Below are 57,671 nucleotides of genomic sequence, written 5' to 3'. Positions count from 1 at the left end.
AACTATATCCGGTTTAGAGCCAAGTATTTCAAGAATTCCCAGCTTGACGCAATCTGCCGGCGTACCGTTTACGGCATAACCGGAGAGCCCGCCTTCCAGACTGAATCTGCTTGCGCGAAGAGGTTTATGAAGAGTAATGCTGTGACTTACTGCGCTTCTCTCACGTTCAGGAGCAACCACTGTTACAGAGTGAGACTTTATAAATGTTTTATATAATGCCGCAAGACCTTCGGCATAAATGCCATCATCATTGGTTATAAGCACGTTCATATGTATTTAAACCTGAATTTATTATTTTGTTTTATATCATTGCCCGGTTGGCAAAAAAGATTTGAAGATCAAAAAACCAAAAATCCACTTTCAGTAAATCCAGCTTTTTATATTAGACCAATTTTAATCTTTTTGAAAGAAACTATTTTTTATAAACTGTCTCTTGCTTTTTATAAACCCCTCTTATATTCTATCGGCCATTATTTGTCTCAAACTGGCTGAACTTTCACGCAGATACTGGTTAATTAAAATTAATGATTCGCATTTAAGTATTATTACATGTAATAAAGGAAAGATTTCTTATATACACAATAAACGGATCGGAAATTGTGCTGAAAAAATATAATATTCGCTATTCATATATTCTGTTATTTGTAGTTGCTTTCCTTTTAATAATATCTACAAGAGTTTTTGCATTGGATTCATTTAGCGATCCTTTTAAAAATGATAATCCTAATGAGCCATGGAATATCACTGCCGATGAAATTTATTATGACCGTAATGCTGAAGTATATACCGCCTCCGGAAATGTAATTGTTTTCAAAACAGGCAAAAAGATTTCCGCTGATTTTATTCGTTTTAATCGTACAACATCAACGGCATATGCAAAGAGAAATGTAGTTATGAATCTGGGTCAGGACGTTATCAGGGGTTCCGCCATTGATGTGGATTTAAAGTCTGAAACCGGAGTAATTTATGATGGAAACGTATTTTTGAAAGAAAATAACTATCATATAAGTGGAGATAATATTAAGAAAACAGGTGAAAATACCTATACAGCCGAAAAAGCAACAGTTTCAACCTGTGATGGTGATGTTCCTGCATGGAAAATAACAGGTAAAAAACTTAAAATTACTGTGGAAGGATATGGTTATATAAATCACGCGACATTCTGGACAAAAAAAATGCCGGTTGTTTATGTGCCTTTTGCTGTCTTTCCTGCAAAAAATAAGCGGCAGTCAGGCCTTCTTGCTCCTGAGGCAGCTCAGTCCGAACGCAAAGGTATAGAATATAATCAACCTTATTTTTGGGCCATAAATGAAAATACTGATGCAACTTTTTATTTGCACCATATGAGCCAGCGGGGTGAACAACTAGGGGCTGAATACCGTTATGTTTTAAGCCCTGAATCAAAGGGAACCATAATGTATGATTTCCTTGATGACAAAAAGGTGGATGACGGTACTAAAGCAAGTGAGCAATGGGGATATACCGGTGATACATATTCGCGACCCAATTCCGACAGGTACTGGTTCAGAATGAAAACTGACCAGGCGATGCCTTACGGTTTTAATGCAAAACTGGATTTAGATATTGTAAGCGATCAGGATTATCTTAATGAATTTAAAGATGGCCCCAATGGTTTCAGCTCGACGGAAAGATATTTTAATAGAGATTTTGGAAGAGAGATAGATAATTACGATGATCCTATTAGAGTAAACAGTCTGAATTTTTCTAAAAACTGGTCTTCCTTTTCGCTAAATGCAGAAGCCCGCTGGTATGATAATGTTGTTAACCGCAGAGGGGATGATCCTGACGATACTTTGCAAAAGCTGCCTTTTATAGAGTTTAACGGATCAAAACAGCAATTTATGGAAACACCTTTGTATGCCGATCTTGATTCCGAATATACCAATTTTTACAGACTAGACGGCGTAACGGGCCAACGCATAGATTTATACCCGAGATTCTATCTGCCATATAGATATAACAACTATTTTTCATTTGAGCCGTCAATAGGGTTAAGGCAGACAACGTGGTATATAGATCAGGGTGATAACACAATAAATAAAGATACATATGACAGAGAAATTTATGATGTCAAACTTGATCTTTCCACAGAGGTATTCAGAGTTCTTAAAATTGACACAGAATTTGTGGACAGCATTAAGCATTCCATTAGGCCCCAGATTATTTATGAGTATATTCCGGATAAAGAACAGGTCGGATATCCAAATTTTGACAGCATAGACCGAATTGTGAAAAAGAATCTTATAACCTATTCTTTATTAAACGCATTTACCTCAAAAACTCAAATAAATAAATTCGGAAAATCAGGCGAAAAAAAAGCTGAAAATCCTTCTTATGGGTATAATGAATTTTTGAGGATAAAATTTGAGCAAAGCTATAATATTAATGAAGAAAAAGAAGATGATCCGGTTAATTGGGCAAACCCAAAAAACAAAAGGCCTTTTTCTCCCATATATGGAGAAGTAAAATATACTCCGGTAAAATATTTATCGTTATCGGCAGATGCCAAATGGTCTCCTTATGACAGTAATTTTGTTGACCGGAACATTTCCGGATCATTATCAGATTATCGCGGAGATTCGATTGGCTGGGAATACAGATTTCAGAGGGATTTTGTGGAATCAATATTTTCAACTTTTAATATAAAAATCTTTGAAGGTCTTTTGTTTAAAGCCGAAGATGAGAGGGATATACGCGAAAGCAACAGGATAAGAACCTCTCTGGGATTTCTTTATACTGCCCAATGCTGGTCGCTTGATTTTCTTTATACTGATGAGGAAGATGACCAGAGATTTTCTTTTTTGATCAATTTTACTGGTCTGGGTGGTATGGGCGGATAAATGACAATAATATTAAAACCATCATGGTATGTTATTCATACCAAAAGCAGGTTCGAAAACGTAGTCCTTGAAGGGCTAACAAAAAAATCTGTGGATTCTTTTTTGCCCAAAATTCTGGTGAGGAGCCGCAGGGTTGACAGAAAAGCTATGATAAAAATACCGCTTTTCCCCGGGTATCTTTTTGTAAAATCCAACCTTAGTCCGGAAAGTCAAATTGAAATCGTCAAAACTGTTGGGGTAGTACGGATGATCGGAAGCCGCAGTGGTCCGGTTTCGGTTCCTGATGCAACAATTGAATCGTTAAAAATAATGACAGCCGAAGATGGAAAAATACTTACAGGAACAAAACTTCAAAAAGGAGATAAAGTATTTGTAATAAGAGGTCCTTTTGAAGGTGTTACCGGAACCTTTGACAGGCATGGGAAAATAGGGCGTGTGGTGGTCAATATTGAAGCACTTGGGCAGTTTGCTTCTGTGGAGGTAGATGAAGAGGATGTTGAGATTTTGACATAAAATTATCATAAGTGCTTGACTTATTATAAACATATAATTAAAGTATAAAACATTGGTATATGCTTTAAGATATTTTTCAAGGAGGGAATATGAATAAACTGGAGTTAATTTCGGCCATCAAGGATAAAGCAAACATTTCAAAAGCAGAAGCAGCAAGGGTTGTTCAAATATTTTTTGATTCGATGGCAGATGCCATGGCCAAGGGAGACCGTATTGAAATCAGGGGTTTATGCAGTTTTTATGTAAAAAATTACAAAAGCTATGCAGGCAGAAACCCCAAGACCGGCGAAAAGGTTGTTATAAAGCCTAAAAAGCTTCCATTTTTTAAATCAGGGAAAGAGTTGAAGGAACGGGTAGATGTTAAATAGTGCCTGATCTTGAATTTATTGCTGATCAAAAAGCACCTTCTGTCATTTTAAATACTTTGCTCAGAAAAGGCGCCATCCCGCATGCGCTCCTTTTTCTGGGTATGGAAGGTGTAGGGAAACAGGCAGCTGCAATAAGATTTGCGATGGCATGCAATTGCATTGCAAACAGTGTCGACACACCAGATTTATGTTTAGATGAAGACGGCGTTTTAAAAAATCTTATAAACAAAATTCCGTGTGGTGTTTGCGTATCTTGCAGGAAAATTCTGTCAAAAAGTCACCCTGATATTATCGAGATAAAACCTTCCGGTTCTTTGATCAAGATAGCCCAGGTTCGTGATCTGTGTCATATTCTTGCTCTGAAGCCTTATGAAGCAAAGATCCGTGTAGCTATAATATCGGATGTTCAGGCAATGAATGCGGCAGCGGGAAATGCTATTTTAAAAGTGCTGGAAGAACCGCCCGAAAGTACTGTTCTGATACTGACTGCAACCGAACAATCGGATGTTATTCCTACTATTGCTTCAAGATGCCAGTTTATAAGATTTAATCCTGTTTCTGAAAAGAGGATTGCACAAATGCTGGTTGAAGCAAATGGTATAACCCCCGATAGTGCGGCCATATTCGCAGCTATGGCTAATGGAAGTTTCAAGAGAGCGCTTGATATTGGAAGTGTTGTCGAACTGAAGAAAAGAGATTGGATAATAAATGAAATTGAATCCTTATCTTTAGAAGAAATCGGCAAAGCTATGTTTTTTGCTGAAAAACTGGCCAAAGATAAAGAAGAGTTTTTAAAATATCTTGATATTTTAAAAATATGGTACAGAGATATTATTGTTTTTAAATATCATCCTGAAAAAATAATTTTTTTTGATCTTTTGGATAAAATACAAAATGCATCAGGCCGGCATACAAACGCTGATATTTTTTCAAAGCTTGATGCAATTGAATTGTCACGTAAAAATATTAGGGCAAATGCAAATTTAAGACTCACAGCAGAAACTCTTTTATTACAGGTTGCACAAACTTTATAATAGTGTTTTTGCTTTTTTTATATGGGGGAAATAGTCCTGTTGTTTGGACTTTATATATATGAAAGTTGTAGGCATCAGATTCAAGCCTGCCGGAAAAGTATACGACTTTGAATGCGGCGGTTTTGTACTTAATATTGGAAACCATGTGATTGTTGAAACTGAACAAGGTTTGAGTTTTGGAACCGTGGCGATTACTCCTGCTACTCTGGATAAGCCTCCGGAAAGGCAGCTTAGTAAGGTGATTCGCCTTACAAATGAAAAGGATTACCAGCAAAAAGACAAAAATCAGGAAATTGAACAAAAAGCTCATGCTTTCTGTTTGAAATGCATCAAAGAACTTGATCTTAAAATGAACCTTTTTTCGGTTGAAAGTTCATTTGATACAAGCAAGCTTACTTTTTACTTTACCGCTGAAGGCCGGGTTGATTTCAGGCAGCTTGTAAAAATGCTTGTCAAGAATCTTGAAGTAAGAATTGAAATGCGACAGGTCGGAATCCGGAACCAGGCCAAGATGAGCGGTGGATTAGGAAGGTGCGGCCGTGAAATCTGCTGCTCTCTTTTCATGGATAAATTCGGACCTGTCTCAATAAAAATGGCAAAAGATCAAAGCCTTTCCTTAAATCCAACCAAAATATCCGGCCAGTGCGGCAGGCTTATGTGTTGTCTGACGTTTGAACACGGAATGCCTGCTGATTGTTCCAGTACAGATAAGAATTGCGAGAATGAGAAAAGCAAAGACATTAAAGCGATTCCGGAAGAAGTTTTTGAAAAAGATGAGGAAACCAGATGAATAATACATTTTATATTACAACACCGATTTATTACGTTAATGCAAAACCTCATCTTGGGCATGCTTATACTTCAATTATTGCAGATGTTGTGTGCAGATACAATTCAATGCTGGGCAAGGATACTTTCTTTCTCACAGGAACAGACGAACATGGCGATAAAGTTGTTCGTGCAGCAGAGAAGGAAGATTTAAAACCTAAAGAATATGCAGATAAAATAAGCGGGCTTTTTAAAAATCTGCTGCCTGAACTGAATGTAAATAATAACTATTTTATTCGTACAACCGACCCTTCACATATTAAAACCGTTAAGCAGGTGCTTCAGAAAATCAATGATTCGGGAGATATTTATTATTCCGAATATGAAGGTTTGTATTGTTTCGGGTGCGAACGGTTTTATACGGAAAGAGAACTTGTTAACGGGAAATGTCCTGATCATGAAACTGAACCGGAATCGATTAAGGAATCAAATTATTTTTTTAAAATGAGCCGATATCAGGACTGGCTTATAGACCATATCAAACAAAACCCGGATTTTATACGACCTGAAAGATATAAAAATGAGGTTTTGTCTTTTTTAAAAGAGCCCCTTGAAGATCTTTGTATTTCCCGTCCTAAAACACGTCTTGAATGGGGAATTTCTCTTCCATTTGATGATAATTATGTAACTTATGTTTGGTTTGACGCCCTTCTTAACTATATTACTGCACTGGGTTACCCAGATGGCGATCAATTTAATAAGTACTGGCCCAATGCCCAGCATATTATTGCAAAAGATATTTTAAAACCTCACGGAATATACTGGCCAATAATGCTTAAAGCTGCAGGAATTCCATTATATAAGCATCTTAATGTCCACGGTTACTGGAATGTTGATCAGAGCAAGATGTCAAAAAGCATAGGAAATGTTATTGAACCACTTTCGCTTAAAAACACATATGGTCTGGATGCTTTCAGATATTTTCTTATAAGAGAAATGGTTTTCGGCCTTGATTCAAGTTTCAATGAGGAAGCCCTGGTTTCGCGTATAAACTCTGATCTTGCAAATGATATTGGAAATCTGTTTTCAAGAGTAATCACAATGGTTCACAAATATTTGGGGGGGGTTATACCCGAAATTAGTTCCGAAACCGAAGAGGAAATGCAAGGCGGGCTTAAATTTGATGCGACTTGTGCTTTAAAAGAATATGAAAAAGATATGGAAAGTTTTTCATTCCATAAGGCTTTAATGTCGGTTTGGGAATTTATAAATCAGATGAACAAATATGTTGATACTACTGCGCCATGGGAGCTTGCAAAAAAGCAATCCGAAAAGAAACAGCTTGCATTTGTCATGTATAATCTTCTTGAAGGATTAAGAATTGTATCAGGGCTTATTTATCCAATAATGCCTGATACGGCAAAAACCATGCAGCACCATCTGGGGCAAAATCCGGAAAGTAAATTTTATGACTTAAACCATCTTAAATCATGGAAAGTACTATCACCCGGAACAAGTATACCAAAAGCAATTACCCTTTTCCCAAGAATCGATAAGAAAAAAGAGGACACGGCTGTAAACGAAGCAAAGGCAGAACTTGCTGTTTTGGAAATAAAACCTGAAATAACCATTGATCTGCTTTCTAAAATTGATTTAAGGGTCGCAACCATAATTAAAGCAGAAAAAATTAAAGGCGCAAAAAAAGTACTTAAACTCGAAATAGATCTTGGCAATACCCGAACCATTATATCCGGCATTGCCTTAAGCTACAGCCCGGAAGAATTGGTCGGAAAGCAGGTCATAGTGGTTGCAAATTTAAAACCCGCAAAGATAATGGGGATAGTTTCAAACGGTATGTTGCTTGCAGCAGTAGATGAAAATGGCTGTACAGTTGCAACTCTCGATAAAAATGTAAAACCCGGAACACCTCTCACCTGATTTTTTAAACCCCGCCATCTGATACAGTACTGTATATTAATGTACTATCATCAGCCAGACCTAAAGCCCAAGATTTACTAAGATAGACAATTGCAAAGGGTTACATTATTAGTATGTATACATCTATCAAAAAATCATATAAAGGGAAAAGAGGTAAAATGCAAAATCATTTGAAAATTCGGATAGAATAATATACAAAAGATTTTATTGCCATTTCCCGCATTTTTTTATTTTAAAAGGCATTAATATTTGAGATAAAAACAGTTGCATTGAATTTTTGTTGTTGAAAAAACCAGGAGCAAACAACTTTTAAAACAGGATATGACGAAAAAGGAGGGTAACCATGGGAAAAGGAATGGATAAAAAAAAAGAAGAAAAAAAGAAACCGGCTAAAAGCTCAAAGGAAAAAAAGCAGGAGAAAAAAGAAAAGAAAAAAGATAAATAAAAAAAATGTTGTTTCAGGAGAAAGTTAATTGAGTGATTACAGTGTTAGACCCAAACATATCATAGATGCTCATACCCACATCTTTGAAGAGGAATACCGTGAGAAATATATTGAAGACACCTTTTCCATAGATTTTGCAACCGAGTTGAATTTCAGACGAGGTGCTGACGGCACTTTAGACGACCTTTCAAAATCTGCTGATGAAAATGGCATAGCAAAATATTTTATTCTGCCTGTAGTAAAAGATCCAAGAAAAATTGAACGTATCAATGATTTTTACTACAATGAAAGCAAAAGAGACGAACGGGCCGTATTTTGTGGAAATTTGCACCCGAACCATCCGCGCCTTGATGAAATACTGGCTGATCTTAAATCAAAAAATGCCAGGATGATAAAGCTTCATAGTGTCTTTCAGCGCTTTAATATTACTTCACGCCAGTCTTTAAAGTTTTTCGAAAAAATTTCTGATATGGGTTTTCCCGTAATATTTGACACTTCCAGAGTACCTCCAAAACATCTTACTAATGATGATTTGCCGGAATATTATGCCAATCCCAGCAAATTGCTCAAACTGCATGATATTTTGCCGAATTTAGAGATTATTGCCGCTCACGGCGGGGGCCTTTTTATTTATGATTTTGAGCGCAGGAATTTAATCGACAGCGGTATATATATAGAACTGTCCAGCAGTTACTATAATTGTGACTGGCCGCGAAATGATCATGATGTAAGCCTTGATAATTTTCTATATATGTTAAATAATCATAATCAGGAAAAATTACTTTTTGGTACCGATACCCCCTGGCAGTTTCAGAAATATGAAATTGAAAAATTTGTAAAATTGCATGAAACAGGCAAAATTACAAAAGAGCAGCTTGAAAACATTTTCTGGAAAAACGCCAACAGTCTTTTTGATCTTGGTTTGGAATAAACAAAAAAAGGGGTCAAGGATTCGAGGATTCGAGGATTCCAGGGTTCAAGTGATGGCTTTATAATGCTTTAAGCATTTCACTTGACCCCTTGACTCCTTGGCCCCTCGAACCCTTCTTTCCTAGTATTCCTGCATGGAACCATAGCCATGTTCTCCGTGGATGGACTGGTCAAGCCCTATAGCCTCTAAATCAGCAGCAATCCTGAAGCCAACAGTTTTTTCAACAAGAAAACAAATCACCAGGGTGCCGACTACCGCAAACAATATTGTAGCGCCGATGCCTATCAACTGAATTGAAAGCTGATCCCAGATAGTCCAGACTTTATGGGCGGCAGCAGAAGCGCTTTGCATCCAGCTGTCACGGATAAAAAAGGAAAGCATAATCACTCCCAGACCGCTTCCCACACCGTGTATTCCAAAACAATCCAGACTGTCGTCATATCCTAACTTCACTTTAACGGTAAGAGCATAAAAACATATAACTGATGACAGGGCTCCCAATATAATTGCGCCATATGGCAATACCACGCCTGCAGCAGGAGTTATTGCAACAAGCCCGGCAAGTATGCCTGAAGCAAATCCAAGTGCTGTAGCCTTGCGAAACTTAAAGTATTCTATAATTAGCCAGGTCAGGGCACCGCTTGCGGCCGAAACCTGTGTCATGGTCAGCGCCCTGGCAGTATCCAGACCGCTGTGTACTGTTGAACCGGCATTGAAGCCAAACCAGCCTACCCATAAAAGACCGGCTCCTGTCAAAGTCATTACCAGATTATTAGGGGCCATCGGAGTTTTGGGATAACCAATCCTGGGGCCCAGAAATATCGCTACAACAAGTGCGCTGAATCCTGCGGATACATGAATTACAAGTCCTCCCGCAAGGTCAATAACACCGCTTGCGCCTGCATTATAAAGCCAGCCGTCTGTAGCCCATACCCAGTGGCACAACGGGCAGTAAATAAAAAGCATCCAAAGTATTATAAAGGTGATATAGCCGCGAAAGTAAACGCGTTCAACCAGCGCACCGCTGATTAAAGCTGGTGCAATGATCGCAAACTTACCCTGAAACATAGCAAGTACATATTCCGGGACTCCATTTACAATTACATCATCAATGCCTTTCAGAAAGAAATAATCATTGCTCCATCCGGCAAAACCGCCAAGGATATTAGGGCCGAATGCAATGCTGTAGCCGCATGCTACCCAGAGAACGCCGATAACAGCCATTGATACGAAACTGAGCATCATGGTGCTAAGCACGTTTTTTGTTCTAACCAGACCTCCGTAAAACATGGCAAGGCCGGGAACCATCAAAAGCACAAATGCGGTTGAAGTCAGCATCCATGAGGTAGTGCCTGTATCCACAGGCGTATTTTCAGCTGCAAGAATAATTTGTGGAGTTAATGTAAAAAGGACGGAAACTAAAGCGGTAAGTAAAGATTTATTCTTCATAAGTATTCTTCCTATCGTTAGATTTTGTTTTATAAATGATGCAAAAAAATTGTAAATCAAAATTAAGAGCAAGGAATATACCATGTTATGCTTTATAAATAGTATGATATTGTGATAATAAACAGTTATGCGATTATTAGCAGAAGATACGAGTTGGGAATTGTATGAAATAAATTACAGTTTTGTGTATTATTCTGGTAGTGTAATTTCAAATTTGTAATAATATTAGCTCCATATATTTGCAAACAGCATCATCAAATCAATAACCGCAACGATAATAGACATTCCGTTCGCTCTGTGGCGGTGAGCTTCATTACAATTCCATAAGAGTTGAAGTCTTACTCGGCAGGAAACGGGGAATGTGCTTGCTGTGGCGTTTGGGAGCAATCATTTAGGGGGAAAGAATAAATTGTGTCCGGAAAGGCACTCGAAATAGACCATTGTTCGGTGCATTTGAAAAAGAGGCTTACACAATCCGGGCAAAGTTGTGTATTTCCGACATCTCTTATAATCTGAAAAGCTTTTTCAACAGGCATTCCTTTCCGGTAAGGGCGATCGCTGGTCAGTGCATTATAGGTATCTGCAACTGCAATCATACGCGCCCAAAAAGGGATTGCTTCACCTTTAAGGCCGTAAGGATATCCTTTTCCGTCAAAACGTTCATGGTGATGCTGGACAACATCGATAATATCGGCAAAACTTTCAATCGGCCTTAAAATGTTCGCTCCGGTTACAGGATGTTGCTTTATAGATTCAAACTCTTCATCGGTCAGCCGGCCCGGTTTCAGCAGCACGGCATCCTTAACGCCTATTTTGCCGATATCGTGCAATTCTCCGCTGATTTTCAAACGGTTAACCTTTTCCGGCTCCAGCCCCGCCAGAGCTCCCATTTGCGAGACTATTCGGGCAACATCTGCTGAATGTCCGCTGGTATAGGCATCTCTTGCTTCCAGGGCAGTAACCAGACTGGCAATACTAGACACCGTCAGTTTTTGCTCTGTGTTTAACCGTTCTTTTTCCATTAACAAAAAGCGATACTGATCAGACAGCAGTTTTTCAATCAGCATCACCAGTTCATCAATATTAAACGGTTTAAATAAATAGGTATCTGCGCCTATACTAAGCATTCTTCTCACCTGGCTCATTTCCTGTCTGGCGCTCATTACCACAAAAGGAATAGTGGCAAGGTCAGGGTTTTCTTTGAGAATTCTGCAAAACGCATAACCATCCATTTCCGGCATATCAATGTCGCTTAAGATTAAATGCGGCAGTTGATCGCCAATACGTGACAAAGCCACTTTTCCGTTTTCTGCCGTCATGATTTGAAAGCCCTTTTTCCCCAGTCCCTTTTCAACTATTTTTCTGATGGTTGCAGAATCATCGACTATCATCACGCGCCTACTTCGATTTATCGATGATTTTTGAAGAAGTGATCTGACTGTTTGCAACAGAGATGCCGATAGTTCCTTTTTGGGAATATACGCTGAGGCACCGGCTATAAATCCTTTTTCAATATCAGATTCGGTGTCAAATGAACTTTGAATAATGATAGGGATTGCATTGGTTTTGTGATCGGCTTGAAGTTTCTTGCAAAGGGTAATACCGTCCATTTGGGGCATATCAACATCGGTAACAACCAGATCGACCTGATGGCTATGAACCATATCAAAGCCCTGCCGGCCATTGGTTGCTATCAGAAGTTCGACGTCCAGTGATGACAGTTGACGGATTATAGCTTTTCGTATTGTCGGGCTGTCATCGACAATCAGAATGCGATGTTTGTTCATTTATACCTCATATTTATATCAGCAATCCGGTGTTTGGAGAACATATTTTAAGCAATTAATATGATATATCGGTTGCTGAGATGATTTTATTAAGATGGAAAATACAAAATAAACGACTTTGGAGTGTATTTGTGCGGGGAAATAGAGGAGGCCAAAATATATTATTGCAAAAAACCCATCAAAAGATTATATAATCTCAAATAAATTTAATTGATTGCTGATTGTTTATAAGAGTAAGAATAAGAAACTTAGAAAGGAGAAGAAATGAATAAGAAACTTTTAGCAGGATTGGCAGTAGGGGTGATGATGCTTGTTATGGCTGGGATAGCGAAAGCCGATGTGATTCTCTCATCAGATTTTGAGGATGGAACTCTTCAAGGATGGGCACCATTGGCACCATTTGGCGGCGCCCTGACACTATATAATAACGGAGTAGATAATGCATTTATGTACGCAACAGATACGGCAGCTGGCGGAGGCTTATTGGCACAAGCACCAGGCCTCTCGGGAGACCTCAGGTATCTGGATAGCATGACTTGGGACGAGTTCGTCTACGATCACAGTTACCACACAGTGATCTCAACATACATCATGATAAAAAGCTTAGATACATGGTATCAGAGTTCAAATGTTTTGGGAGCGGTTGGCGGATGGAATTCAAAAGCAGTAGACTTTAACAACGCTAACGAGTGGGCCATTTCCGGAGGAGGAGGGTCAGCAAGTTTTATAGATGTTATTTCAAACGCTGATGGGGTGTTCATCTCGATGGATACATCAAATTGGTCTGGCGATAATTGGTATGAGTCTCGCATAGATAACGTTGTTATCAATGGAACTAGTGCTCCTGTTCCAGTACCAGCCACCATGCTCCTCTTCGGCACAGGTATAGCTGGACTTGCTGGAATCAGAATCAGACGTAAAAAGAAGGCATAGCAGTCAACATTCCGGCGAAAGCCGGAAACCAGTAATTTTAATGGGTTCTGGATACCGGATCAAGTCCGGCATGACGGCTTTGGGGTTTTCACAAAAACATTAAAGAACATATTTAATCCAAATGCGGTTACCCTGTACTATTCCCCCAACCCCCTTGCGCCAGCGGATAAAGAGTGCTAAAAGTATCTTGCTATATTGGACAACCTTGGGCTATTGCCCTTAACTTATTTTATAATTGAGTTGATATGATCACACTTGATTCCGTTACAAAACAATTTGGCTCTTTTACCGCGGTCGATAATGTTTCATATTCGATTAAAAAGGGAGAGTCTTTTGCTTTGCTTGGGCCAAATGGCGCCGGGAAGACAAGTATCGTTCGTATGCTTCTTGATTTTATCAAACCATCTTCCGGAAGCATTACTATAAATGGACTGTCTGCCTCCGACCCGGAATCCCGCAAGCATATCGGATATGTTGCCGAACAGCACATGATTCCTCCGTATCTTTCAGGGCTTGAATATCTGTTGCGTAATGCTGCTTTAATAGGACTTGCCGGGCAAGATGCAAAAAACGAAGCTAACAGGGTTCTTGAAATGGTTTCCATGAAAGGACAGGAAAGGAAAAAAACCGCAGCATATTCAAGAGGCATGAAACAGCGCATCGGCCTGGGGGCTGCCATGCTGGGAGAGCCAAAACTGCTGATTTTGGATGAACCCATCACCGGGCTTGATCCTATCGGCATCCGCGATGTAAGAAAAATTATTGAAAATCTTCTCGGCAAAGGGGTGACCGTGGTCTTAAACTCCCATCTGCTTTCAGAAGTGGAAAAAACATGTGATTCTGCGGCTATAATGTATAAGGGGAAAATACTTGTCAAGGATAACATCAATGCAATCGTGAAAGATCACGAAACACTTGAAGATGTTTTTATTCGATATATAGAGCATGAAAATGAATAATGTAATAAAAATTATAGGCTATACCATGCTGGACCAGCTGAGGAATAAAAGCTTTTATATACTGCTGGCCTTATCTGTTCTGTTTATACTGATGATCCGCGGATGTTATGACGGCGGATATACGATTAATGGAGAACAGGTAGATAATGCTTCGGTTGCCTGGCATGTTTCAAAAATTGTTTTTCATCTGGTTACTGCCGGAATGTTTCTGATGGCTTCCATGCTTTCAATGAAGATATTCAGCCGGGATCATGAAGATGGAAGTGTTGTTTTGTTTCTTTCAAGATCAGTTTGCAGATGGCAATATGTTCTTGGCAGGGTAACAGGCACATGGGTACTTTGTCTTATTTTCATGTTTATACTTCACTCAACGATCTTTTTGACTGTATGGATAAAAACAGGAACCTTCATTACGGGATACCTGGGTGCATCTTTGATATGTTCGATTAATCTTCTTTTTGTGATTGTATGCGTCTGCTTATTATCTCTTTTTATGCCTGATTTTATAAGTGCGCTTTTTGCTATGGGCATTTTGTTCGTCGGCTTTATATCCGATGGCGGGTATCAGATGCTAAATAGTGATATTGTAAGATATGCTACCAATTCTTCAGCAAGTCCTGAACCTGCTTTATGGCGGGTTTTATATCCAAAAGTTTTCATGGTGCAGTCTTATGCAGATTCAATACTTGGCAAAAGTGCATTTCATAATATGGGGCCTTTGCACCCGCTTTTCAATATTTCCTTTTTTATTCTTTTAATAATGGCGCTAACGCTGGTTTTTTTTAATCGAAAAGAAATTTGAAAGTATATTTAACGAGGAATATTTGTGGCTATAAACCTTTTGCTCCTTTTTGTTGGCCTTGCCTTCCTTCTGGGCGGTGGCGATATACTTGTTAGAGGCGCCTCTGCTTTAGCAAAAAATCTTGGGGTTTCTCCGCTTGTTATAGGTCTTACCGTAGTAGCTTTTGGAACCAGTGCGCCGGAACTATCTGTTAATCTTCTGGCTGCATATAATGGTAACTCAGACATTTCATTTGGTAATATAATCGGTTCAAACATTGCCAATATTGGATTAGTACTTGGAATTTCAGCAATAATCAGGCCATTGGCTATCAAAGGTGTAATCATAGCACGCGAAATTCCCATGATGGTGCTTGCATCCCTTTTGGCCTTGGTTGCAGGAATGGATACTTTTCTCCGCGACTCTCCAAATATTTACGACCGCTCGGATGGGCTTATTTTCCTGCTTATTTTTTGTGTTTTCATGTTTTACACCATTGGTGATGTTATACGCCAAAGGAAGGCAGATCCGCTTATTCAGCAGTTTGAGGAGTTTACAGAGAAAAAAAGTTTTAAAGCATCTGTATATAATCTATTTCTTTTCATTGCAGGGCTCGTTCTTCTGGTTGCCGGGGGCAAGATAGCAGTAGATGCTGCGGTAGTGGTTGCTGAATTACTCAATGTCCCACGTGTAATCATTGGTTTGACAATTATTGCTATCGGTACCAGCCTGCCCGAGCTTGTGACCTCAGGTATAGCGACCTGGAAGGGACAAACGGATATCGCCATAGGCAATGTTGTCGGATCAAATATATTTAATCTTCTGCTGGTCAACGGCTTTTGCGCATCATTTCGACCAATCCCCGTTCCATCAAAAGGCGGCACCTATGATCTTTTGATGATGCTGTTCCTTTCACTATTTTTATTACCTATGTGTCTTACTAATAAAAACAGAATAATGCGCCGGGAAGGAGTACTATTGGTAACTTTATATTTAGGTTACAATTTATGGAGAATCTCAACCGGGTAATTAATCTGTCTTTATGGTTTGGATATCTTCAACAATAAAGGGGGCGCAACGAATACCGACACTTAGTTTTCTTATCCATATGCGAACCATTGTAATCGCCTTTCCCCTTATATCGACAATATTTGAAAGCTCTTCCAGATAATCAATATCTTTGTTTTTAAACTCATAATAAGTTGTATTGCTGCTAAACGGGTCTGTAATAAGTAAAATTTTTTCATCATCATAAGGGTGTCGCTGCGGAGAGCCTGAAAACGGAACATGTGTTTCTGTAAGAGCTTTAAAATCTTTCGGTTTTTTATAAGCCTGAATTTCAAACTTTTCAATTTTTGATGGAAAAGGTGTATCTGCCATATCGTTTTCCTTTTAAATAATTATCAATTTGATGCCGCTATCACACTGCTTGTCGGTGATTAATATATGTTCTATAGACTATCAAAAATACTTTCTGTCGTCAAAAAATATCCGATTTTGACAAATTATTAAAAGGATTAATAAGGTGCATCAAGGTAAAAATAATAGTTTGAAAGAAATGAAAGTTCATTTTACAAAACTGCCGAAAGTTCAAAGGTTTCCCTGCTCTAAAGAATCAAGCGGAATATCCACCGAGGAGCCTTGTGCGGAAAAACCGCATGCAGGGATCTGTGAGAGGGCGGTCGGGTAACTGGCCGTTCTATCTCGATTCTGTAGCGAAATCCTTAAAAAGGGGAACCTTCTGTGCAGTATTCCATACAAAGCTCAAGTGGTCTTCCAATAATAGGAAGGGGCTTCTGTCATAAGCAGGCTCGGTCAAACCTGTTAGCGAATGATCATCTAATGACCTGAACTCCATTAGAGGCATATCTCTACCAAGAATTATATCCCGACCATGAATTTCTCGGTTCACCATGGGTTTTCCATATTGGTACTGTTCTACTAAAATGGTTCCATCGACTCGGAGAACAAAAGCAACTGGCGCCGAATTATACTTGCGCATTTCGATAGAAGTTTGCCAGTCCTTACCCTTTACTTTTTTAAAATCTGCAATTAGATTTTTGATGGCTACGAGAGTCTCTTCAGTATCACGAAAAAGACGTGAATTTTCGTGCATCTCTTGTGTGTATTCGCCAAGCGATATGCTTGGATGTGTCAGTAGATATTCCCGATATGAACGATAGCGGGCCTGGTCGGACTCGTATGAATGATCTAACAGTAATACATTTATTTTTACTTTGTCATCTTCTATTAGTTTTCTAATAGGATGGTCAGGCACAATAATTCTGTCTGATCGAAAAAAGGAATGAAGTGTAATTCCTTGAATTTCTACATGCTCCTTTGCATTGCGCAGGAGGCGGGTAATGCGTTGCCAGGCTTTATCAGAATCTATATATACGTTCATAGCACCGCAACGGTTCATCCTTGTATCAATACCCACTGCGTGGTTATGAAGAAAATCCGCTACAGGAATGGATGCCCATTTCCAGACCCATTCGAAATGTTTGAGCATTTCAGCATGCATATCGTAGACCTTAGTTTCTGCTGATTGAGAAATACGACGATAGCGAAGAATAGGAATGGGCGTTGCGTCATGGCGTCGATGCCAGAAATGGTAAGGTTGGACATAGCAGGCATTATCCGTACGAAGCAAAAATGATTGAGGGGCAACCCGGTACATTCTACACTCGAAATTAACTGATCGATTGCTCTCGGCACACTCCATTAACTCATACATTTTACGTGCTGCTATTGTGACATGGTCAACTAATCGGTCTGGTGGGGCATCTCCGTCTTCATGCTCAGCCTTTGATCGGAGCTCTGCCCCAATACACTCTGGATCGATTATAAGCACCTTTATGTCAATCACTTCATCATCCTGGCGGGGGGTGTTGATATAGCGCTCCATAGCCAACCAAGCTTGATGAAGTGGTCTGTTTGTAGGGCCACGTACAAAATCATTCAATGAAATACCTATGAGCCGAATATGTCTTACATCAGAGGCTATTAGATCATTGCGCATGTCTTTCTCAGCAGTAGCTCGATCAGCGTATAGGTGGACGATGCCGGCTTGATTCATAGCTTCAAGCGATTGTGATGCATTCGTAAGTCCCTCAATACGGTTATCAACGCGCTCAGCCATGCGATCAAGTTCTTCTTGTACGTCTGAGAATAACCATATGCGATCAAGAAGGTGCACAACAGCGATAACAGCAAGGGTTGTTACAGCATGTTCGACGATGGACGCCCAGTCTCCTAAAAGTTCACGGAATCTGAGAGTAAGAATAAAAAAAATCAACCCAGAAATACAGAAGACGACCGCCCGAATTAGGCGAGGTTGTTTTCTTTCCTGTCCGGTGCTCTTAACAGTCATAACACCCCCTTAGTTGCCTACGGTGAGTTCACTTAGCCGCAAGCTGTTTGCGGTCAAGTGAAACGATTTGTTAACTAATATTATAAAGGACTTATATCAATGGAACCATTTTTAATTACAGCATCGATAACGGTTGATGGAGAAACCTACTCGCTTAGTTTTGATTTAAACTCTTTAAAAGAACCTCTTACGGAACGCAAGGCTCGTCAGGTTTATGATTTTATGGGGCCATCAATGACAAAAGTATTAAGGGATCATGGCAAGATAATTAATCCTTTAGTTTTTGACTAAATTTATCGCAAGTTTGGCATAGTTTGTTTGCTTCATCTATGTCTATACCATTAAAACTTTTGCCAGTTTTATTTATACTAGGAAGTAAATTTTGCATTTTTCAGTATTAATATAAGGGCATTCAGATGTTAAACCATGCCAACAATTTGTATATTCTTTTTTCATTTTGTTTGTTCCTTATAGTTAACGTGCTTTTCAGCGGCCGCGGCTTTTTGCGGTCCGCTGCAAAAGTCTTGTTAGAGCGCATCTGCGCTGGTGCTACACTGCAACTAGTTCGGCGATTTTTTGCGCGACTACAGCCATTGAATCTTCTGCTGTGTCCAGACCGCTTCTGGAGGCGAGCATGGGGCTGACATTGCGAAGAGCTTCATATGTCGTGTTGTGCACGATGGGAATGAGCTGATTACCCGCTAAGAGCGTCGAAAGCTCTTTGTCGGCGATGCTTTCTTTGGGCAGGCGGGCCAGAAGCGCAGGGGTCACCAGCACAAGCCCGATTCGCGATTTCGCTAAGCCCTTGTCAATGGCGCGCATCATTGGTACACCAAGGCCAAGATCCTTCTCGCTGAACCAAACTTTGACACCAGCTGACACGAGCAAATCGTGCAACTCTTTGGCTGCCCCATGCCGGTCGCCCCACGCATGACAGAGGAAGGCGTCACGAAGGTCAGGTTGTTCCGCCGCTCGCTTTTCTACGGTTTCCCGGATTGGCGTAAGTGACAACACTTGGGCGGGGGTGTACGTGACAGACGAACCCGTTTTCGACCAGCGCGGCTTTGTGCTGCGGCCGGAACCGCCCCCAATGCTCCGCGACGGGGAGTAAGGCGAGGGCGAGTACGACCCGTAGCTGCTGTACCCACTATAACCACCATAGCGCCCGCCGCATGCAGGGCAGGCTGCTCGACCGCTCGCTGTGCGATGGCCGCGTTTTGGTGCTGTGCATCTATCCATGTTGTAATCCTCCTATTTGTGTTCGCTCTAACGCTTGAGCTGTGCGGCGGCATGCTACTTGCCGTCCGCACAAGTGATTGGTTAAATGTAAAAGGCCTCATAATAAATTGTCAAGAAGAGCAAAAATGAACAGAAATAGAAATAAGACGACAAAGCTAAGTATATTTGACAAAGCTATAAATTTTGAAACTCTTGGATTATATTTTCTGCTGTGTGTTCTTATAAAAAATTTATAAAATGTCCCAATATTACCCGTAAAAACTGAAATTATTGTACTTATAAAGGACAGATCTGTTTCGCCAGATCTCCTAAGAAAGTTGACAATATAAAAGAAAGAAAAACAGTACCAACAACCCAGGATGGTTGATATTAAGGTAATAATTTCATATTTCATAATTTAAAATATCAATACATTTAACAAGTGATTATACAGTTTTGGATAGCTTCACCATTGTAAGAAACTATAGAAAGATTAAAAAAATAAATTATTCTAACCAAAAGTTAGTTAAACAAAACTTGTAATTTGTTTATTATATTCAATAATTATATAGCTTATTAACAGATTTTTTATGGTAATATTTTTCTATCTTTATGTATATCATTCTGTTTTTCGGTTCATATAGAAGGATGATTCTTTTACATTGAATCCTCAATATCCCGCATGGCTTGCCCTAAAAAAACAAAAGCCCCATGCTTCAATAATCTGAAGAATGGGGCTTAGTTATATCCGGTCATGTTCAATCCTTTTGAGACCTTTGCAAAACGCCCCCTTTTACCCGATTTATTCGTCAGGCGAAAATTTTCATCCTCGAAATACCCGATGTATTCCTGCGGTTAAAATTTTCGCCTTCCTTGAACTTGAATAAAATTGAACATTTTTCAAAAGTCTCATCTTATAAATAATAAAATAATAAAATGAGATATTGGATTATTTATTCCAGAAAACACCAAAATAAAGCAATTTGTGTAATGAGCAAAAACACTTAAATTCCGCTAACATTTTTCCTTAATTAAATCAAGAGGAAAAAAGTGAAATAGGGTCCATTCTACTGCTTTTTATTTTCAAGAAGTTCTTCAACTTCCCTGAAAAAAGCATCCCTGTCTAATTCTCCAGTATCTGAAATAGGAAATTTTGCCAAAACTTCAATTAGGACGTTATTAATCATTGTGCGTTCGCTGTCGGTTGGGTCTGTTTTCAAATAAGGCTTGACGCTCTCATCAGACATTAGTCTCATTAGAATTCCGATACGATTCATAATTGAATAGTATTTCGATACATTTTTTCCAAATTCTGTAGCAATTGCACAACCAAATCGGTTTATAGGATTATCTTTACATTGAAATTCTTGAAATTCTCCAGACTCTTTATCAAGCAAGTCGATTCCTTTGGTCTCAGGATTATCAGTAGGCATCTGATCGGTTACAGCCGCATTCCCAAGCTGAACCGCAAATTGAAGTTCTTTTGGTTCAACCGTGAGATTCCATTTTGGCATTTATTCCTCCATTAAAAAATAAGTTGTCAGGCAGTTCTGTCTTAACAACCGTAATGATATACAGAAGAGCCCGTTTCAAAACGCCCCATTTTGGCCGATCTCTACGTTGGGCTCATTTACTATTATTCTCCAGGTGCATTCGCACCATTTACCCTATCTTCTTTCAACTCTCCAGCTATTTATTCTGCATTAAGATTCTTCAATATCTTGTTTGCCAATGGTTCTTTGATATCGTTGTGACGGGGAACAGCTTCTATCATCCCATTCTTCGGGTTAATCCAAAGTGAGTGTGAAGATCCTTCTCGCTTTAGATAGCACCCTGCAATCCTCAATTTACGTTCCAGATCTCGCCGTTTCATCCAATCATTACCGTATCTTGGATAGCATCATCGGGAAGCCCCCGAAGAATATCAGCCTTCCGGTCTTCTAAAATCAACTCAATAGCCTCACGCAAATTAGTTTTGGCTTCCTCTATAGTCTCGCCCTGTCCGTTTGCTCCAGGCACCTCCGGACAGACAGCCCAAAATCCGCCTTCTGGTGCGGCTTCTATGATTGCTGTAAATTCTGCTTTCATAAAAATCTCCTATTGTAGCTTATTGAACTGATTAAATTATTTTACAAAACAGTATATCTTCACTATTATGATGACATACATAAAGGTTAAGGGTAATGCCTTATTTAAAATTAATATTGTATGTCATTTGTCAGCTTTTGCTTTATTGTCTTCAATCAAGATTTAACGCAAAACAAATGGCGTTACCTGTTTCGAATAGTTTTTCCCCGGATAACGTAGTAATCAATGCTCCAATTTTATCTTTTGAAACTGTTTGTATGTGATCACAATTAATAGCGCAATCATTATGCATACCATCTTGCTTTGACAAAAGCACTTCGCTTGGTATGTCTCTGATTGTTGAAGTTATAGGTGCAACTGTAACCTCTTCCAAATAATTCAATATAGAGTTCCGTGTCAAAATGACTACCGGTCGTTTTTTGTCAGGAAGCTTAAACATATACCACCTTACCTCACCCCGCTTCATTAATCACCCCATTCCTGCTCTGATTCCCATACGCTAAATTCCGTTTTTCCGGACGGATAACGCTCGTATCCTTTTTTGTGTTTATTTTCAAGCTCTTCTATGTTTACCTGTTTGAGAGCATCCCTCAATGCTTTTCGGGTAAAAGCAGAACGCGTTGTTTTTAGTTTTTTAGCAACCATATCAACAGCTGCCACCAGGTCATCATCTAAGGTCATTTGAATTGTTCTCATAAGCTTCTCCAAAAATATGAACTTTTATAGCTATATTAATCCACATCATTTCCGGAGTCAATTGAATCTGCATAAATTAAGTGTCTTTTCTCTTGACGAAAATTTTAATGGGTGGCATCGTTTTTTAGTATTTAATCATCCGTGTGCTTTTTAAAACTTTAAATTTATCATCGCAAACTTTTTCAAATAAAAGAATCAAGGAGAAACATGCTTCATTTAATAACAGGCGATCTTAATAAGCTTAAGGCAGATGCTGTAATTATTCCGGTATCCGAAGATGCACAATTATTTGAGAATGAAACAATCAAATCGCTTATAAGAAAAACCGAAACTGCCGTGGAGTTTAAAGGTGCAAAGGGTGATGAATTAACACTTTACGATTTGCCTGAAATAAAATCTCAAAGAGTAATCTTTTTAGGACTTGGAAAATTAAAAAAGATTGATCCGGAATCTTTTCGCTCTGTTTGCGGCAAATCCGTAAAAAAATGCATGAAGGATAAACTTAAAGAAATTATAATTGCGGTACCTTCTTCAGAAAAACTTGGTATGGAAGTAAAAGACATTATTGAATCTATGGCAGAAGGCGCTTTTTTGGGAAACCATATTTTTGATAAATATAAAATAGAGAAAAAGCATACGCCTTTAAAAAAAGTTGGTTTTTTTGTTAAACAGCAATTTCAAAAAAAATATTCAGCCTTGCTCACGCAGGTTGAAATTGTTTGCAGCGGAACCATTCTTGCCAGAGAATGGGTAAGCACTCCTTCAAACGATAAAGTACCCGACATGCTTGCAAAAGATATTGCTTTGGCAGCAAAAAAAGATGCTCTTAAAATAACAACTTTTGATGAAAAAAAACTTAAGCAACTTGGTTTTGGCACTTTGCTTGCGGTTGCCAAAGGAAGCCAAAACAAACCCCGGCTTCTTATTCTGGAATACTCCCCTAAAGGTGCAACAAAGACCGTAGCCCTTATAGGCAAAGGAATTACTTTCGATTCGGGCGGTATAAACTTAAAACCTGCCGGATCTCTTGAAGATATGAAAATGGATATGTCCGGAGCTGCAACAGTTGCAGCAACTCTCATTTCTGCGGCAAGATTAAAATCTAAAATTAAAATAATCGGGGCAATTCCCATTGCTGAAAATATGCCTTCAGGAGATGCAACAAGGCCAGGCGATATTGTAAAAAGCTATGCAGGCAAAACTATAGAAATAAATAATACGGATGCAGAAGGCAGGTTGATACTTGTCGATACTATTTCTTACATATTAAAAACATACAAACCTGAAACTCTGATTGATGTAGCCACACTAACCGGTGCTTGTGTTATTGCACTAGGAGAAAAAATTGCGGGAGTCTTTTCATCAGATGATGAACTTGCGGATTCAATAATTAAATCTTCCAACAAAACTTATGAACGTTGCTGGCAGCTACCGCTTCCTGAAGATTACAAAGAATACTTAAAAAGCGATTTTGCCGATATCAGTAATATGAGCACATCAAGATGGGGTGGTGCAATAACAGCAGCTTTGTTTTTATCCGAATTTACAAACAACACAAAATGGGCACATATTGATATTGCCGGCCCGGCATATACTAAAAAGGCAACAGATTATTGCACAATCGGCGGCACAGGATTCGGGGTTCGACTCCTGTGCGACCTGTTGACAAGGCTGTAAAATTGTTTGCACCGCTTTTTAACCGCCAAAATTTTGGTTTAACATCGATTCCTGAGCGTCCATTATTTCTTTTTGAGTTGCCTTTATAGGTTCTCCCTGTTCCATTTTCAATTTAATAGAGGCAAGCAGCATATCTTTTTTAATTTTTATTTCAAATTTAGAAAAGTCCTTAATATGTTCTCCCACACCAACGTCAAAAGCTTCTTTCCGGCCGTCAATTGTATCTGCCAATTCACGAAGAAATGCACTTAACTCATTTGCATTTATATCTTTTTGTATTTTAATTGCTTTGCTCATAATCCATTTTCCTTATTCATATTTTAAGTTTGCTATTTTATCAATCGGTCAGCAAAAGACCCTTTAGGTTACAACTTTAATACAAAACCAGTTTTTTGGATAGTATCCTAAAGTATACCTTTTGTGCTTTTTTTTGCATATTTTTGGGACATGTTATAATTGTTTGGATTAGGACTGAGAAGGATAAGATGATTGGCATTAAAACTAATTGAAAGAGGCTCTGTAGTTTATTCCCTTAAATTTTTTTCTATCAACGCCCTGTAAAGTGTTTCTGTTTTTCCGCTGGCTCCGAGTTTCATGGCTACATTTTTAATATACTTTTTCACGCTTACTTCTTTTATACCCATGACTTTTGCGATTTGATTGTTTGTATAGCCTTTGGGTAAGTATTCAAGCATCTCAATCTCTCTTTTAGTTAATTGTTTTTCTTTTAGCATGGAAAAGTCTACAGTACTGTGTATAAACTTTGTCTTAATCATAAGATAAAGTCTTTTGCCCGGAGTTAATAGCACATAGGCTTTGCATACAAGTATTTTTCCGTCCAAATCCCGCCTGAAGAGCCATGGGCCGGTATTAGGCTCGATATAACCGCGAGGAGCTATTACAGTATTAATCCATTGAACGATCTCTATAGGAAGCCTGGCGCAATTTGATTTACCAAAAGCTTCGGAAAGCAGTTTAAGTGTTTTCTTAGGTATTTCAACTGCTTTAAGCGTCTTATTAAAAATAAGCGGTTTGATGGGCTCTCCTGACATCAGGTAGTCAAGGCCGGCACGCATAAAGTCATTCTGGAGATATAAAAGCAAAGTATTTGAGATAGAAACAAACAGTGGGCTCAAATAACTGAAAAAAACCTTATCCTCACTGGTAAAAGGCTTTTTTATATCCTCACGATAAAATCCATATGCATGAAATTGCTTTTGACTTTTGAATCCCATTAAGCCCATAAAATAATTTGTACCGGTATGTTTTTTTGCAAATTCCAGACTGCGGCTTTGCTCTTCGCTGGCAGGATCTATTACATCTTGATTTATAAGAAAATCTCCGTGATTCAATTGTTGTACGCAGGCCCCGAAATAATCGTAAGTGGCAGTCTGTGAATAAAGGGTGTTCCAGTTAAATGAAAGGCTGGGGTTAGTAATTGTTTTGATTCCATCGGATGCATTACTGTACATAGACATCCAGTCAAGCGGTATGTATTTTGAAATTATAGACTCAATGGCTTGGGGAAATTCATAAAAATTCTGTATCTCCATTGTCGCAGAAGATATTTCTATTATAGCTTTTGCAGGTTTATGCAATATTTTATTGTTCATTGTTTCTTTGATTTAACATTTCTTTTCGCTTCTTTAAGCCGAATCTTCACCGAACCGGCATGCGCGCCCAGTCCTTCTGTTTCGGCAAGCATTATAATATCTTTTGCTTCCCTGAAGAATGCTTCCTTTGTGTAACTTATAAGACTTGTCTTTTTTATAAAATTATCAACAGAAAGAGCGGATGAAAATCTTGCCGTTCCTGCTGTGGGAAGTACATGGTTAGGCCCTGCAATATAATCACCTACAGGCTCAGGAGTGTAATTTCCAAGAAATACGGCACCTGCATTTTTTATCTTACCAATATATTCAAAAGGATTGTTTACCTGAAGTTCAAGGTGTTCTGGTGCAATTCTGTTTGATAGCTCTATGGCAGCTAAAATATCAGGAACAACAATTATAGCACCATATTTTAAAAGAGATTTTTCGGCAATCTCTCGTCGTTCAAGCTTATTTAGCTGATCATTTAAAGCCGAAAGAACTGCTTTTGCTATTTTCTTGGAATCGGTAACAAGCATTGCCGATGCAAGCGGATCATGTTCAGCCTGGGAAAGCAAATCAGCGGCAGCATATTCGGGAATTGCACTCTGGTCTGCAATGATTAGAATCTCACTTGGCCCTGCTGTCATATCAATCCCAACAGTTCCGGAAACAATTTTTTTGGCAAGTGTTACATACATATTTCCGGGACCGACAATGACATCAACCTTTGGTATCGTTTCCGTACCATAAGCAAGTGCTGCAATTGCCCAGGCGCTTCCTACCTTATATATTTCATCAACACCAACTGTCTTTGCCGCAACAAGAAGATGAGGATTAATGCTGCCGTCTTTTGTTGAGGGGGTAACCATTACAACCCGGCTCACACCGGCAATCTTTGCAGGTATAGCTCCCATCAGAACGGATGAAACAAGCGGGGTTTTTCCTTCTTTTCCTCCCGGTACATATATTCCGGCAGCATCTACCGGATTAATAATCTGTCCGAGAAAAGCACCGTTTCTTTCATTATCTATCCAGGACAATCTTACTTGCTGCATGTGAAAAGATCTTATCTGGGAAACGGCTCGTTTCAAAGAAGCATTAAAAGCCTTTGATGTTTTTTTTAAAGCGGAATCAATTTCCTTCTTGCTAACCTTAATAGACTCTGTATTTATTGCCGGAGAATCAAAACGCCTGGCATAATTAATAAGCGCGCCGTCCCCGTTTTTTCTGACATCATCTAATATTTTGTTTACAGCATTATAATCCTTGCGGCTGAAAGAAAGCCCCCTGTTAATGATAGACGCAAGCCTTGCTTCAGCCGGTTTTGAAGGATATTCAAATATTTTCATTATATTGGTTCCTTTTTTTACCCCTTCTATTTCTTTATGTCTTTTGGGGTAAAACGTTATATATCTTTACAGCCTGTATATTTTTTTAAAAACCCTATCATCTTGATTTACCAAGATCAATGAAGTTTTTATCAAGTCTGTCATAAATTCTTGACGTGTATCTGATATGATGTTAGATAAATCATTCAAAATGGAGGGATGTCCGAGTGGTTTAAGGAGGCGGTCTTGAAAACCGTTGAGCTTAACGGCTCCGTGGGTTCGAATCCTACTCCCTCCGCCATAACCAAACGGAGAGATGGCCGAGTCGGCTGAAGGCGCTCGCCTGCTAAGCGAGTGTGGGGGGAAACTTCCACCCAGGGTTCGAATCCCTGTCTCTCCGCCAACCCCTTATCTTTACTCTGTTTTTACATAGACCCGTGGTTTCAGAAAATTCAAAAGAACATAAGGTTTATTTCAGAAACCACTGATGAATAAACGCTGCCCCGAGCCAGGCTCCAAAGCTTGAGACTATAATTACAGGCAGCGGAAGCTGTTTTTTGAGACATAAGAGTGCTACCAGGAAGAAAAGAATGCTGGGCAGTATTCCCCAAAGGGCTCCTTTGGCAAAGTCTTGCATGATTTCAGGGTCACCCTTGTTTTCAATATACATCCAGATTAAAACCAAAGCCCCGGTCAGGGGCATAACTCCCACAAGACCGGCGATCGACGGCAGCTTCTTCCCAACCGCTGTAGCGGCAAGAATTATGGCTACACTTAAAATTACTTTTAGCAAGATTTGCATTATTTATAACTATGAGCCACTTTCAAAACGTTTCAGTTTGGTCAAGCTCAAGGCGGGAGAAAATTTCAACCGCAGGAATACATAGAGTATTTCGAGGATTGAAATTTGAGCCCAACGCAGAGATCGGCCAAAATGGGGCGTTTTGAAACTGGCTCTATCTTATTCTATTCTTAATATAAACTTTGAAAAAAAGATAATTAGCGATCAAAACAAAAATAGCATCTCTAACCATATAAACACTTGTATAAGAACTACTTTCCGGGCTTGTAGAAAAGCAGCCGCAGTTTATATCAATTCCGCGGATTTTATTGTATATGAGTGTACAAAAAAATATTATTAAAAGCGTGTTGCATATAAAAACAGAACCCGGCATCCATACACCTGATAAAAGAAGACAGCCTGTAACAAGTTCAAGCCAGGGTAAAAATATTGCTGTTAAATTTATAAGTTCATCCGGAAGGATTTGATAGTTAAGGATAATTTTAGCAAAGGCTTCGGGGTGGAGAATTTTGTCGTAGCTTGCATAAATAAACACTATGCCAAGCACAATTCTTGCGCAGTGGTAAAGATAGTGTGAGATTTTTTGTCTGAATTCTTCTCTCATTAATTCACACTTTCAACGGGAAGTCTGTTTTGTTGCCATAACGTCCAGCCGTTTGAAATAGCCCAAACCTTTTTATATCCCGTGTTGCGAAGAAAATCCGCCAGATCAATACTTAGCTCACAAGTTTTTCCGTCACAGTAAGTAATAATAACACTGTCTTCAGGAATTTCAGACATTATTTCCACAAACTTGGAGTCTACTTCCATATAAGGAAAGCTTATAGCTCCTTTTATATGGCCTTCATTATATTCTTCCAAAGAACGCGCATCCATAAATATAGCAGCGTTTTGTCTAAAGAGCTGAATTGCTTTCTCAAGAGAGATTTCAAGATTTTCTCCGGACAAACTTGCATGTTTAATTTTTTCAGTCCAGTTTTCAAAAAATGGTATTTTATCAGCCCGGAAGATGTTTGATGCAAGTCCGGCAATGAGTGTGATCATGAAAATACACAATAGCTGCTTTAATGTTTTTATACGCATGATTATTCAGTAATAATCCGATTCGTGTTTAACTTTTTTCTAAAGAGCCACTTTCAAAATGTTTCAGTTTGGTCAAGCTCAAGGCGGGAGAAAATTTCAACCGCAGGAATACATTTAGTATTTCGAGGATTGAAATTTGAGCCCAACGCTTAAGATCGGCCAAAATGGGGCGTTTTGAAACTGGCTCTAATGCTTATCAATTACCGGACAATTTTATCTCAATTGCTTCCAGTGTCTCGAAGCCATAGCTTTTAGCTGTGTATTTTAATATTTCGAGAGAAAGATTTACATCCTTATCTACTGCCTCAAGGGTATCTTTAAGGAATAGTTCAAGCGTAGCCTCGGAGTAGGTAAGCAGCTCACTTTGTAAATAGTTGTCAATTGAAGCGGAATGATTTCCTGTACCACTGCCTGTTGCAGTTATCGGACGCCCAAGCGAAAAAAGCATTGGATATTTGCCGGACGCCTCTATAGACCATTTAAAATAATATTTCGCGATCTCATCAACAAGTTCACGAGCCTTGGGTGTTACAGGCGGAAGCTGGTTTTTGATAGCTTCATATTCTTCAGGGAAGGTTATTTCCATCATTCGTGCGTATTTTATCGTCATCAGGTTTATTTGATTTTCTTTCGCGACTTTCAGATCATTTAAGTAGCTGGCCAGTGTATCCATGCCCCATGTATCGGCCTGTGCCTTTCGCATTACCATAAAGATCGGTTTGTTATCCTGACAAGAGGCCCGCTCATCGGCATTTTGAACTTTTGTAAACATTTCCCATTCAATCTCAAGTATACTTTTTATTAATTCCTCGCGTTCCATATAAAAGACTCCTTTCTAATCAGCCCAGGGTACCATCATCTGGAGATTCTCATCTTGTATTTTCTGCTGGATTTGGGGCCCGTGGTCTAAAAGGAAATCGGATGGTGAATCAGTAAGTCCCATATCCCTCAGCTGGTTTATTATCAAGCCGCAAAGAGTTTCAATACTGCGAACATTTTCTTTAAATGAGCCTGAAGTTGCAAGAGCGGCAAGTAAATTGTAGCTTTGTTCTCCTAATACCGGCAAAGCCTTAAGACCTTTGTGCATCCATTTATAAAAGGGCTTATACCTGTTGTTCATTAAGTATATCATGGAGGTAGCTGTGTCGGTAAACTCGGCAACGGCCATTTGAGCTGCGACAAATTCGCTTCTTTTGATACTGCGGTCATAATTATACTGGCCGGACTGCGCCATCTTCATGCAGCGCGCAGCCATCATCTTAAGCCTCTGATCCTCAGGATATCCGGCAAGCAATGCATTTCGAAACTTTGTGAACTCTTTCAACGGGTCGCAAAAAACCTCCCCGTTTGTGGCAATTGAAAGGTTTACCTCCGGCAGAAGGCGCCATTCGCTGATGGTTTCCGGCGGATGATCCATTCCGATAAATCTTGTATAAAATCCCGGAATGGTAAATACGCCCTCGCGTCCTTCACCATATTGGCTGGTATTTACCCCCTCATACCCCAAAAATTGCTTGGGTAGTTTCGACAGCGCTTCCTGAAGCTTTTCACCAAATTCCCCGAAATCGGCAGGCGTAAGCCAGATCATGACACGCGGCCCGAAATCGTGATCCTGCGAAATTTCATCATCAAAACCATAGCATTCCGAGCCTTCACCCACAAGCCCGAATGCCATCTTTTTTATACGATCCCCGAAACCTTTTTCAATTGCAGGTCTGTATATCTGATCATAATACCTGCGGCAAAGTTCAAGTCCTTTCATAATATCCGATTATCCTGTTTATTTATCTTATTCCAGTGCTTTAATATTCTGCTTTGTAAATTCGCATTTTTGTTCGCTTCCCATTTCTTCATACAATGGCAAAGCTTTTTTGAAATACTCCAGCGCCTCTTTTGTTTCTCCCTTCATGGCATGTATATAGGCGATATTTGTGAATTGATCCGCAATTCCTTCCTTATGTCCGATTTCCTCAAAAAGGGGCAATGCCTTATGATATTCTTCGAGAGACAGGTTATACTCCTCCATGTTTCTGTAAACCGACCCGATATTTCCCAGTTGTAAGGCTGCATAAAGCTTTTCGCCAAGCTCTTTGAATAAAAGAAAGGCTTTATTAAAATTACCAAGAGCCATATCATGCTCTTGTTTTAAAGCATGATTCAGGCCTTCATTTGAACAAAGTTTTGCTTTTTCAAGCTTTTCCTGTTTATCCATTGCATATCTCCATTAGTTCCACCGGATATAAAGATACCGGAACGGGCAAAATACAGCCTTGCCCTATTCACCAGGTTATCTATACACTTTAACTACAATCCGACTTTTGGCAAGAATAAAACATAGTAATGACGGAAACGAATGAAATTATTTTGAATTGATTATAAAGAAGGAATCATCTATATTTGGAATCATGAAATTTATGCAAGGAAATCATGAGGGAAAAAACTATGGTTAAATCAAAAATAAAAATAAGAACCAAACATATGCCCGCAGGCATCAAGATTCTTTATGAGGATCGGGATATAATAGTGATTGATAAGAGTGCAGGGCTGTTAAGTGTTAAAGCCAATTACGAAGCAGAACATACTGCTCATCATTTGCTTACAAATTATGTAAGAAAAGGTAACCCAAAGGCAAGAATCAATCTGTTTGTTGTTCACCGCCTGGATCGTGATACTTCCGGAGTGTTGATTTTTGCTAAAAGTTTGGAGATTCGTGAGAAATTTGCAGCACAATGGAAAAACGTAGAAAAAAAATACATAGCTTTAGTATATGGTAATTTGACAGAAAAAAGCGGCATTATAGAGTCTTATCTTGCTGAAGGTGATGATTATAAAATGCGGTCTGTTAGTAATCCACAAGAGGGAAAGCTTGCCAGAACCAAATATAAGGTAATAAAAGAGTCTAAAAATTATAGCCTTTTGGAAATCGATCTTTTGACTGGTAAAAAAAATCAAATCCGTGCTCACTTGTCCGAAAAAGGGCATCCGATTGTCGGTGATGTAAAATATAGAAAGAATCCTACAAAGGGTCGTTTAGCTTTACATGCGTTTTCGATTAGCTTTAAACACCCGTTTAATAATGAAGAAATGATGTTTGAAACAAAAATTCCGGTGTATTTTTTGACTTATTTTAAGCTGTAAGGGCAGGATCAGGGGATCATCTATACTTGGAATAATAAAATTCACGCATGGAAAACATGAATAATTTTAAAAAGTTTAAAAGAACGAAATGGAGTTTAGAAAATCAATGGTGCCTATTTTTTCAATGCTTTCCGGCTGCCATTTGGGCTGGTCATCCTTGTCGATAAGGCGGGCCCGTATGCCTTCTATATAATCGGGATGAGATAAAATGAAACTTGCCGCCTTGAGGTCTGTTTTGTATACGTTTTCTAACGGCCGTCCTTTATTTAGATGAAGAAGTTGCAGGGTTATTGTAAGGGCTGTGGGTGAGCGTTCCAAAAGCCTTTGAGAAACACCCTCGCAAAGATCATTAAATAGACTGCATGCCCTTAAATCTTCAAGTATTTGTGCTATGGATATTTTACCTTCAAAATAAGTTTTTACCCAGGCGTCCATTTCGGGGTTTTGAGGGATGTCTTTATTTAATAATGGGTCAAGAAGTGAAATGATCTGATCTAAAGCTTTGGGTTTATTCAGCGATAGTTCTGTGGAAAGGTTTTTTAATAATTGGGGAACCAGTGATAAATTTTGGGTATTAAGCAGATGTGTGGCAAAACCTACTCGTACACATTCTGCGCCGGCCAGTTCATATCCTGTAAGACCAAGAAATTCGGGATATCCCGACAGACATTTATCATACATCCAGCCTGTGGCACCAACATCCGGGAAAAAACCGATACGTGTTTCCGGCATGGCAGTCCTTGTTCGCTCCGTTGCAAGAACAATGTCGGCACCGGCGGACAATCCCAACCCACCACCCATGGTAATCCCGTCAGCCAGCACAATAACCGGCTTTGGAAAACGACTGATCTCAAAATCAAGGGCATATTCTGCTTCAAGAAACTGAAGACATTTATTTATATTGCCTTCTCTGATATTCCGGGCCATGGCTTTAATATCCGCACCTGCACAGAACCCCCGGGTTCCAGCTCCATAAAAGAGAACTGCTCGAATAGAGTTATCCTCTTTTGCTTTATCAATGGCCGTTTTAATCGATTTAACCATCTCATGGTTAAGGCTGTTTAAAACTTTTGGCCTGTTTAACACAATTGAAAGCAAATTCTTGTATTTTTCGATAAGAACCGGAGTATTGCCATTGTTGTCTTTATACATATAATAAAGCCGAACTTAATTTATAACATTTGAGCCACTTTCAAAACGTTTCAGTTTGGTCAAGCTCAAGGCGGGAGAAAATTTCAACCACAGGAATACATTTAGTATTTCGAGGATTGAAGTTTTCGCCCAACGCAGAGATCGGCCAAAATGGGGCGTTTTGAAACTGGCTCATTTGCTATACATCTCTTGTCCATAAAGAAGCCATAGCAGGGCCTCCGCCGACACAAAGCGATGCTCCGCCGGTGGTTAAACCCAGCCTTTCCATTTCATAATATAATGTTACGATAAGCCGAAGCCCCGTGCATCCCACCGGGTGGCCTAATGATATGCCGGACCCGTTATGATTATGCTTTTCTATATCAAATTTGATACTGTAGTCTTTTTCAAGCATCCGTTTCACGCCAAGTATTTGCACAGCAAAGGCTTCATTGAGTTCCCAATAGTCGATATCCTCAAATTTCATACCTGCCTGACCAAGGCATCTTGGAATTGCAACCGCCGGCCCAAGCCCCATTATTTCAGGAGCAACGCCTTTAGTGCATACATTAACAAGCTTCATCAAAGGCTTAATTCCAAGCTCTTTTGCCTTCTTCTTTGACATAATTACTGTAGCAGCCGCTCCATCGCAAATGCCGGAAACATTTCCAATAGTAACCACACCGTTTTCTTTAAAGGCGGGACGCAATTTAGACATACCTTCTATAGTAGCGTTTCTGTCCACATGCTCGTCGGTATCAAAAAAGGTTGATCCTTTTTTGGATTTTATTTTTACGGGAACGATTTCTCTTTTAAACCTGCCTTCATCAATAGCAGTCACTGCTCTTTCATGGCTCATTACAGCCAATTCATCACATTCTTTACGTGCGATTTTGTATCTCTCACCAATATTTTCGGCGGTTATCCCCACATGCCCAGGAACCAGTTCATCAACCAAAGCGTCATGATACATATGATCTTCAATTCTACCGGGGCCCATTTTATAGCCTTGTCTTCCTTTGGTCATAATATATGGAGCATTTGTCATACTTTCTACCGCAACAATTAAAGCGATTTCCGTCTTGCCCAGCATAATATTGTGCGCCGCAATCTCAAGCGCACGCATCCCCGAAGCGCAATTCTGATTTACCGTTACAGCGCCGCTGCGGCCCGGAAGCCCCAGTCTCATGGCAACCTGACGTGCTGGCAAAGAGCCCTGAAGTGCTGTAAGTATCTGCCCCATACATATTTCATCAATCTGATCCGCAGGGACACCGGATCGTTTTATGGCTTCTTCTCCGGCAGTAATTGCCAGCTCTCTTGCCTGGACATTTTTAAGGCTTCCCAGAAATTCTCCAATTGCCGTTCTACAGGCGCTTACCAAGACAACATCTTCAAGCTCCATATTCTTAAATTTCCTCCTATTCATTGCTCCCGTTAAGAGCTTATCGCTAAATTTTTCTTTTTTCAGGTAGCCGACTACACCTGATAAGTCAAGCCTGCTGTTGTAAGTGGCTCATAGGTAATCACATAATTTTTGTAAGGGGCAAATAGGGCATAAAGGTTTTCTTGCCTTGCAGATCTCTCTGCCGAAATAGATAAGTCTTAGACAAAAATCGTTCCATTTAGTTTGAGGTATTATTTTCATAAGATCAAATTCAATTTTAACCGGATCTTTATTAACAGATAAGCTCAAGCGCTGTGAAATTCTGGCCACATGTGTGTCAACCACTATTCCGGGAATACCAAAGGCTGCGCCAAGAACAACATTTGCGGTTTTGCGCCCCACCCCGGAAAGACCGGTCAGTTCTTCTATAGAATCAGGAACTCTGCCATCATATTTTTCAATAATTTCTTTGGAACAATTTTTTATATTTTTAGCTTTATTCCTAAAAAAACCTGTGGATCTTATAAGTTTTTCAATCAGTTCATCAGGAGCTTTAGCAAAATCATAAGGAGTGTTAAGTTTGTCAAACAGACTTTTTGTAACAATATTTACACGTTTGTCCGTGCATTGTGCAGAAAGTATTGTCGCAACAAGAAGCTCAAAGGGAGTATTATAATTTAGCTGGGTTTTAACATCCGGATATCTTTTGGTTAAAATCTTTATTATTTTATCTGTACGGGCTAACAATCTCATTTTATATCATTTATCCTGTCAATGATAGTTACGGAATAAAATATTCAAATTACAGTCTTAAATAATGTAAACATTCTGTAATATATTTTTATAAGCTTATAATTATTTGTTTTTCTGTACGACTGCTTACTGTTATTTACTTCCACATATCATAATATCTTACGCAGAAAAAGGTTGACATATAGTTGTAACTTTCCTATATATTCTTGCCATTGTAAAGCACTATATTATCATAGATAATGATAATTTAAGGAGATGTAAAAAATGAATAGAAAATATATACGGGGGAGGTGAAGTAACTGTAAGTGGTTTAGTCTTTTTTTGTATATGATTAATAATAATTAATAAGGGGGTTTAAATGAGTTTAACTATACAATTTGCATTAGGATGCGGTATATTAGGCGTTATATACGCTATTTTTACTGCAATCTGGGTTTCAAAGCAGGATGCAGGAAACGCCAAAATGCAGGAAATATCGGATGCAATTAAAGAAGGCGCATATGCGTTTCTTGGCCGCGAGTATAAAGCTGTGGCTATGGTTGCTGTAATTCTGGTTATCCTGATTCTTGCTTTTGGTCTTGGTACATGGACAGCCATTGGTTTTGTCGTTGGTACTGTTGGTTCGGCGCTTGCAGGTTTTGTGGGTATGTGGGTTACTGTAAGAGCTAACGTACGTACCACACAGGCGGCAAGCAAAGGTCTCCAGGCTGCTCTCGGCCTTGCCTTTAAAGGCGGCTCGGTAACAGGTGTTATGGTCGTAGGTCTTGGAATTATAGGGCTTGCAGGCTTTTATTACATCGCAAAAACAGCAGCTCCGGAACAGTCATTCCATGCTCTGATAGGACTTGGATTTGGGTGCTCGCTCATGAGCGTTTTTGCCCGTATTGCAGGCGGCATCTACACAAAGGCTGCCGACGTTGGAGCTGACCTTGTAGGTAAAGTTGAGGCCGGAATTCCTGAAGATGATCCAAGAAATCCTGCGGTTATCGCAGATAACGTTGGTGACAACGTAGGCGACTGCGCAGGCATGGCGGCAGATCTTTATGAAACATATACCGTTACTCTTGTTGCGGCTATGTTGCTTGCGAAGACGGTTTTCGGCGATGGTAGTCCGTGGATTGAATTTCCGTTGATGCTTGGTGGAATTTCTATCATTGCTTCAGTTATCGGAACATTTGCAGTAAAGCTTGGCAAAAGCCAGTATATTATGGGCGCGTTATACAAAGGCCTTGCTGTTTCAGGTATACTTGCCGCAGTGGCATTTTATTTTGTGACAGGAAAATTCTTGGAAGGCGTATCGCCGGAGATGAGAGCGGCATATCCGGCATTCACACAAAACAGTGTTTTTCTGATGGCGCTCATCGGCCTTGTATTAACAGGCCTGATCGTTGTTATCACAGAGTATTTCACCGCAGCGGACCGTCCTCCGGTACAACACATTGCAAAAGCCAGTCTTACCGGTCATGGAACAAACGTTATCGCAGGGCTTGCAGTAAGTATGAAATCGACTGCTGCGCCGGTTATAGTAATCGTATTGGCAATTCTTGGATCCTATCAGTTAGGCGGAGGTTTTTCTGACACAGCCGATGCTGCTAAAGGCGGTCTTTTTGCTATCGCTCTTGCTGCTGTTTCCATGCTTTCGATGACAGGTATCGTAGTTGCTATTGACTCTTACGGTCCTATTACAGATAATGCAGGTGGTATTGCAGAAATGTCTGAACTGCCTGAAGAAATCCGTAACATAACAGATCCTCTGGATGCTGTTGGAAATACAACAAAGGCTGTAACAAAGGGTTATGCAATTGGTTCGGCAGCACTTGCAGCACTTGTTCTTTTTGCAGAATACTCGCGTTCATTTTCTGATGTAATTCTTTTTGACCTTTCAAATCCAATGGTTCTGGCCGGTCTTTTTATCGGTGGTCTGCTTCCTTATTATTTCGGGTCTCTTCTTATGGAGGCTGTTGGTAAAGCAGCAGGAAGCATTGTTGAAGAAGTTAGAAGGCAGTTTCGTGAAATCCCGGGCATTATGGAATATAAGGCAAAACCCGAATACGGTAAGTGCGTTGATATCGTAACAAAAGGCGCTATCAAACAAATGATGGTTCCCGCTCTTATCCCGGTTGTTGTTCCTATTGTGGTTGGTCTTACCCTCGGCAGGGAAGCTCTTGGCGGAGTTCTTATCGGAAGTATCTTAACCGGTCTTTTCCAGGCTATAGCCATGACGAGTGGTGGTGGTGCATGGGATAATGCCAAGAAATCCTTTGAAGACGGTGTTACCGATGACAATGGTGTTATGCACAAAAAAGGCAGTGAAGGTCACAAAGCATCCGTTACAGGTGACACTGTAGGCGATCCTTACAAAGATACAGCCGGTCCTGCCATCAACCCGATGATCAAGGTTATCAATATCGTTGCTCTTTTGATTGTTCCTTTAATCTAATGGTGACAGATAAGTAAAGATAGTTTTAGTACATATTAAAAGGCCGTCCTAGTAGAAAAGGGCGGCCTTTTATTTTTATATAAAATCATATTATGACAAATTGCAAAAAAAATATTCGGGCATTAGGCCTTTGTTCAGGGGGGCTTGACAGTATTCTTTCCGCTTTGGTTCTTCGCAAAATACAAGTTGAAGTTGAATGGATAACTTTTGAAACTCCGTTTTTTTCATCACAAAAAGCGGTAAAGGCATCAGAATTTACAGGTATTCCTTTAACTGTAAAAAACATTACAAAAGAATATATGCAGATGCTTGAAAATCCAAATTGTGGATATGGCAAAAACATGAATCCATGCATGGATTGCCATTCGCTTATGTTCAGGATTGCAGGCAGTATTATGAAAGAGCGCGGGTTTGATTTTCTTTTCAGCGGAGAAGTACTTGGACAGCGGCCTATGTCCCAAACAAGACCATCTCTTAGATATGTGGAAAAGCATTCCGGTTATGATGGTTATATACTAAGGCCGTTGTCGGCAAAAAGGCTTGCACCGACAATACCCGAAATAAATGGCCTTGTTGACAGGGAGCTTTTGCTTGATATTACAGGAAAGTCAAGAAAACCCCAGATAGCTCTTGCTGCAGAATTTGGTGTTTCGGATTATCCTGCTCCTGCAGGCGGCTGCCTTTTGACAGACAAAGAATTTTCCAAACGACTAAAAGATCTTTTTGCACACCAGGAAAACTATCCGGAAAATGAAATGCACTTATTAAAATTCGGGCGTCATTTTCGGATTAATAAAAGTACAAAAATAATAGTCGGGAGAAATCAGGCTGATAATGAAAATATAGAAAAGCTGTTTAAACCGGCATCAGACATTATATTAAAAGTAAAAGACTTTCCTGGGCCATTAGCAATAATGCCAAACGGAGGAAGCAATGATACAATAATCCTTGCGGCATCAATATGTGCAGGATATAGCAAAGCTCCGGAATTATCAGAAATTAATGTTACCGCCACAACGCCAAAGGGCGACAGAACTATAAAAGTACTTGCTATTCCCCCGGAGAAAATAAGGCATCTGATGATACAGTAATAAAAATCAGTTCAACAGTTCCTTGCCCCTAAGCTGACCGCAAGCCGCCGAAATATCCTGCCCTTTGCTGTGCCGTATTATAACTGTATAATCATTATTTACCAGTATTTCCCGAAAAATTTTAATGACAGCCGCTTCCGGTCTTTTAAATTCACTTGCTTCATACTCATTAAAGGGAATCAGGTTTATTTTTGACTTAACGGATCTTAATAGTTGTGCAAGACGCTTTGCATCAGCCGGAGAATCATTTACATCTTTAATAAGAATATATTCAACAGTTATCCTGTTTCTGGGTTTCAAATCATACTCACTGCATGCCTTAATTAGTTCTTCAATGGGATATTTTCTGTTTATCGGCATAAGTATATCTCTTGTTTCATTATCTGCCGCATTAAGCGATACTGCCAGGTTAACTCCGGTATCCTTTCCAAGATCTTTTAAAAAAGGAATAAGGCCTGCTGTTGAAACAGTAATCTTTCGTTTTGCAAAACCAAGACCGGTATCTTTCGATGAAATTGAATCTATAGCTTTAACAATATTTTTATAGTTTGCAAGAGGCTCTCCCATTCCCATAAAAACAATATTTGAAAGGGGTAATTTTTCTCCTGCTACATCGTTTTGAATATCCCGCACTTGAGATACAATTTCAGCTTTTGTTAGATTTCTGATAAAACCTCCACTTGCGGTTAAGCAAAACCTGCATCCCTGAGCACATCCTACCTGGCTTGAAATACAAAGGGTATAATGATTCTTTTCAGGTATCAGAACGCTTTCGATATAATTACCATCTGCTAATCCGAAAAGATATTTTTTTGAACCATCACGTGATATTTCAATTTTTTTTTGGTTAAGCCGGCTTATTGTAAAGTGGTTCGAAAAAAGATTTCTTAAATCAAGCCTGATATCTGTCATATCTTCAAATGCATCAACCTGTTTTATATAAATCCAAGCGAAGATCTGGTTAGCTCTATAAGCTTCAATTCCCATTTCATTTAACCAGAAAATAAGCTCTTCTTTTGAAAGCTCAATGATATTTTGTTTAGATTGTAAACTCATAAATAGTGCTTGAATATATCTTCCTGTTTTAAATCAATTAAAACGCCTTGCAGGCGAGAATTTTAAATCATCATGCCGTTAAAGCAAACTATTGTCAAGGTTTGGTACATATCATACATAAAGACATAGTTGCTCCCCGGATTTTAATTATTTAAACTTGTCTATTCTTTCAAACAGCCGGGGAATATTAAATAATAAGTTGATATTTATTGCAAATCCTGTCATTATGATTTCGATTTAACCTCTAAGTTTTAGAGGCTTTCAATGAAGCCGCCATGTTTAAAGGAATTTATAATTGAAAACACAGGAAGCAAAAATTAAACCATTCAGGCTAGTGAAATATTTCTCTTATTCAAGCCTTATTGTATTATTTGCAGGTATTATGGTGTTAACAGTTTTGAATACGCACTGGGTCAGAAAGAAACAACTGGAAAAGAGTGAAGAATATGCATTTCTTATTGCTGCAAATCTGAATCATCAGCTTTTTACACAATTTATTATTCCGGCTTCAATTAAATATGGAAAAATACAGCTTAGAAATAAAGAGCAATCTGAAATTGTAGATAATATTGTTAGTAGTACTCTTCATGGGTACAAAGTGGATAATGTAACTATTTATAGTGTTGAAAAAAATATCGTATCGTACAGTTTAGACAAAAAGATAGTAGGGAAAGAAAATATAGGGGGGCAGGAATATTTTAGAGCACTTTTAGGCGAGCCTACAACAAAACTTGTTCAAAGGGGCAATTATATTGAAAATCTGCTTGGTCTTTATTCTAAAAACAAAATGGTTACTTTTGCACCTCTTCGTATTGAGAAAGCGTATCCGGGATCGACAGGTCCCATAATAGGCGTTATTGAAATTGAACAGGATTTATCAGAAGATTATAAAAGTATATTTAAATTTCAGCATGTTGCAATTATTGCAATTACAGTTGTAATGAGCAGCCTTTTTGGCATTCTTGTTTTTTTTGTCAGAAAGGGAGAAAAAATAATTAAAAAACGTGCTATGGAGCGATTGATTCTTGAAGAACAACTAAGGCGAGCCGAACACTTATCAACTTTGGGTGAAATGATAGCCGGTGTTTCCCATGAAATAAGGAATCCTTTAGGAATTATCAAAAGTTCAGCCGAACTTTTGAAGAAAAAAATCGTTGCGTTAGATCCTTCCAACAATGTTCCGGATATTATAGTGGAGGAATCCGTTCGTCTTAATAAAATAATCACTGATTTTCTAAATTTTGCAAAACCCAGAAAACCTGATTTGGTACCTTGCAACATAGAAGAAATCATTGAAAAAAATATTAATCACCTGTCCCAACAGTTTGAAGAAAAAAATATTAGTGTAAAATTGAAAGAAATATCCAATATCCCGGAAACATCAGCTGATTCCAACATGCTTTATCAGGCATTTTTAAATATACTTATAAACAGCATGCAGTCTATGCCGGATGAAGGGAAAATATATGTCACAATTAACTCTGATCATAACAATATTAATATTATTTTTGAAGATGAAGGAATAGGAATTCCCGAAGATATATTAAAAAAGATATGGGATCCTTTTTTTACTACTAAAGAAAAGGGAACCGGTCTTGGTCTTATAATTGCCAAAAATATTATTGAAGCTCATAATGGTAAAATAGAAATTTCAAACAGGTCACCTTACGGTGTGAAAGTATTAGTGATAATACCTGTCCAAAATGGGAAATAATTATGGAAACAATTTTAATTGTTGATGATGAAAAAAACTATCCTCCAATAATAAGTGCTATTCTTGAAGAGGAAGGATATGAAACATTAGTTGCAAATAATGGCCTTAATGCTCTGGAAATAATAAATAACTCTGACATTGATCTTGTTCTTACCGATATGAAAATGCCGCTTATTGATGGGATAGGGCTTTTGGAAAGAATCAAAATATCAGATCCCGATCTTCCGGTAATAATGATGACAGCTCATGGAACTGTTGAAAAAGCAGTAGAAGCCATGCAAAAAGGAGCTTACAATTACATACTAAAACCATTTGATAATGAGAGGCTCATACTTTTTGTAAAAAAGGCTGTTAAGGTATACAGCATTATCAAAGAAAATAAACAGCTTCGTAATGTTGTAGAATCACAATATAAATTCGGCAACATTATCGGTAAAAGCAAAGCCATGCGAGATGTTTTTGAAACTATACAAAAAGTATCGCCAACATCAGCAACTGTTTTAATAGAAGGAGAAAGCGGTACCGGAAAAGAGCTTGTCGCAAAATCTATTCATTTTAACAGTCCAAGAAGTGAAAAACCATTCATACCTGTAAATTGCTCCGCTTTTGCTGAAAATCTCCTTGAAAGCGAATTGTTTGGACATGAAAAAGGGGCCTTCACAGGAGCTGTTGCTATGAAAAAAGGAAGATTTGAACTTGCAGACAACGGCACTCTTTTTCTTGATGAAATATCCGAATTATCTCAGGGCTTACAGGTGAAATTACTTCGTGTACTCCAGGAAAGAACCTTTGAAAGAGTTGGGGGGGTTAAGCCGATTACAGTAAATATCCGGGTCATTGCAGCAACAAATAAGCATTTAAAAGAAGAAGTAAGACAGGGCCGTTTCAGGGAAGATCTTTTTTATCGCCTCGATGTTTTAAATATTAATATTCCACCTTTAAGACAAAGGTTGGAAGATATACATCTACTCGTTGAGCATTTCATAAACAAGTACGCCGGACAAAGGAAAGCAGGGCAACCTGTAACCGGTGTTGATACCGAAGTTGAGCGTCTTTTATATGATTATACATGGCCCGGAAATGTTCGCGAACTTGAAAACTTTATTGAACGAGGCATCATATTATGTGACAGCAATATAATAAGGGTTTCCGATCTTCCGAGAGAATTCAGGGATAATGTTTATAATACCTTGCATTTTGAGGGAATTCCCGCAAACGCAAAATTATATGAAACTTTGGATTTGGTTGAGCGGATAATGATAAAAAGAGCTATGAAAATGGCAAATCATGTTCAATCACATGCGGCCGAATTGCTTGGTATAGGAAAAAGCGGCCTTAATCAAAAATTAAAAAAACTCAATATTGATACAGTTAAGGAACAATAAAAACAAATAATCCGGTTCAAAAATTTAAACCTATTTATTTGTTTTGTTTTCAGTATGTTATATGATTACCAGATGCTATTGGTTCAGAATATTGAACTTTTTTTATTAATATATGGAATCTAATAGAGAATTACTATGCGGAAACAGAGGAAACTAATAAGCATAACTATTTTAATTCTAATGTATAAATGAAATATTGATTTATGATAAAAATGAATTGGCAAGATATTTGCTTATACTAATATTAACCCGATAAAAATTCTTCTTTCCTCCTTAACGGTCAACTGGATTAATTTCAGTTGGCCGTTATTCTTTTAGCCAGATAAAGATCACGAGATATGTTCTTTGGCAATCATAAAATAGGAAGAGTCTGCAAAATCGGTACAAATTTTTTCATAAGCTTCTTTGCTTTTATTTTCTTCCCCCAATAAGGCAAAAAGCCTTCCGAGGTTAAAATAGGCCTCATCTTTTAATAAATTACCTGGTTCTGCAATAATTTTTTCAAAATAATTTACTGCTGATTTTAAATCCTTTTTTTCTTCATAGGAATAGCCAAGATTATTTAAGATCTGGCATTTAACAAACCGATTGTTGCTAAAATCAATAAGCGCTTTATCATATGAATCAATTGCTTTATCTATATCTCCGGCTTTATAGCAAATATTAGCAAATTCAAGCCTTGCTACTTTACCTCCAATATTTCCCGAATATTTGTCTATAATATCATTAAATCCGGCATTAACTTCGCCCAAAGCTTTTTGAGGGCCATGTTTTTTAAGAGAAACGGTATATTGCCTCAAATTGTTTTGAAGCATCGAAAAAGCTTTGCTTTCAGACTTTCGATGAAAGTAACCATATCCGGAAAAGGCAATAGCAATTAGCACCACTGCACCTATGGCACATAATACTTGTGTCTGATATTCAGCTAAAAGATTGAATAATTTAGCTGAAAAGGTAATAAATTCATCAGGTTTATTAAAGAGTTCTTTTCTTGTTATTTTATTCTTTGCCATTGTTTCTCCAAGCACCATTTACATAAGCATTTTTTTTATTCTATCCCAGCCATCTTCCGGTATATTAGCTCCTACAACCTGACAAACTTCATATCCACACGCGGACCCAAGTTCGCCACATTTTTTGAGGTTGTAACCATTTACTAATCCGAATAAAAACCCAGCCGCCCAAAGGTCACCTGCTCCGGTGGTATCTAACGCAAATCCGTTTCCCATTGGAGCAACTTTAATAACTTCTCCCTTGTGTGATATGTAGCTTCCCCGTTCACCTATTTTCAGCACTGCAATATCCGCACGTTTTGATAAATCATCTATAGCTCGCAGTTCGTCTTTATAACCTGTAAATGCAGATGCTTCATCCTCATTGGCGAGTAATATATCTACATAGTCGTCGACTATTTTATCAATAAAATCTTTATTTTCTTCGACAACCGTGAAACTTGCAAGATCCAGTGAAATAAGCGCACCCGACGATTTTGCGTTGTTTAAAGCAGATAGCATTAAATCTTTGTTAAAAAGCAAATAACCCTCTATATGGACAACCGCAGCTCCAATAAAACAATTAATTGTAATTTCTTCCGGTTTTGTTTCCAAAGAAGCACCAAGGCAGGTAAACATCGAACGCTGGGCATCTGGTGTAACTATAGAAAGAACTCTTCCGGTAGGAAAAGAGCAAGTAAAAAGATGTGATTCAACATTATTATTTTTTAAATCATTTTCAAAAAATTTACCGAGCTCGTCTTCACCCAATTTACCTACAAACCGTGCTGCACCGCCCAGTTTCCCTATGCCTACTATTGTATTGCATGCAGAACCTCCCGGTACTATGCTGGTTTTATTTGTTGTCATGGATAATGTGTCATCAATAACATAATCGTTAACCAGAGTCATTCCACCCTTTACAACACCGGATTTTTCTATAAACTCATCATCCTCAAGAGCAAGAATATCAACAAGAGCCGATCCTATGCCTACTACAAGTTTTTTGCCATTACTTTTATTTGAGTCGTTAATCATTTATAAGCCCTAATAAATCATATTATTACTGTATTATTATATAGTTATTGTGTGTTCCAAAATTGTTTTCACATAGTTGGCCATTATTGGGGTCTTTTTGCCATTGCCCGTCAACTAGAAACATGTATTCATATCTACCGGGATTAAGGAAAATCGTTTTTTTCCAGACTTCACTATTTTCTTTTTTCATAGGGTGTTTTTTCTCGTTCCAATCATTAAAATCACCCATTAAAGAGACATTACTAGCTTTTTGAGCTTCAATAAAAAAATTAACTCTTCTTTTACCTGCCTTTGCTGATATTTTCTCTTTTGCCATATATGCCCCCTTTTTTGCCAGGAATTATTATAGTAAAACTTAAAAGATTATGAAACAAAGAATTTATGTTCAGCAGAATGGAGTGCCGGAATACGATTGTTCTTTGGCATCAAAGCATTATCTATGTATCCTATATTTAGAAAATTTATTGTCAAGATATTTGTTCTTGCCCTGACATAATTATGCTATAAGAAAGATCTTGGCTGTATAGGGTCTAAGCTTATTAAAATTCTTTATTTACACAAACTGGATTATAAGCAATTAAAGCATAATTTAAAAATAAATATATTGTTATATAGTGCTATATTCAATATTTAAAATTCTATTGAATTTAAAATTAAATATAGTGAAAAATATATTCAAACATTTTGTACATTCTGCCGATATAGTATATATAATCGAAGAAAATTTCTGCTTCTGTATATAGACTCTTATGTTTATAAGGATTTATCTTTATTTTTATAATGAACTGCTGATGAAACACCTTTTATCAAGGAGAAGTTACTATGAATGTAATTATAGCCGATGACTCAAAGGTTGTTCGTTCTATAGTTGAAAAGGCTATCAAACCACTTGGCTATAACTCTTTTCAAGCATCCCATGGAGGAGAAGCTCTTGAAATATTGGAAAAAATGGGAGGTGAAATTGGTTTGATTCTTATGGATTGGAATATGCCTGTCATGGATGGTTTTGATGCACTGGTTAAGATTAAACAAGACTCAAGATTTTCTTCAATTCCAATAATAATGCTAACTTCGGAATCAGATAATAACAAGGTCAAAATGGCCAGTGATGCGGGAGCGGCAGCTTATGTAAAAAAACCATTTACACAAGATGAATTAGTTGAAAATATAAAACAAGTTATAAACTAATTATAATCATGCCTAAAGCTGAACACAGAATAGGAGGGGGTAATAACATGGCAAAGGTATTGTTGAATGATTGCAACCCCGATGCTTCTTTAACACTAACCAATATGCTAAAGGACAACGCCGAGATAATTGTTGAGCCTTTCAGCGAGCAAAGAGAACTAACCGATTTTAACCTTGTCTTACTGTATTCAGACAGTACAGATGACCAACAGATTTTGCGTAAAATAAAAAATCTGCACTTCAGGACAAAATTTAGAAATATACCTATTATTTTGCTTAAAGATAAATCCGAATTGTTTTCCGACCAGCCCTATTTCAATTTTGGAGTTTCTGAATTTATGGCTCTGGATGAACCCCAACCGATTTTCAATCAAATTTTACAGGGGTATTTAAATCCGGGGCGGCAACCGCTTGAACGTGAGTTAATATATCTGACCCCCTTTATTGAAAGCACGAAAACGGTTTTAAGCAAGATGGCATCCATGGAGGCTGAATTTAGGGGAGTATATTTTCAAAATAGCTTAAGAATTCTTGGCGATGTTTCCGGAGTCATTGGCCTTTCCGGCACAACTGAGGGAACAGTTATTATCACCTTTCTCTGGAATCTTGCAAGACAGGTGATTGCGAATATCATGGAAGTAAAAGAAAATGAAATCAATGCAGAAATGATACACGATGGCGTTGGTGAAATAATTAACATGATAAGCGGGTCCGCCAAGAAATCGTTATTAGAAGCATCGTATGATTTCCAGCTTTCAATACCGACAATAATTGTTGGCTGGGGCCACGAAGTGGGGCATCCCGATAATGCAACTATTGCGGTACTGACCTTTGATGTTGGAGACCAGGCATTTGTATTACATATCTCTCTGACACAAAAATAGCAAACAAGCCGGATGATTGTAAAGTTTTCCGGAAAACCAATTTTTTAAATGGTCTGAAAGCATCATTATTGTATGGAAAACACACAAACTGACATTTTGCTTATCAGCACATCACAAGAACTTCATGATTTTGTGGCAGATGTTCTGGACAAAGATGGATATTGTGTTCACACTGCCTCTATTATGAGAGAAGCTTTATCTGCCATAGATTTGAACCCGGTTGGTTTAATTCTCTGCGGTATTGAGCTGGAAGATATTTCCGGCGAGCAGTTTTTATCCTATCTTAAGAATGATCCGAAAAGAGAATCAATCCCATTTATTTTTCTTCTATCAACAGAAAACCAAAATGCGCTTAGTCCTAAACGTGCAATTGGGTTAGGCGCGGAAAATTTTGTTTTTTTCCCTACAGAAGGCTCTGTATTGCTTTCTTGTATAAAAGAGTTTTTAAAACCATCCCGGCAGGTAGAACATCATGTTGAACATATCGATGCATCTACGCATAAAGACAATAAAGACTCGCAAGCTAATATATGCAAACCCGTTTTAACCGAAGCAGAACAAAAAGGGATTGATGAGAGACGTGTGGAAAAGAGGGAACGCTTTGAGATTCCGATTCCGGTAGAAATATCTCGAGAAGGCAAAACCTGGATTCATGGTTTTATATTAAATCGCGGCAAGTCAAGCGCTATGATTGAAACATCTCTTCGTAGAAGATATGGTGATGATATTTTTATAAGAGAGCCTGAAGATGAAATCGGTAATATAGTTGCAGGTTCAGTAGTCCATGTTCTTTTAGGAGATGAAAACAAACAGATTGGCTTCGGCGTTGTTTTCCGTAAAAAAAATAGTATCAATTGGCAAAGCTTTTCAGAACGTTTGATGAGCAAAAGCAAAAAGCAGTCAACAGTAACTATAAGGCGCGATTTTTTCCCAATAGCTGCTGAAGTGTCAAGGGACGGCGCTTTTTGGATTGATGCTCAAATTACCGGTTGCGACCTGATGAGTGCCAGCCTTAAAACATCGATATTGGCAAAACCGGAAGACAAAATGGTTATAAAGTTTGAGCGGCATGGTATTAAAAATATTGTTAATGGCAAGATAAAAAAGGTTGAACTTGAACAAAGCGAATTACTAGCGAAAATAGAACTTGATTTCTCGGAAGATGAAGAGTGGATAAAATTGTATAATCATTTTGCTGTTATCGCCGGGCCTGAATCATCTGACAAAGAAAAGGAAGTAAATGTTCATGATAAATTTCGGGCCAAAATGATTAAGGTAGGATTATCCGGAGACTTAAACAGCAAAGAAAGTGATAATGTTGCTTCGATTAAAGAAGACACCCAGAAGAAAACAGAACCCAAGAACAAACGTTTCTATCAAAGCTTAATCGGCAGAAAAATGGATAATTACGAGGTAGTATCATTTATTAGTGCAGGAGGGATGGGAGGAGTATTCAAAGGATGGGATATAGCATTGGAAAGAGATGTGGCATTAAAAGTCATATCATGGGAGCTTTCATCTCAGGAAGAGTTTGTAAAGATGTTTTTAAAAGAGGCTCGCTTTGTTTCCAAGCTGAACCATCCCAATATTGCGCAAATTTATTATATCGGTAATTCAAATGGGATTATGTATTATGCAATGGAATTTATTCATGGTCAGACTTTATCTGATATGCTCAAAAGTAAGTTCCAGTTTAATGTAGTGCAAATAATAACCTATTTAAAAACATTGTGCAGCGCTTTAGACTTTGTCTGGAAAAACAATATCGTCCACAGGGATATCAAACCTGCCAACATTATGGTGACAAGTTCTGATGAATTGAAACTGGTAGATTTCGGTGTAGCAAAGCTTGATACCAAGAGCGAGATCCAGGAGGAAAAGAAAATTGTTGGTTCTCCTTTATATCTGAGTCCCGAATCTATTCGTAATCAGGGGGTAGATAATCGCAGTGACATTTATTCATTAGGAGCCACTTTTTATCATCTGCTTGCAGGAATACCACCTTTTTATGATAATTCATGCAGTAACCTTCTTTTTAAACAACTCAATGACCCTGTTCCTCCATTGAAGCAAAAATGCCCGGAAACCCCCGATTTTCTTTGTGAGACTATAGAAAAAATGATGGCAAAAAAATGCGAAGAACGTTTTCAGAATTACCAGGAAATTATCGACTGTCTTAATTGTTCCTCCAGTTCAAAATAGACTCTATAGAGCCACTTTCAAAACGTTTCAGTTTGGTCAAGCTCAAGGCGGGAGAAAATTTCAACCGCAGGAATACATTGAGTATTTCGAGGATTGAAATTTGAGCCAAACGCAGAGATCGGCCAAAATGGGGCGTTTTGAAACTGGCTCTATAGAAAAGACCTAAGCGCTACCCTCATCCCCCAGCTCCAGGAAATTTCCCAACCTCATACCGGCATGGCGTAGATGTTTACTGCTATTGCAGAAAATGGCCGTAATGCAGTTTGTGATTTATTAACTGCGACTTTATATTATCGATATTTTTCTTTTCTCTAATTATAAAGCGGTAAAGACCAGCGCGTTTTATATCTCCGACAAACAGAGCTCCTACAAGATATTTGCTATCGGATGAGAAAACAAGTTTTTTGTATGTTGTTTGTGTTTCGGTTACATGTGTTTCATAATCAGTTCCTTTAGTATGTACTATTCCCATTGAGACAAACGGAACGTCGGCCACCTGGGTTGCATTTAAAATACCGGCGGAACCCAAATACCGGGTATGTCTTCCAGCCATGTTGCGCCCGGCGCAGCGCCCCATTTCGGCTGCATTTGTCCAAAGACCGCTTATTATTTTCTTTCCGGAAAGTAAATCAAAGCTTTCTGCAACATCTCCTGCCGCATAAACATCCGGAATGTTCGTAGCAGTATATTCATCGGCAACAACACCCCGATCAATCCTTATACTGCTTTTATCAAGAAAGTCTATATTGGGCGAAACTCCTTTTCCAATCAAAACCATTTCAGCTTCAATTTGTTTCCCGTTTGACAGCATTACACCTTTTACTCCGTTATTTCCTGAAATAATTTTCTTGACACCGCACCCGGTTATAATCTTAAGTCCTGCAATGTTTAGCGCTTTCCGGATGAGTTTGGCATCATCTGCTTCCATCAACTGAGATAACACCTGGCCGGAATAAACAACAAGAATAACCTCAAGACCGCGTTCAAGCAATGCAAAGGCGGTTTTTAAATTCAGCATCCCTCCGCCCGCCATAACAACCTGACGAGTTTTTGCAGTGAGGTCGGCTATTTTTTTTGCATCCGAAAGAGTTCTTAAGGCAAAAACCCCTTGTGAATTTGTTCCTTCTATTTCCGGAGGAATAAAGGAACTGCTTCCGCTTGCAATAAGCAACTTGTCATATGAAATGTTTTTTGAATTACTTGCTGAGACAATTTTGTTTTTTGTATCAACAAAAGTAACTCTTGCCCCGGTGCAGATATTGATATCTTTGCCTTTGTAAGGACCGTTGCCAACAAGAGCTATGTCAGATTCGGATTTTTTGCCACTTATCAGAAAAGGAATCATAGGCCGAAAGTACGGCATTTCCTTTTCCATCGATAAAACCGTAATAATCCCTGAGCTGTCCAGTTCACGTATGGCATTTGCGGCAGCCATTCCGGCGGCACTTGCGCCTATAATTACATAACGGGTTTGTTTTGCAGTCACTTTATCCTCCAAGCCCTGCTGCAAGTTCTTTTGATACTTTTTTCCGTATATTGCCGGAATAGTTTTCAACGGTATCATAAACCAACGCGTGAGTGGGACATGCCGTTACACATGCGGGAATATCTTTATCTGGACACCGGTCGCAACGGTATGCCTTGTGTTCTTCAATATGCCTTCCTATTACTCCGTAAGGACAAACCATGACACATGTCCAGCAGCCGATACATTTATCAGCATCGGTAAGAACTACCCCGTCTTCTGTTCGGGTTATTGCTCCGGATATACAGGCATGCAGACAAGGTGCATCTTCACAATGGCGGCATAATATGGGCATACGGCTATCCGGTGCAGTCCACTCAACATAGATACGTTTTTTCGGTACAGGGTGTTCAGATATTGCGCTGTATAATGATTTGCTTTCTGAATGCTCTACCGCACAGGCAAGCTCGCAACTGTGGCATCCCATGCAACGATCAATTTTAACAAATATTTCTTTAGGTGTTGTCATTCTAATCTCCTGTCGGTAAACCATTATAATCCCAATCCTGCCCGGCGTTCATCTATGGCGGCCAAAAGTTTTTGTGCTGCGGATTCAGGATCAAGATCCACAATAAAATAACCGCCTGTAATATCTTTGATTTTTTCAGTAAGGATTTGAGTTACAAGCGCACTGCCGGTAACGGGAATCATAACTCCCACATGAGTGGGAAGTCCTGCTGCAACTGAATATGTACCGATAGATACGGCTTTTTCGGATACGGCTTCCGCCGCTGATGCAACAACCGGAAGCTTGTCTGTATCAACACCAAGATAGTTTGCAACAGCAACCGCCAGAGCCACGGCCCTGGAATTATCAACACAGGAGCCTACATGTAAAACCGGCGGAAGAGGTCCGCCAAGTCCGTTTGCTTCTCCGATAGCCGTAAGTACTGCTTTAAGTCCGTCTCCACAAAGATTATCAACATTTAAAGGGTCCATGAATCCATGCCGCATCAAAGCTCCGGCCCCGCATCCTGTGGCAATCACAAGCACATTGTTTTTAAGAAGTATACGGGCCATAGTTATAAAGTTTTTGTCCTGGGCCACCTTGACATTATTGCATCCTGCAAAAAGGCATACCCCGCGAATGTTGCCTGATTTAATATTATCAACAAGCGGTTTAAGAGGATCTTTTTCATCCAGTTTAGAAAGCGCCGCCACAATTGCTTCCACAGAAAATCCGGCTACAACATTTGAGCGGATATCCGGAATATCAACAGTCTTGTTTTTGCGGCGTTTAAAACTTTCGATTGCAATGTTAAAAATTTCACCGGCCTTTTCAGCAGCCTTTTCCTCAGTAAATTCGATATGCTTTGAATTTGTAATCTTGCACAAATCCATAGTGGTAATTACAGGCGTTGTGAAGCATTCCGCAACCGAAACCACAGAAGGCATTATGCACTGGTAATCCACAACCATTGCATCAAGCGCACCGGTTACGATAGCCATCTCCTGGCTTACTGAATGCGTACATGAGGCAATACCGTGGCGCATCATTATTTCATTTCCTGTACAACATATTCCAACGATATTTATTTCCGATGCTCCGGCCGCAACAGCTTTTGCATTTGCTTTTGGAGCAAGAGTTACCAATACATCGGAAAGTACCGGATTATGGCCATGTACTGCTATATTGACTGCATTCGCTTTTAACACACCCATATTTGCAGTTGTTGCTTTGGGCTGGGGAATGCCGAAAAGTATATCCGCCAGATCCGTGCCCATATAACAACCGGCCAGATCTGCAACACCGCATCGCAATCCTGCAAGAAGAAGATTCACCGGATCGGCATCCACTCCATATAAAGTCCTGTGCATAATCTCTGAGATTTCATGATCAATGCCTTTAGGCACCAAGCCCAAATCGCCAAGAGTTTTTGCACGGGCAGGAGTTACTACGGTTGCTGCCCAAAGTACTGGAGTATCTTTTTCATGAAAATCGGCAAGAGCTGCATTAGCCACATCTTTTGCTATGTCATTATCCGAACGACCGGTTACCGGGATATTTAAGCGTGTCGCAACACTTTTGAGTTTTCCGGTTTCCTTGATCGAATAGTCTTTTACTTCTCCTTTTGCCACCTTTAACAAGGTATGAGCCAGATGCTTTGCATGGCCGGAATGTGCGGCGGTACCGGCAGCAATTGCCCTGTCAAGGCCTCTTGCAACCATTATATCGGCAGTTGCTCCGCATATACCCTCTTTGGGGCCTTCACCAAAAGGATCGATACGGCACGGTCCCTGAAGGCAATGCCTGCAGCAAAGACCTGTGTCTCCAAAACCGCACTGAGGCTTCATGGCCTCGTATCTGTCCCATACGGTTGTTATGTTATTTTTTTTGGCTTTTTCAAGCATCTGTAAAACTGCAGGATCAGTGCTTTTGTCGCTGAAATCTTCCTTCCCGGACATATTATTATTCCTCCTTGAAAAGATATGTCACGGCCTTCAGGCCGGAGTTGATTTTTGGATTTATTATCTTAAAATAAACAGCATTATAATTTAAAATGCAACAACATATAGTTGCAACCGGCATACTAAATCTTTTCTTTACAAATAGGTCCTTATGGCATAATTATAAAGCTGGCATAATATATTTTCCTAAAAGCGGATTTTTAAATCATCAGAAAAATAGAGGGAAATATTTAGGACTCTTGGGCAGTCCGTAAGAGTATAAAAACATCGAAAAATCTGGTTCACATTATGAATATTTTTAAAAAGGAGTAGATTTTATGGCAAAAAAAATGAAAACCATCGATGGGAATACAGCAGCAGCTCATGTAGCTTATGCCATGAGCGATGTTGCCGCAATATATCCTATTACCCCTTCAACCCCGATGGGCGAAATTGCGGATGAATGGGCGGCTCAAGGGCAGAAAAATGTTTTCGGCCAGATATTACATATCAGACAAATGCAATCCGAAGCGGGCGCAGCAGGCGCAGTTCATGGCGCTCTTGCGGCAGGTGCTCTTACTACTACTTTTACCGCATCCCAGGGCCTGCTTCTCATGATTCCTAATATGTATAAAATTTCAGGAGAGCTTCTTCCGGCAGTATTTCATGTAAGCGCAAGAGCAATTGCCGCTCATGCACTTTCAATTTTCGGTGATCATGCCGATGTAATGGCTGTTCGTCAGACAGGTTTTGCTCTTTTATGCTCCGGTTCCGTTCAGGAGGTAATGGATCTTGCGCTTGTATCGCATCTATCATCTATCAAAGGCAGAGTGCCGTTTCTTCATTTTTTCGACGGTTTCAGAACTTCGCATGAAATCCAGAAAATCGAATTAATCGATTATGAATCCATGGCATCTCTTGTCGATTATGATGCCGTATCCGCTTTCCGCAAAAGAGCAATGAACCCTGAACACCCGACTGTTCGCGGTACGGCGCAGAATCCCGATATATATTTTCAGGGAAGGGAAGCCGCTAATTCTTACTATCTTGAGATACCCGAAACGGTAAAATATTACATGAAAAAAGTTGGGGAACTCACTGGCCGACATTACAAACTTTTTGATTATACCGGAGACCCGGAAGCTGAAAGAGTTATTGTTGCAATGGGTTCTTCCTGCGAAGTTATTGAGGAAGTTGTAAACAGGCTTAATGAAAATGGAGAAAGTGTCGGGCTTGTCAAGGTTCGTCTTTACAGACCATTTGTAGTTGATGCGTTTCTTGCGGCTCTGCCGGCTTCTGCAAACCGTATAACCGTACTTGACAGAACAAAAGAGCCCGGAGCTATCGGTGATCCTCTTTATGTTGATATCTGTACGGCTTTTTTTGAAAGAAATGAGATGCCGGTTATCGTAGGCGGACGTTACGGACTAGGTTCAAAAGAATTTACTCCTGCAATGGCCAAAGCCGTATTTGATAACATGAAATCAGCCGGACCGAAAAATCATTTTACGGTAGGTATTACAGATGATGTAACTCATACTTCCCTTGAAGTGGAAAATGATGTGGAAACCACGCCGGAAGGAACCATACAGTGTAAATTCTGGGGCCTTGGCTCAGATGGTACGGTTGGAGCAAATAAATCCGCCATCAAAATTATAGGAGACAATACCGACTTGTTTGCTCAGGGCTATTTTGCCTATGATTCAAAAAAATCAGGCGGAATAACCGTATCGCATCTTCGTTTCGGGGAAAAACCCATACAGTCCACCAACCTTGTCACTTCCGCTGATTTCATTGCATGTCACAAATCAAATTATGTAGAACTATATGATATTTTAGAAGGCATAAAACAGGGTGGAACCTTTCTTTTAAATTCACCGTGGTCTTTAAAGGAAATGGAAGAACACATTCCCGCTGAAATGAAAAGAACAATCGCTTCTAAAAATTTAAAATTTTTTAATGTTGATGCTGTTAAAATTGCAAAAGCTGTAGGGCTTGGCGTAATGATAAACATGATCATGCAGACGTCATTTTTCAAGCTGTCAAATGTAATACCCTTTGAAAAAGCAATAGCTCTGTTAAAAGATGAAATAAACAAGGTTTACGGCAAAAAGGGCGAAAAAATCGTCAATATGAATATAGGTGCGGTTGACCAGACCCTTGCAAATCTTGTTGAAATCAAATACCCAAAATCATGGAAAAATGCTGTTGATGAAAGCGGGGCAGGATCAGAAAAACTTGAATTTCTGGAAAAAGTTATGCGTCCCATGCTTGCCCAGCAGGGTGATAAACTGCCGGTAAGTGTTTTTGAACCCGATGGGGTTTTCCCGGTTGCTACATCACAATATGAAAAGCGCGGTGTTGCAATCAATGTTCCTGAATGGATAGCCGAAAACTGCATCCAGTGCAACCAGTGTTCGTACGTTTGCCCCCATGCAGCTATTATTCCTGTTCTTGCAACAGATGATGAGATTAAAGATGTGCCTGCATCTTTTGAAACTAAACCGGCTTTGGGAAAGGAGCTTAAAGGGTATCAATTCAGGATTCAGGTTAATACTTTAGACTGCCAGGGCTGCGGAAATTGTGCCGATATATGCCCGTCCAAGAAAAAAGCTCTGGAAATGAAACCTATTGAAACGCAAGTAAGTACTCAGGTTCCCAATCATAAAGTTTCATTGACCATACCTTTTAAAGACAACATCGTTTCAAGAGAATCTGTCAAAGGAAGCCAGTTTCAAAAACCTCTTATGGAATTTTCCGGAGCCTGCGCCGGATGCGGTGAAACTCCTTATGTTAAGGTATTGACTCAGCTTTTTGGCGAAAGAATGATTATAGCCAATGCAACGGGTTGCACTTCAATATGGGGTGCTTCTGCTCCTTCGGTTCCCTACTGTGTGGATAAAAACGGGCACGGCCCTGCCTGGGGAAATTCTCTTTTCGAGGATGCGGCGGAATTCGGATACGGAATATCTATGGGAGTAATTCAGCGCCGGCAAAAGCTTGCGGATCTGATAAAAGAAGCTGTTGCAGACAATGAAATATCAGAAGAACTTAAAGCCACTATGGCAGGATGGCTTGAAGGTTTGAATGATCCGGAAATTTCAAGAAAATACTCAGATCAGCTTAAAAAAATCCTTACCGAAACAAAGAAAACGCCTCTTTTGGATGAAATACTTTCTATGTCGGATCTTTTTGTGAAAAAATCGGTATGGGCTTTCGGCGGTGACGGATGGGCCTATGATATCGGTTTCGGCGGTGTTGATCATGTTATAGCTTCCGGTGAAGATGTTAATATTCTTGTGCTTGATACCGAAGTTTATTCAAATACCGGCGGCCAGTCCTCAAAAGCCACACCTACTGGTTCGGTTGCCAAATTTGCAGTATCAGGCAAAAAGATTGGTAAAAAAGATCTGGGCAGAATAGCCATGACTTACGGTTATGTTTATGTGGCTTCAGTTGCAATGGGTGCAAGCAAGCAGCAGACACTCAAGGCTTTCATTGAAGCAGATAAATATCCCGGGCCTTCTCTTATAATATGCTATGCTCCGTGCATTAACCAGGGCATCAGAAAAGGCATGGGAAAAACTCAGGAAGAAGAAAATCTTGCTGTTGCATCAGGCTACTGGCCGCTTTACAGATACAATCCTCTTCTTGCACAAGAAGGTAAAAATCCTTTTATTTTCGAATCGAAAGCTCCGGATGGAACCTTGCAGGAATTTCTTTCAGGCGAAAACAGATATGCATCACTTGAAAAGCAGTTTCCGGAAGAATCCAAAAAACTTCGCCAAAAGATCGAAAAGGAGTATAACGAAAGATATGAAATATATAAACATATGTCAGGAAGTACTTCAGACGAAGAAAAAGAATAATTCCAAGACTGATTGTTAGACCGGCTTTATCAATTGAACCGCCGCGGTATGTGATCCATATGCCCGGTGGTGCGGGATGAGGGGAGTTGACAGACTCCCCTTGTCACTATTTTTCTTGTGGATGAGCCAGCCCAGCCAAAATGAATCCAACACCTCCGAAATCCAAAAAGTTAATAATATCTCGTTACACTTATGCGAACTGGTTCCATAGTTTAACACCCATGGATAAGGAGGTGTATTAATATTTTTAAATCTTTTATATGAACTTAACCCTATATATTTCTTTCACGCGATGAAGTAAAAATTGAATATGTAGATTAGTATATACTTGTCCATTAATTATAATAAACTGCAAAAAATCATTTGCTTTTCATAAACTCTTCTGATAAACAGCACAAACTTATTTATAATTACTATTTAGTTGATTTGTAAAATCTTGCTTTGGTGATTTATTGTTGTCGGCTGCTGAATGCTGATTATGCTCTTTGTGTTCTTGTTTATTGCTTTTTGCTTCCCGGCTACCGATACCTGTTTTACAGCTAAAGGAGCGCTGCGTTGAAAAGAACTCTTCTTTATTTGTTCCTGTTGGTCGCCCTGCTTGTTCCATCCCTTTTAAGTGCAAATGATATTTCAATTACCGGCAACATTGCCACAGAAAACCTGATAGACTCCATTGCCCTTTCGCCAAATACCGGCATGGCTTATGGGATTGATAAGCAGACAAACAGAGCTGGTCGGGAAAAACTGTACAGTTGCTTAAGTGGTAAAGCTGTTCTAAATTGATTTTAAAATATAGAAAGGAGCAGCGGTAAAATGAAGAAATTGAGAAGGAATCATGGAGCAACGTTTAAAGCAAAAGTAGCGAT

At 39.1% G+C, this 57,671-nt stretch carries 53 protein-coding genes and 2 tRNA genes (1 of these 55 running past the window's edge); 25 read left to right on the top strand and 30 right to left on the bottom strand.

Annotation, left to right across the window (positions count from 1 at the left end; genetic code table 11):
* Positions 1-270 carry the start of a 5'/3'-nucleotidase SurE gene (gene surE / locus KKC46_05650; protein MBU1053299.1) on the bottom strand. Its footprint begins 486 nt before the window's first position, so only the first 270 of its 756 coding nucleotides appear in the window; it begins with the start codon at positions 268-270; the stop codon falls past the left edge of the window.
* 329 nt (positions 271-599) lie between these two features.
* Here surE and lptD point away from each other — a divergent pair, with 329 nt between their 5' ends.
* The 7 genes from lptD to KKC46_05615 all read left to right on the top strand — a co-directional run bounded on the left by lptD (position 600) and on the right by KKC46_05615 (position 8,858).
* Positions 600-2,861, top strand: coding sequence for an LPS assembly protein LptD (gene lptD, locus KKC46_05645; GenBank protein ID MBU1053298.1), 2,262 nt, complete (start codon positions 600-602; stop codon positions 2,859-2,861).
* Positions 2,862-3,374: a UpxY family transcription antiterminator gene (locus KKC46_05640; GenBank protein MBU1053297.1), complete on the top strand. Its 513-nt coding sequence runs from the start codon at positions 2,862-2,864 to the stop codon at positions 3,372-3,374. It abuts the gene before it with no gap.
* A gap of 89 nt (positions 3,375-3,463) precedes the next feature.
* Positions 3,464-3,742, top strand: coding sequence for an integration host factor subunit beta (locus KKC46_05635; protein MBU1053296.1), 279 nt, complete (start codon positions 3,464-3,466; stop codon positions 3,740-3,742).
* Positions 3,742-4,776 (top strand): DNA polymerase III subunit delta', encoded by a 1,035-nt coding sequence (holB, locus tag KKC46_05630; GenBank protein MBU1053295.1) that lies wholly within the window; start codon positions 3,742-3,744, stop codon positions 4,774-4,776. The genes KKC46_05635 and holB overlap by 1 nt, the downstream gene beginning before the upstream one ends.
* Before the next feature lie 58 nt (positions 4,777-4,834).
* Entirely contained in the window at positions 4,835-5,566 is a 732-nt protein-coding gene (locus KKC46_05625) for a stage 0 sporulation protein (protein MBU1053294.1), read from the top strand.
* Positions 5,563-7,482, top strand: a complete 1,920-nt coding sequence (gene metG / locus KKC46_05620; GenBank protein MBU1053293.1) for a methionine--tRNA ligase — start codon at positions 5,563-5,565, stop codon at positions 7,480-7,482. The genes KKC46_05625 and metG overlap by 4 nt, the downstream gene beginning before the upstream one ends.
* A 473-nt stretch (positions 7,483-7,955) precedes the next feature.
* Positions 7,956-8,858 carry an amidohydrolase gene (locus KKC46_05615; protein MBU1053292.1) on the top strand — a complete coding sequence of 301 codons (903 nt, stop codon included), beginning with the start codon at positions 7,956-7,958 and terminating at the stop codon, positions 8,856-8,858.
* A 120-nt stretch (positions 8,859-8,978) separates the two neighbouring features.
* Here the strand turns inward: KKC46_05615 and KKC46_05610 are convergent, their stop codons facing one another.
* Complete coding sequence (locus tag KKC46_05610; protein MBU1053291.1) at positions 8,979-10,307, bottom strand: ammonium transporter; 1,329 nt, start codon at positions 10,305-10,307, stop codon at positions 8,979-8,981.
* A gap of 338 nt (positions 10,308-10,645) precedes the next feature.
* Positions 10,646-12,094 (bottom strand): response regulator, encoded by a 1,449-nt coding sequence (locus KKC46_05605; GenBank protein ID MBU1053290.1) that lies wholly within the window; start codon positions 12,092-12,094, stop codon positions 10,646-10,648.
* 264 nt (positions 12,095-12,358) lie between these two features.
* Here KKC46_05605 and KKC46_05600 point away from each other — a divergent pair, with 264 nt between their 5' ends.
* The 4 genes from KKC46_05600 (at position 12,359) to KKC46_05585 (ending at position 15,796) form a co-directional block, all read left to right on the top strand.
* On the top strand, positions 12,359-13,027 hold the full coding sequence (locus tag KKC46_05600; protein ID MBU1053289.1) for a PEP-CTERM sorting domain-containing protein: 669 nt from the start codon (positions 12,359-12,361) through the stop codon (positions 13,025-13,027).
* 245 nt (positions 13,028-13,272) lie between these two features.
* Positions 13,273-13,986, top strand: coding sequence for an ABC transporter ATP-binding protein (locus KKC46_05595; GenBank protein ID MBU1053288.1), 714 nt, complete (start codon positions 13,273-13,275; stop codon positions 13,984-13,986).
* Positions 13,979-14,788, top strand: coding sequence for an ABC transporter permease subunit (locus tag KKC46_05590; GenBank protein MBU1053287.1), 810 nt, complete (start codon positions 13,979-13,981; stop codon positions 14,786-14,788). The genes KKC46_05595 and KKC46_05590 overlap by 8 nt, the downstream gene beginning before the upstream one ends.
* A 24-nt stretch (positions 14,789-14,812) precedes the next feature.
* Complete coding sequence (locus KKC46_05585) at positions 14,813-15,796, top strand: calcium/sodium antiporter (protein ID MBU1053286.1); 984 nt, start codon at positions 14,813-14,815, stop codon at positions 15,794-15,796.
* On the opposite strand, the gene KKC46_05580 is transcribed toward KKC46_05585, so the two are convergent.
* Positions 15,797-16,147, bottom strand: a complete 351-nt coding sequence (locus KKC46_05580) for an inorganic pyrophosphatase Ppa (protein ID MBU1053285.1) — start codon at positions 16,145-16,147, stop codon at positions 15,797-15,799.
* A gap of 319 nt (positions 16,148-16,466) precedes the next feature.
* Positions 16,467-18,140: a hypothetical protein gene (locus tag KKC46_05575; protein ID MBU1053284.1), complete on the bottom strand. Its 1,674-nt coding sequence runs from the start codon at positions 18,138-18,140 to the stop codon at positions 16,467-16,469.
* A 99-nt stretch (positions 18,141-18,239) separates the two neighbouring features.
* Between KKC46_05575 and KKC46_05570 the strand changes: the two genes are divergently transcribed.
* A complete protein-coding gene (locus tag KKC46_05570; protein MBU1053283.1) occupies positions 18,240-18,431 on the top strand; it encodes a hypothetical protein in 192 nt (63 codons plus the stop codon).
* 258 nt (positions 18,432-18,689) lie between these two features.
* Here the strand turns inward: KKC46_05570 and KKC46_05565 are convergent, their stop codons facing one another.
* The 6 genes from KKC46_05565 to KKC46_05540 form a co-directional block, all read right to left on the bottom strand.
* On the bottom strand, positions 18,690-19,379 hold the full coding sequence (locus KKC46_05565) for a toll/interleukin-1 receptor domain-containing protein (protein ID MBU1053282.1): 690 nt from the start codon (positions 19,377-19,379) through the stop codon (positions 18,690-18,692).
* A 1,046-nt stretch (positions 19,380-20,425) separates the two neighbouring features.
* Entirely contained in the window at positions 20,426-20,872 is a 447-nt protein-coding gene (locus KKC46_05560) for a hypothetical protein (GenBank protein ID MBU1053281.1), read from the bottom strand.
* A gap of 179 nt (positions 20,873-21,051) precedes the next feature.
* Positions 21,052-21,231, bottom strand: a complete 180-nt coding sequence (locus KKC46_05555) for a type II toxin-antitoxin system HicA family toxin (GenBank protein MBU1053280.1) — start codon at positions 21,229-21,231, stop codon at positions 21,052-21,054.
* Positions 21,228-21,446, bottom strand: a complete 219-nt coding sequence (locus tag KKC46_05550) for a type II toxin-antitoxin system HicB family antitoxin (protein ID MBU1053279.1) — start codon at positions 21,444-21,446, stop codon at positions 21,228-21,230. The genes KKC46_05555 and KKC46_05550 overlap by 4 nt, the downstream gene beginning before the upstream one ends.
* A 151-nt stretch (positions 21,447-21,597) precedes the next feature.
* Positions 21,598-21,912: a type II toxin-antitoxin system PemK/MazF family toxin gene (locus KKC46_05545; protein MBU1053278.1), complete on the bottom strand. Its 315-nt coding sequence runs from the start codon at positions 21,910-21,912 to the stop codon at positions 21,598-21,600.
* Positions 21,912-22,142: a ribbon-helix-helix domain-containing protein gene (locus tag KKC46_05540; GenBank protein ID MBU1053277.1), complete on the bottom strand. Its 231-nt coding sequence runs from the start codon at positions 22,140-22,142 to the stop codon at positions 21,912-21,914. The genes KKC46_05545 and KKC46_05540 overlap by 1 nt, the downstream gene beginning before the upstream one ends.
* Before the next feature lie 207 nt (positions 22,143-22,349).
* Here KKC46_05540 and KKC46_05535 point away from each other — a divergent pair, with 207 nt between their 5' ends.
* Positions 22,350-23,819, top strand: a complete 1,470-nt coding sequence (locus KKC46_05535; GenBank protein ID MBU1053276.1) for a leucyl aminopeptidase — start codon at positions 22,350-22,352, stop codon at positions 23,817-23,819.
* An 18-nt stretch (positions 23,820-23,837) separates the two neighbouring features.
* Here KKC46_05535 and KKC46_05530 read toward each other — a convergent pair whose 3' ends face one another.
* From KKC46_05530 to hisD, 3 genes are all read right to left on the bottom strand, one after another.
* Positions 23,838-24,116 (bottom strand): hypothetical protein, encoded by a 279-nt coding sequence (locus tag KKC46_05530; GenBank protein MBU1053275.1) that lies wholly within the window; start codon positions 24,114-24,116, stop codon positions 23,838-23,840.
* 227 nt (positions 24,117-24,343) lie between these two features.
* Entirely contained in the window at positions 24,344-25,432 is a 1,089-nt protein-coding gene (locus tag KKC46_05525) for a helix-turn-helix transcriptional regulator (GenBank protein MBU1053274.1), read from the bottom strand.
* On the bottom strand, positions 25,429-26,760 hold the full coding sequence (hisD, locus tag KKC46_05520; GenBank protein ID MBU1053273.1) for a histidinol dehydrogenase: 1,332 nt from the start codon (positions 26,758-26,760) through the stop codon (positions 25,429-25,431). Before hisD ends, KKC46_05525 begins: the two co-directional genes overlap by 4 nt.
* A 192-nt stretch (positions 26,761-26,952) precedes the next feature.
* Here hisD and KKC46_05515 point away from each other — a divergent pair.
* Together KKC46_05515 and KKC46_05510 are read left to right on the top strand one after the other, a co-directional pair.
* Positions 26,953-27,040: transfer RNA gene (locus tag KKC46_05515), tRNA-Ser, on the top strand.
* Positions 27,041-27,049: 9 nt separating this feature from the next.
* Positions 27,050-27,142, top strand: a tRNA-Ser gene (locus KKC46_05510).
* Positions 27,143-27,208: 66 nt separating this feature from the next.
* Here KKC46_05510 and KKC46_05505 read toward each other — a convergent pair.
* The 6 genes from KKC46_05505 to KKC46_05480 all read right to left on the bottom strand — a co-directional run bounded on the left by KKC46_05505 (position 27,209) and on the right by KKC46_05480 (position 30,836).
* On the bottom strand, positions 27,209-27,541 hold the full coding sequence (locus KKC46_05505; protein ID MBU1053272.1) for a DUF3147 family protein: 333 nt from the start codon (positions 27,539-27,541) through the stop codon (positions 27,209-27,211).
* A gap of 154 nt (positions 27,542-27,695) precedes the next feature.
* Entirely contained in the window at positions 27,696-28,145 is a 450-nt protein-coding gene (locus KKC46_05500) for a DoxX family membrane protein (protein ID MBU1053271.1), read from the bottom strand.
* Positions 28,145-28,624: a rhodanese-like domain-containing protein gene (locus KKC46_05495; GenBank protein ID MBU1053270.1), complete on the bottom strand. Its 480-nt coding sequence runs from the start codon at positions 28,622-28,624 to the stop codon at positions 28,145-28,147. The genes KKC46_05500 and KKC46_05495 overlap by 1 nt, the downstream gene beginning before the upstream one ends.
* Positions 28,625-28,820: 196 nt before the next feature.
* A complete protein-coding gene (locus KKC46_05490; protein ID MBU1053269.1) occupies positions 28,821-29,444 on the bottom strand; it encodes a DUF4125 family protein in 624 nt (207 codons plus the stop codon).
* Between the two features lie 15 nt (positions 29,445-29,459).
* On the bottom strand, positions 29,460-30,386 hold the full coding sequence (locus KKC46_05485) for a DUF4037 domain-containing protein (GenBank protein ID MBU1053268.1): 927 nt from the start codon (positions 30,384-30,386) through the stop codon (positions 29,460-29,462).
* Positions 30,387-30,413: 27 nt separating this feature from the next.
* Positions 30,414-30,836: a tetratricopeptide repeat protein gene (locus KKC46_05480; GenBank protein ID MBU1053267.1), complete on the bottom strand. Its 423-nt coding sequence runs from the start codon at positions 30,834-30,836 to the stop codon at positions 30,414-30,416.
* 230 nt (positions 30,837-31,066) lie between these two features.
* Here KKC46_05480 and KKC46_05475 point away from each other — a divergent pair, with 230 nt between their 5' ends.
* On the top strand, positions 31,067-31,762 hold the full coding sequence (locus KKC46_05475; GenBank protein ID MBU1053266.1) for an RluA family pseudouridine synthase: 696 nt from the start codon (positions 31,067-31,069) through the stop codon (positions 31,760-31,762).
* Positions 31,763-31,837: 75 nt separating this feature from the next.
* Here the strand turns inward: KKC46_05475 and KKC46_05470 are convergent, their stop codons facing one another.
* The 3 genes from KKC46_05470 to nth form a co-directional block, all read right to left on the bottom strand.
* Positions 31,838-32,914, bottom strand: coding sequence for an enoyl-CoA hydratase/isomerase family protein (locus KKC46_05470; protein ID MBU1053265.1), 1,077 nt, complete (start codon positions 32,912-32,914; stop codon positions 31,838-31,840).
* Between the two features lie 178 nt (positions 32,915-33,092).
* The gene (locus KKC46_05465; GenBank protein MBU1053264.1) at positions 33,093-34,298 is read right to left on the bottom strand and encodes a thiolase family protein; all 1,206 of its coding nucleotides are present in this window, start codon (positions 34,296-34,298) and stop codon (positions 33,093-33,095) included.
* A gap of 111 nt (positions 34,299-34,409) precedes the next feature.
* Positions 34,410-35,033 (bottom strand): endonuclease III, encoded by a 624-nt coding sequence (gene nth, locus KKC46_05460; protein ID MBU1053263.1) that lies wholly within the window; start codon positions 35,031-35,033, stop codon positions 34,410-34,412.
* 358 nt (positions 35,034-35,391) lie between these two features.
* Here nth and KKC46_05455 point away from each other — a divergent pair, with 358 nt between their 5' ends.
* Entirely contained in the window at positions 35,392-37,473 is a 2,082-nt protein-coding gene (locus tag KKC46_05455; GenBank protein MBU1053262.1) for a sodium-translocating pyrophosphatase, read from the top strand.
* A gap of 92 nt (positions 37,474-37,565) precedes the next feature.
* The gene (locus KKC46_05450) at positions 37,566-38,564 is read left to right on the top strand and encodes a tRNA 4-thiouridine(8) synthase ThiI (GenBank protein ID MBU1053261.1); all 999 of its coding nucleotides are present in this window, start codon (positions 37,566-37,568) and stop codon (positions 38,562-38,564) included.
* Positions 38,565-38,570: 6 nt separating this feature from the next.
* On the opposite strand, the gene rlmN is transcribed toward KKC46_05450, so the two are convergent.
* Positions 38,571-39,620, bottom strand: coding sequence for a 23S rRNA (adenine(2503)-C(2))-methyltransferase RlmN (gene rlmN, locus KKC46_05445; GenBank protein ID MBU1053260.1), 1,050 nt, complete (start codon positions 39,618-39,620; stop codon positions 38,571-38,573).
* A gap of 382 nt (positions 39,621-40,002) precedes the next feature.
* Between rlmN and KKC46_05440 the strand changes: the two genes are divergently transcribed.
* Entirely contained in the window at positions 40,003-41,334 is a 1,332-nt protein-coding gene (locus KKC46_05440; protein MBU1053259.1) for a two-component sensor histidine kinase, read from the top strand.
* Positions 41,335-41,336: 2 nt separating this feature from the next.
* A complete protein-coding gene (locus tag KKC46_05435; GenBank protein ID MBU1053258.1) occupies positions 41,337-42,719 on the top strand; it encodes a sigma-54 dependent transcriptional regulator in 1,383 nt (460 codons plus the stop codon).
* Between the two features lie 329 nt (positions 42,720-43,048).
* On the opposite strand, the gene KKC46_05430 is transcribed toward KKC46_05435, so the two are convergent.
* The 3 genes from KKC46_05430 to KKC46_05420 are packed head-to-tail and all read right to left on the bottom strand — an operon-like array spanning position 43,049 to position 45,065.
* Positions 43,049-43,732, bottom strand: a complete 684-nt coding sequence (locus tag KKC46_05430) for a tetratricopeptide repeat protein (protein MBU1053257.1) — start codon at positions 43,730-43,732, stop codon at positions 43,049-43,051.
* A gap of 18 nt (positions 43,733-43,750) precedes the next feature.
* Entirely contained in the window at positions 43,751-44,749 is a 999-nt protein-coding gene (locus tag KKC46_05425) for an adenosine kinase (protein MBU1053256.1), read from the bottom strand.
* A gap of 25 nt (positions 44,750-44,774) precedes the next feature.
* Complete coding sequence (locus KKC46_05420; protein MBU1053255.1) at positions 44,775-45,065, bottom strand: glycogen-binding domain-containing protein; 291 nt, start codon at positions 45,063-45,065, stop codon at positions 44,775-44,777.
* Between the two features lie 506 nt (positions 45,066-45,571).
* Here KKC46_05420 and KKC46_05415 point away from each other — a divergent pair.
* The 3 genes from KKC46_05415 to KKC46_05405 all read left to right on the top strand — a co-directional run bounded on the left by KKC46_05415 (position 45,572) and on the right by KKC46_05405 (position 49,023).
* Positions 45,572-45,937 (top strand): response regulator, encoded by a 366-nt coding sequence (locus KKC46_05415; protein ID MBU1053254.1) that lies wholly within the window; start codon positions 45,572-45,574, stop codon positions 45,935-45,937.
* Between the two features lie 47 nt (positions 45,938-45,984).
* Positions 45,985-46,821 carry a chemotaxis protein CheX gene (locus KKC46_05410; GenBank protein MBU1053253.1) on the top strand — a complete coding sequence of 279 codons (837 nt, stop codon included), beginning with the start codon at positions 45,985-45,987 and terminating at the stop codon, positions 46,819-46,821.
* A 72-nt stretch (positions 46,822-46,893) separates the two neighbouring features.
* The gene (locus KKC46_05405; GenBank protein ID MBU1053252.1) at positions 46,894-49,023 is read left to right on the top strand and encodes a protein kinase; all 2,130 of its coding nucleotides are present in this window, start codon (positions 46,894-46,896) and stop codon (positions 49,021-49,023) included.
* Positions 49,024-49,258: 235 nt separating this feature from the next.
* Here KKC46_05405 and KKC46_05400 read toward each other — a convergent pair whose 3' ends face one another.
* Genes KKC46_05400 through cooS form a run of 3 tightly spaced genes read right to left on the bottom strand, consistent with a single transcriptional unit; the run spans position 49,259 to position 52,954 of the window.
* Entirely contained in the window at positions 49,259-50,587 is a 1,329-nt protein-coding gene (locus tag KKC46_05400) for an FAD-dependent oxidoreductase (protein ID MBU1053251.1), read from the bottom strand.
* Positions 50,511-51,017 (bottom strand): 4Fe-4S dicluster domain-containing protein, encoded by a 507-nt coding sequence (locus tag KKC46_05395; GenBank protein ID MBU1053250.1) that lies wholly within the window; start codon positions 51,015-51,017, stop codon positions 50,511-50,513. The genes KKC46_05400 and KKC46_05395 overlap by 77 nt, the downstream gene beginning before the upstream one ends.
* A 23-nt stretch (positions 51,018-51,040) precedes the next feature.
* A complete protein-coding gene (gene cooS, locus KKC46_05390; protein ID MBU1053249.1) occupies positions 51,041-52,954 on the bottom strand; it encodes an anaerobic carbon-monoxide dehydrogenase catalytic subunit in 1,914 nt (637 codons plus the stop codon).
* A 320-nt stretch (positions 52,955-53,274) separates the two neighbouring features.
* On the opposite strand from cooS, the gene nifJ reads away from it, so the two are divergent.
* Positions 53,275-56,805: a pyruvate:ferredoxin (flavodoxin) oxidoreductase gene (gene nifJ, locus KKC46_05385; protein MBU1053248.1), complete on the top strand. Its 3,531-nt coding sequence runs from the start codon at positions 53,275-53,277 to the stop codon at positions 56,803-56,805.
* A 555-nt stretch (positions 56,806-57,360) separates the two neighbouring features.
* The gene (locus KKC46_05380) at positions 57,361-57,588 is read left to right on the top strand and encodes a hypothetical protein (protein MBU1053247.1); all 228 of its coding nucleotides are present in this window, start codon (positions 57,361-57,363) and stop codon (positions 57,586-57,588) included.
* Positions 57,589-57,671 lie beyond the last annotated feature (83 nt).

The sequence above is a fragment of the Pseudomonadota bacterium genome (assembly GCA_018817425.1).
Classification (GTDB): Bacteria; Desulfobacterota; Desulfobacteria; order Desulfobacterales; family RPRI01; genus RPRI01.
The sequence above is the reverse complement of the archived record's forward strand: the minus strand, read 5'-3'. Positions and strand labels throughout refer to the sequence as shown.

Bases quoted from the DNA above. Each gene is read 5' to 3' on its own strand.
- KKC46_05640 (MBU1053297.1), top strand. From the start codon at position 2,862: ATGACAATAATATTAAAACCATCATGGTATGTTATTCATACCAAAAGC.
- KKC46_05635 (MBU1053296.1), top strand. From the start codon at position 3,464: ATGAATAAACTGGAGTTAATTTCGGCCATCAAGGATAAAGCAAACATT.
- KKC46_05625 (MBU1053294.1), top strand. From the start codon at position 4,835: ATGAAAGTTGTAGGCATCAGATTCAAGCCTGCCGGAAAAGTATACGAC.
- metG (MBU1053293.1), top strand. From the start codon at position 5,563: ATGAATAATACATTTTATATTACAACACCGATTTATTACGTTAATGCA.
- KKC46_05610 (MBU1053291.1), bottom strand. From the start codon at position 10,307: ATGAAGAATAAATCTTTACTTACCGCTTTAGTTTCCGTCCTTTTTACA.
- KKC46_05605 (MBU1053290.1), bottom strand. From the start codon at position 12,094: ATGAACAAACATCGCATTCTGATTGTCGATGACAGCCCGACAATACGA.
- KKC46_05600 (MBU1053289.1), top strand. From the start codon at position 12,359: ATGAATAAGAAACTTTTAGCAGGATTGGCAGTAGGGGTGATGATGCTT.
- KKC46_05595 (MBU1053288.1), top strand. From the start codon at position 13,273: ATGATCACACTTGATTCCGTTACAAAACAATTTGGCTCTTTTACCGCG.
- KKC46_05590 (MBU1053287.1), top strand. From the start codon at position 13,979: ATGAATAATGTAATAAAAATTATAGGCTATACCATGCTGGACCAGCTG.
- KKC46_05580 (MBU1053285.1), bottom strand. From the start codon at position 16,147: ATGGCAGATACACCTTTTCCATCAAAAATTGAAAAGTTTGAAATTCAG.
- KKC46_05575 (MBU1053284.1), bottom strand. From the start codon at position 18,140: ATGACTGTTAAGAGCACCGGACAGGAAAGAAAACAACCTCGCCTAATT.
- KKC46_05570 (MBU1053283.1), top strand. From the start codon at position 18,240: ATGGAACCATTTTTAATTACAGCATCGATAACGGTTGATGGAGAAACC.
- KKC46_05565 (MBU1053282.1), bottom strand. From the start codon at position 19,379: ATGGATAGATGCACAGCACCAAAACGCGGCCATCGCACAGCGAGCGGT.
- KKC46_05560 (MBU1053281.1), bottom strand. From the start codon at position 20,872: ATGCCAAAATGGAATCTCACGGTTGAACCAAAAGAACTTCAATTTGCG.
- KKC46_05555 (MBU1053280.1), bottom strand. From the start codon at position 21,231: ATGAAACGGCGAGATCTGGAACGTAAATTGAGGATTGCAGGGTGCTAT.
- KKC46_05550 (MBU1053279.1), bottom strand. From the start codon at position 21,446: ATGAAAGCAGAATTTACAGCAATCATAGAAGCCGCACCAGAAGGCGGA.
- KKC46_05545 (MBU1053278.1), bottom strand. From the start codon at position 21,912: ATGAAGCGGGGTGAGGTAAGGTGGTATATGTTTAAGCTTCCTGACAAA.
- KKC46_05540 (MBU1053277.1), bottom strand. From the start codon at position 22,142: ATGAGAACAATTCAAATGACCTTAGATGATGACCTGGTGGCAGCTGTT.
- KKC46_05535 (MBU1053276.1), top strand. From the start codon at position 22,350: ATGCTTCATTTAATAACAGGCGATCTTAATAAGCTTAAGGCAGATGCT.
- KKC46_05530 (MBU1053275.1), bottom strand. From the start codon at position 24,116: ATGAGCAAAGCAATTAAAATACAAAAAGATATAAATGCAAATGAGTTA.
- KKC46_05525 (MBU1053274.1), bottom strand. From the start codon at position 25,432: ATGAACAATAAAATATTGCATAAACCTGCAAAAGCTATAATAGAAATA.
- hisD (MBU1053273.1), bottom strand. From the start codon at position 26,760: ATGAAAATATTTGAATATCCTTCAAAACCGGCTGAAGCAAGGCTTGCG.
- KKC46_05505 (MBU1053272.1), bottom strand. From the start codon at position 27,541: ATGCAAATCTTGCTAAAAGTAATTTTAAGTGTAGCCATAATTCTTGCC.
- KKC46_05500 (MBU1053271.1), bottom strand. From the start codon at position 28,145: ATGAGAGAAGAATTCAGACAAAAAATCTCACACTATCTTTACCACTGC.
- KKC46_05495 (MBU1053270.1), bottom strand. From the start codon at position 28,624: ATGCGTATAAAAACATTAAAGCAGCTATTGTGTATTTTCATGATCACA.
- KKC46_05490 (MBU1053269.1), bottom strand. From the start codon at position 29,444: ATGGAACGCGAGGAATTAATAAAAAGTATACTTGAGATTGAATGGGAA.
- KKC46_05485 (MBU1053268.1), bottom strand. From the start codon at position 30,386: ATGAAAGGACTTGAACTTTGCCGCAGGTATTATGATCAGATATACAGA.
- KKC46_05480 (MBU1053267.1), bottom strand. From the start codon at position 30,836: ATGGATAAACAGGAAAAGCTTGAAAAAGCAAAACTTTGTTCAAATGAA.
- KKC46_05475 (MBU1053266.1), top strand. From the start codon at position 31,067: ATGGTTAAATCAAAAATAAAAATAAGAACCAAACATATGCCCGCAGGC.
- KKC46_05470 (MBU1053265.1), bottom strand. From the start codon at position 32,914: ATGTATAAAGACAACAATGGCAATACTCCGGTTCTTATCGAAAAATAC.
- KKC46_05465 (MBU1053264.1), bottom strand. From the start codon at position 34,298: ATGGAGCTTGAAGATGTTGTCTTGGTAAGCGCCTGTAGAACGGCAATT.
- nth (MBU1053263.1), bottom strand. From the start codon at position 35,033: ATGAGATTGTTAGCCCGTACAGATAAAATAATAAAGATTTTAACCAAA.
- KKC46_05455 (MBU1053262.1), top strand. From the start codon at position 35,392: ATGAGTTTAACTATACAATTTGCATTAGGATGCGGTATATTAGGCGTT.
- KKC46_05450 (MBU1053261.1), top strand. From the start codon at position 37,566: ATGACAAATTGCAAAAAAAATATTCGGGCATTAGGCCTTTGTTCAGGG.
- rlmN (MBU1053260.1), bottom strand. From the start codon at position 39,620: ATGAGTTTACAATCTAAACAAAATATCATTGAGCTTTCAAAAGAAGAG.
- KKC46_05440 (MBU1053259.1), top strand. From the start codon at position 40,003: ATGGTGTTAACAGTTTTGAATACGCACTGGGTCAGAAAGAAACAACTG.
- KKC46_05435 (MBU1053258.1), top strand. From the start codon at position 41,337: ATGGAAACAATTTTAATTGTTGATGATGAAAAAAACTATCCTCCAATA.
- KKC46_05430 (MBU1053257.1), bottom strand. From the start codon at position 43,732: ATGGCAAAGAATAAAATAACAAGAAAAGAACTCTTTAATAAACCTGAT.
- KKC46_05425 (MBU1053256.1), bottom strand. From the start codon at position 44,749: ATGATTAACGACTCAAATAAAAGTAATGGCAAAAAACTTGTAGTAGGC.
- KKC46_05420 (MBU1053255.1), bottom strand. From the start codon at position 45,065: ATGGCAAAAGAGAAAATATCAGCAAAGGCAGGTAAAAGAAGAGTTAAT.
- KKC46_05415 (MBU1053254.1), top strand. From the start codon at position 45,572: ATGAATGTAATTATAGCCGATGACTCAAAGGTTGTTCGTTCTATAGTT.
- KKC46_05410 (MBU1053253.1), top strand. From the start codon at position 45,985: ATGGCAAAGGTATTGTTGAATGATTGCAACCCCGATGCTTCTTTAACA.
- KKC46_05405 (MBU1053252.1), top strand. From the start codon at position 46,894: ATGGAAAACACACAAACTGACATTTTGCTTATCAGCACATCACAAGAA.
- KKC46_05400 (MBU1053251.1), bottom strand. From the start codon at position 50,587: ATGATACCGTTGAAAACTATTCCGGCAATATACGGAAAAAAGTATCAA.
- KKC46_05395 (MBU1053250.1), bottom strand. From the start codon at position 51,017: ATGACAACACCTAAAGAAATATTTGTTAAAATTGATCGTTGCATGGGA.
- cooS (MBU1053249.1), bottom strand. From the start codon at position 52,954: ATGTCCGGGAAGGAAGATTTCAGCGACAAAAGCACTGATCCTGCAGTT.
- nifJ (MBU1053248.1), top strand. From the start codon at position 53,275: ATGGCAAAAAAAATGAAAACCATCGATGGGAATACAGCAGCAGCTCAT.